The sequence below is a fragment of the Variovorax paradoxus genome (genome assembly GCF_030815975.1).
Classification (GTDB): domain Bacteria; phylum Pseudomonadota; class Gammaproteobacteria; order Burkholderiales; family Burkholderiaceae_C; genus Variovorax; species Variovorax paradoxus_N.
This window is the reverse complement of the sequence record NZ_JAUSXL010000002.1, coordinates 221388-276863: the sequence shown is the minus strand read 5'-3', so window position 1 is coordinate 276863 and position 55476 is coordinate 221388. Positions and strand designations below refer to the sequence as shown.

57 protein-coding genes and 1 other RNA gene (2 of these 58 running past the window's edge) are annotated in these 55476 nt (G+C 66.0%); 31 read left to right on the top strand and 27 right to left on the bottom strand.

Annotated elements, in window-relative coordinates; all coding sequences use genetic code 11:
• From QFZ47_RS05075 to gyrA, 14 genes are all read right to left on the bottom strand, one after another.
• Positions 1-846, bottom strand: the 5' portion of a protein-coding gene (locus tag QFZ47_RS05075; protein ID WP_307654610.1) for a TRAP transporter large permease. 456 nt of this gene lie to the left of the window's left edge; only the first 846 of its 1302 coding nucleotides appear in the window; it begins with the start codon at positions 844-846; its stop codon lies off the left edge, out of view.
• A complete protein-coding gene (locus QFZ47_RS05070) occupies positions 839-1348 on the bottom strand; it encodes a TRAP transporter small permease (protein ID WP_307654609.1) in 510 nt (169 codons plus the stop codon). Before QFZ47_RS05070 ends, QFZ47_RS05075 begins: the two co-directional genes overlap by 8 nt.
• 21 nt (positions 1349-1369) lie before the next feature.
• Positions 1370-2338, bottom strand: a complete 969-nt coding sequence (locus QFZ47_RS05065; protein ID WP_307654608.1) for a TRAP transporter substrate-binding protein — start codon at positions 2336-2338, stop codon at positions 1370-1372.
• Between the two features lie 187 nt (positions 2339-2525).
• Entirely contained in the window at positions 2526-2876 is a 351-nt protein-coding gene (locus tag QFZ47_RS05060) for a ComEA family DNA-binding protein (protein ID WP_307654607.1), read from the bottom strand.
• A gap of 150 nt (positions 2877-3026) precedes the next feature.
• On the bottom strand, positions 3027-4205 hold the full coding sequence (gene lapB / locus QFZ47_RS05055; RefSeq protein ID WP_307654606.1) for a lipopolysaccharide assembly protein LapB: 1179 nt from the start codon (positions 4203-4205) through the stop codon (positions 3027-3029).
• Entirely contained in the window at positions 4195-4533 is a 339-nt protein-coding gene (locus QFZ47_RS05050; RefSeq protein ID WP_307658886.1) for a LapA family protein, read from the bottom strand. The genes lapB and QFZ47_RS05050 overlap by 11 nt, the downstream gene beginning before the upstream one ends.
• Positions 4534-4578: 45 nt before the next feature.
• A complete protein-coding gene (locus QFZ47_RS05045) occupies positions 4579-4902 on the bottom strand; it encodes an integration host factor subunit beta (protein WP_307654605.1) in 324 nt (107 codons plus the stop codon).
• A gap of 71 nt (positions 4903-4973) precedes the next feature.
• Complete coding sequence (rpsA, locus tag QFZ47_RS05040) at positions 4974-6662, bottom strand: 30S ribosomal protein S1 (protein ID WP_281149803.1); 1689 nt, start codon at positions 6660-6662, stop codon at positions 4974-4976.
• Between the two features lie 230 nt (positions 6663-6892).
• Positions 6893-8905: a bifunctional 3-phosphoshikimate 1-carboxyvinyltransferase/cytidylate kinase gene (locus tag QFZ47_RS05035; protein ID WP_307654604.1), complete on the bottom strand. Its 2013-nt coding sequence runs from the start codon at positions 8903-8905 to the stop codon at positions 6893-6895.
• Position 8906: 1 nt separating this feature from the next.
• Positions 8907-9788, bottom strand: a complete 882-nt coding sequence (locus QFZ47_RS05030) for a prephenate dehydrogenase (RefSeq protein ID WP_307654603.1) — start codon at positions 9786-9788, stop codon at positions 8907-8909.
• Between the two features lie 14 nt (positions 9789-9802).
• Positions 9803-10924, bottom strand: a complete 1122-nt coding sequence (gene pheA / locus QFZ47_RS05025; protein WP_307654602.1) for a prephenate dehydratase — start codon at positions 10922-10924, stop codon at positions 9803-9805.
• A gap of 24 nt (positions 10925-10948) precedes the next feature.
• On the bottom strand, positions 10949-12082 hold the full coding sequence (gene serC / locus QFZ47_RS05020; RefSeq protein WP_307654601.1) for a 3-phosphoserine/phosphohydroxythreonine transaminase: 1134 nt from the start codon (positions 12080-12082) through the stop codon (positions 10949-10951).
• Position 12083: 1 nt separating this feature from the next.
• Entirely contained in the window at positions 12084-12671 is a 588-nt protein-coding gene (locus QFZ47_RS05015; RefSeq protein ID WP_307654600.1) for a DUF2059 domain-containing protein, read from the bottom strand.
• On the bottom strand, positions 12668-15313 hold the full coding sequence (gene gyrA, locus QFZ47_RS05010) for a DNA gyrase subunit A (RefSeq protein WP_307654599.1): 2646 nt from the start codon (positions 15311-15313) through the stop codon (positions 12668-12670). The genes QFZ47_RS05015 and gyrA overlap by 4 nt, the downstream gene beginning before the upstream one ends.
• A 225-nt stretch (positions 15314-15538) precedes the next feature.
• Between gyrA and ompA the strand changes: the two genes are divergently transcribed.
• The 16 genes from ompA to ntrC all read left to right on the top strand — a co-directional run bounded on the left by ompA (position 15539) and on the right by ntrC (position 31942).
• Positions 15539-16192, top strand: coding sequence for an outer membrane protein OmpA (ompA, locus tag QFZ47_RS05005; protein ID WP_307654598.1), 654 nt, complete (start codon positions 15539-15541; stop codon positions 16190-16192).
• Between the two features lie 126 nt (positions 16193-16318).
• Positions 16319-17047, top strand: a complete 729-nt coding sequence (gene ubiG / locus QFZ47_RS05000) for a bifunctional 2-polyprenyl-6-hydroxyphenol methylase/3-demethylubiquinol 3-O-methyltransferase UbiG (RefSeq protein WP_307654597.1) — start codon at positions 16319-16321, stop codon at positions 17045-17047.
• Positions 17044-17712: an HAD-IA family hydrolase gene (locus tag QFZ47_RS04995; RefSeq protein ID WP_307654596.1), complete on the top strand. Its 669-nt coding sequence runs from the start codon at positions 17044-17046 to the stop codon at positions 17710-17712. Before ubiG ends, QFZ47_RS04995 begins: the two co-directional genes overlap by 4 nt.
• Positions 17713-17724: 12 nt before the next feature.
• Positions 17725-18109, top strand: a transfer-messenger RNA (tmRNA) gene (gene ssrA, locus QFZ47_RS04990).
• A 145-nt stretch (positions 18110-18254) separates the two neighbouring features.
• Entirely contained in the window at positions 18255-19850 is a 1596-nt protein-coding gene (locus QFZ47_RS04985; RefSeq protein WP_307654595.1) for a methyltransferase regulatory domain-containing protein, read from the top strand.
• A gap of 41 nt (positions 19851-19891) precedes the next feature.
• On the top strand, positions 19892-21628 hold the full coding sequence (ggt, locus tag QFZ47_RS04980) for a gamma-glutamyltransferase (protein WP_307654594.1): 1737 nt from the start codon (positions 19892-19894) through the stop codon (positions 21626-21628).
• A 139-nt stretch (positions 21629-21767) separates the two neighbouring features.
• The gene (locus tag QFZ47_RS04975; protein WP_307654593.1) at positions 21768-22517 is read left to right on the top strand and encodes a pseudouridine synthase; all 750 of its coding nucleotides are present in this window, start codon (positions 21768-21770) and stop codon (positions 22515-22517) included.
• An 80-nt stretch (positions 22518-22597) separates the two neighbouring features.
• Positions 22598-23602, top strand: a complete 1005-nt coding sequence (locus tag QFZ47_RS04970) for a YncE family protein (protein ID WP_307654592.1) — start codon at positions 22598-22600, stop codon at positions 23600-23602.
• The gene (locus tag QFZ47_RS04965; RefSeq protein ID WP_307654591.1) at positions 23586-24395 is read left to right on the top strand and encodes a polysaccharide deacetylase family protein; all 810 of its coding nucleotides are present in this window, start codon (positions 23586-23588) and stop codon (positions 24393-24395) included. The genes QFZ47_RS04970 and QFZ47_RS04965 overlap by 17 nt, the downstream gene beginning before the upstream one ends.
• 10 nt (positions 24396-24405) lie before the next feature.
• A complete protein-coding gene (locus tag QFZ47_RS04960; RefSeq protein ID WP_307654590.1) occupies positions 24406-25380 on the top strand; it encodes a sterol desaturase family protein in 975 nt (324 codons plus the stop codon).
• A gap of 44 nt (positions 25381-25424) precedes the next feature.
• Positions 25425-26309 (top strand): EI24 domain-containing protein, encoded by an 885-nt coding sequence (locus tag QFZ47_RS04955; RefSeq protein ID WP_307654589.1) that lies wholly within the window; start codon positions 25425-25427, stop codon positions 26307-26309.
• Positions 26306-27106, top strand: a complete 801-nt coding sequence (locus QFZ47_RS04950; protein WP_307654588.1) for a competence/damage-inducible protein A — start codon at positions 26306-26308, stop codon at positions 27104-27106. Before QFZ47_RS04955 ends, QFZ47_RS04950 begins: the two co-directional genes overlap by 4 nt.
• Positions 27107-27252: 146 nt before the next feature.
• The gene (glnA, locus tag QFZ47_RS04945; RefSeq protein WP_307654587.1) at positions 27253-28668 is read left to right on the top strand and encodes a type I glutamate--ammonia ligase; all 1416 of its coding nucleotides are present in this window, start codon (positions 27253-27255) and stop codon (positions 28666-28668) included.
• Positions 28669-28801: 133 nt separating this feature from the next.
• Complete coding sequence (locus tag QFZ47_RS04940) at positions 28802-29308, top strand: hypothetical protein (RefSeq protein WP_307654586.1); 507 nt, start codon at positions 28802-28804, stop codon at positions 29306-29308.
• Positions 29309-29312: 4 nt separating this feature from the next.
• A complete protein-coding gene (glnL, locus tag QFZ47_RS04935) occupies positions 29313-30392 on the top strand; it encodes a nitrogen regulation protein NR(II) (protein ID WP_124956831.1) in 1080 nt (359 codons plus the stop codon).
• A 23-nt stretch (positions 30393-30415) separates the two neighbouring features.
• The gene (gene ntrC / locus QFZ47_RS04930) at positions 30416-31942 is read left to right on the top strand and encodes a nitrogen regulation protein NR(I) (RefSeq protein ID WP_307654585.1); all 1527 of its coding nucleotides are present in this window, start codon (positions 30416-30418) and stop codon (positions 31940-31942) included.
• A gap of 234 nt (positions 31943-32176) precedes the next feature.
• On the opposite strand, the gene QFZ47_RS04925 is transcribed toward ntrC, so the two are convergent.
• Positions 32177-32683 carry a hypothetical protein gene (locus tag QFZ47_RS04925; RefSeq protein ID WP_307654584.1) on the bottom strand — a complete coding sequence of 169 codons (507 nt, stop codon included), beginning with the start codon at positions 32681-32683 and terminating at the stop codon, positions 32177-32179.
• Positions 32684-32688: 5 nt separating this feature from the next.
• On the bottom strand, positions 32689-33474 hold the full coding sequence (xth, locus tag QFZ47_RS04920; RefSeq protein WP_307654583.1) for an exodeoxyribonuclease III: 786 nt from the start codon (positions 33472-33474) through the stop codon (positions 32689-32691).
• A gap of 186 nt (positions 33475-33660) precedes the next feature.
• Here xth and QFZ47_RS04915 point away from each other — a divergent pair, with 186 nt between their 5' ends.
• Positions 33661-33942 carry a CoA transferase gene (locus tag QFZ47_RS04915; RefSeq protein WP_307654582.1) on the top strand — a complete coding sequence of 94 codons (282 nt, stop codon included), beginning with the start codon at positions 33661-33663 and terminating at the stop codon, positions 33940-33942.
• On the opposite strand, the gene QFZ47_RS04910 is transcribed toward QFZ47_RS04915, so the two are convergent.
• The 3 genes from QFZ47_RS04910 to QFZ47_RS04900 all read right to left on the bottom strand — a co-directional run bounded on the left by QFZ47_RS04910 (position 33926) and on the right by QFZ47_RS04900 (position 36270).
• Complete coding sequence (locus QFZ47_RS04910) at positions 33926-34315, bottom strand: hypothetical protein (RefSeq protein WP_307654581.1); 390 nt, start codon at positions 34313-34315, stop codon at positions 33926-33928. The two genes, QFZ47_RS04915 and QFZ47_RS04910, sit on opposite strands and share 17 nt — an antisense overlap.
• A gap of 262 nt (positions 34316-34577) precedes the next feature.
• The gene (locus QFZ47_RS04905; protein WP_307654580.1) at positions 34578-35828 is read right to left on the bottom strand and encodes an ATP-binding protein; all 1251 of its coding nucleotides are present in this window, start codon (positions 35826-35828) and stop codon (positions 34578-34580) included.
• Between the two features lies 1 nt (position 35829).
• Positions 35830-36270: a PAS domain-containing protein gene (locus tag QFZ47_RS04900; protein WP_307654579.1), complete on the bottom strand. Its 441-nt coding sequence runs from the start codon at positions 36268-36270 to the stop codon at positions 35830-35832.
• Between the two features lie 212 nt (positions 36271-36482).
• On the opposite strand from QFZ47_RS04900, the gene QFZ47_RS04895 reads away from it, so the two are divergent.
• From QFZ47_RS04895 to ligD, 7 genes are all read left to right on the top strand, one after another.
• Complete coding sequence (locus QFZ47_RS04895) at positions 36483-36662, top strand: DUF3606 domain-containing protein (protein WP_307654578.1); 180 nt, start codon at positions 36483-36485, stop codon at positions 36660-36662.
• Between the two features lie 52 nt (positions 36663-36714).
• A complete protein-coding gene (locus tag QFZ47_RS04890) occupies positions 36715-37668 on the top strand; it encodes a cation diffusion facilitator family transporter (protein WP_307654577.1) in 954 nt (317 codons plus the stop codon).
• A 79-nt stretch (positions 37669-37747) separates the two neighbouring features.
• Positions 37748-37927 (top strand): hypothetical protein, encoded by a 180-nt coding sequence (locus QFZ47_RS04885; protein WP_307654576.1) that lies wholly within the window; start codon positions 37748-37750, stop codon positions 37925-37927.
• A 171-nt stretch (positions 37928-38098) separates the two neighbouring features.
• Entirely contained in the window at positions 38099-39604 is a 1506-nt protein-coding gene (locus QFZ47_RS04880) for an ATPase domain-containing protein (RefSeq protein ID WP_307654575.1), read from the top strand.
• 65 nt (positions 39605-39669) lie between these two features.
• Positions 39670-41148, top strand: coding sequence for a hybrid sensor histidine kinase/response regulator (locus tag QFZ47_RS04875; protein ID WP_307654574.1), 1479 nt, complete (start codon positions 39670-39672; stop codon positions 41146-41148).
• Positions 41145-42158 (top strand): lysylphosphatidylglycerol synthase domain-containing protein, encoded by a 1014-nt coding sequence (locus QFZ47_RS04870; protein ID WP_307654573.1) that lies wholly within the window; start codon positions 41145-41147, stop codon positions 42156-42158. Before QFZ47_RS04875 ends, QFZ47_RS04870 begins: the two co-directional genes overlap by 4 nt.
• Positions 42137-44689 (top strand): DNA ligase D, encoded by a 2553-nt coding sequence (gene ligD, locus QFZ47_RS04865; protein WP_307654572.1) that lies wholly within the window; start codon positions 42137-42139, stop codon positions 44687-44689. Before QFZ47_RS04870 ends, ligD begins: the two co-directional genes overlap by 22 nt.
• A 52-nt stretch (positions 44690-44741) precedes the next feature.
• Here the strand turns inward: ligD and QFZ47_RS04860 are convergent, their stop codons facing one another.
• The 4 genes from QFZ47_RS04860 to QFZ47_RS04845 form a co-directional block, all read right to left on the bottom strand.
• Positions 44742-44981 carry a hypothetical protein gene (locus QFZ47_RS04860; RefSeq protein ID WP_012746803.1) on the bottom strand — a complete coding sequence of 80 codons (240 nt, stop codon included), beginning with the start codon at positions 44979-44981 and terminating at the stop codon, positions 44742-44744.
• Between the two features lie 161 nt (positions 44982-45142).
• A complete protein-coding gene (locus QFZ47_RS04855) occupies positions 45143-46264 on the bottom strand; it encodes a phosphatidate phosphatase App1 family protein (RefSeq protein ID WP_307654571.1) in 1122 nt (373 codons plus the stop codon).
• On the bottom strand, positions 46261-46794 hold the full coding sequence (locus QFZ47_RS04850; protein WP_307654570.1) for a dihydrofolate reductase: 534 nt from the start codon (positions 46792-46794) through the stop codon (positions 46261-46263). Before QFZ47_RS04850 ends, QFZ47_RS04855 begins: the two co-directional genes overlap by 4 nt.
• A 4-nt stretch (positions 46795-46798) precedes the next feature.
• A complete protein-coding gene (locus tag QFZ47_RS04845) occupies positions 46799-47641 on the bottom strand; it encodes a thymidylate synthase (RefSeq protein WP_307654569.1) in 843 nt (280 codons plus the stop codon).
• A 58-nt stretch (positions 47642-47699) separates the two neighbouring features.
• Between QFZ47_RS04845 and nthA the strand changes: the two genes are divergently transcribed.
• Genes nthA through QFZ47_RS04830 form a run of 3 tightly spaced genes read left to right on the top strand, consistent with a single transcriptional unit; the run spans position 47700 to position 49377 of the window.
• Positions 47700-48344 carry a nitrile hydratase subunit alpha gene (gene nthA, locus QFZ47_RS04840; protein ID WP_307654568.1) on the top strand — a complete coding sequence of 215 codons (645 nt, stop codon included), beginning with the start codon at positions 47700-47702 and terminating at the stop codon, positions 48342-48344.
• Entirely contained in the window at positions 48341-49006 is a 666-nt protein-coding gene (gene nthB / locus QFZ47_RS04835) for a nitrile hydratase subunit beta (protein WP_307654567.1), read from the top strand. Before nthA ends, nthB begins: the two co-directional genes overlap by 4 nt.
• Positions 49003-49377, top strand: coding sequence for a nitrile hydratase accessory protein (locus tag QFZ47_RS04830; RefSeq protein ID WP_307654566.1), 375 nt, complete (start codon positions 49003-49005; stop codon positions 49375-49377). The genes nthB and QFZ47_RS04830 overlap by 4 nt, the downstream gene beginning before the upstream one ends.
• Here QFZ47_RS04830 and QFZ47_RS04825 read toward each other — a convergent pair.
• Together QFZ47_RS04825 and QFZ47_RS04820 are read right to left on the bottom strand one after the other, a co-directional pair.
• Positions 49374-50810 carry an FAD-binding oxidoreductase gene (locus QFZ47_RS04825; protein WP_307654565.1) on the bottom strand — a complete coding sequence of 479 codons (1437 nt, stop codon included), beginning with the start codon at positions 50808-50810 and terminating at the stop codon, positions 49374-49376. The two genes, QFZ47_RS04830 and QFZ47_RS04825, sit on opposite strands and share 4 nt — an antisense overlap.
• Complete coding sequence (locus QFZ47_RS04820) at positions 50807-51214, bottom strand: DUF2069 domain-containing protein (protein ID WP_307654564.1); 408 nt, start codon at positions 51212-51214, stop codon at positions 50807-50809. Before QFZ47_RS04820 ends, QFZ47_RS04825 begins: the two co-directional genes overlap by 4 nt.
• A gap of 65 nt (positions 51215-51279) precedes the next feature.
• Between QFZ47_RS04820 and QFZ47_RS04815 the strand changes: the two genes are divergently transcribed.
• Positions 51280-52491 (top strand): YihY family inner membrane protein, encoded by a 1212-nt coding sequence (locus QFZ47_RS04815; RefSeq protein ID WP_307654563.1) that lies wholly within the window; start codon positions 51280-51282, stop codon positions 52489-52491.
• 6 nt (positions 52492-52497) lie between these two features.
• Here the strand turns inward: QFZ47_RS04815 and QFZ47_RS04810 are convergent, their stop codons facing one another.
• A complete protein-coding gene (locus QFZ47_RS04810; protein ID WP_307654562.1) occupies positions 52498-52836 on the bottom strand; it encodes an Mpo1-like protein in 339 nt (112 codons plus the stop codon).
• Positions 52837-52937: 101 nt separating this feature from the next.
• Here QFZ47_RS04810 and QFZ47_RS04805 point away from each other — a divergent pair, with 101 nt between their 5' ends.
• Entirely contained in the window at positions 52938-53321 is a 384-nt protein-coding gene (locus QFZ47_RS04805; protein WP_307654561.1) for a thioredoxin family protein, read from the top strand.
• 13 nt (positions 53322-53334) lie between these two features.
• A complete protein-coding gene (locus QFZ47_RS04800; RefSeq protein ID WP_307654560.1) occupies positions 53335-54000 on the top strand; it encodes a Rossmann-fold NAD(P)-binding domain-containing protein in 666 nt (221 codons plus the stop codon).
• A 3-nt stretch (positions 54001-54003) separates the two neighbouring features.
• Here the strand turns inward: QFZ47_RS04800 and QFZ47_RS04795 are convergent, their stop codons facing one another.
• Positions 54004-54954 (bottom strand): LysR family transcriptional regulator, encoded by a 951-nt coding sequence (locus tag QFZ47_RS04795; RefSeq protein ID WP_307654559.1) that lies wholly within the window; start codon positions 54952-54954, stop codon positions 54004-54006.
• A gap of 110 nt (positions 54955-55064) precedes the next feature.
• Between QFZ47_RS04795 and QFZ47_RS04790 the strand changes: the two genes are divergently transcribed.
• Positions 55065-55476, top strand: the beginning of a protein-coding gene (locus tag QFZ47_RS04790; RefSeq protein ID WP_307654558.1) for a M20 family metallopeptidase. Its footprint extends 1007 nt past the window's final position; 412 of the gene's 1419 nt are visible here — the first part of the coding sequence; its start codon is at positions 55065-55067; its stop codon lies beyond the right edge, outside the window.

The following is a 55476-nucleotide window of genomic DNA, read 5'->3' as shown; positions in this document are numbered from 1 at the left end:
GTAGAGCCGCGTGGCGCCGAGCAGTGCTTCCTTGAAGCTGTGCCAGTTCAGCGAGCCCTGCGCCCCCGAGATGACCATGGCGCCGACCACGCCCACGGCGGCCGCTTCGGTGGCGGTGGCAATGCCCGCGTAGATGGACCCGAGCACCGACAGGATCAGCAGCGCGACCGGGATCAGCGACAGCGAGGCCTTGAGCTTCTGAACAAAGGGCAGCTTCGCATCGGCCGGCGGAATGCGCTCGGGGTGGCGCAGCGCCCAGAACACGATGTAGCCCGAGAACAGCAGCGCAAGCAGGATGCCCGGGATCACGCCCGCAATGAACAGCCGGGCGATCGACACGTCGGCGCTCACGCCGTAGACGATCATGATGATCGATGGCGGGATCAGGAGGCCGAGCGTGCCGGCCCCGGCCAGCGTGCCGATGACCATGTCGTCGGGGTAGCCACGGCGCTTCAGTTCGGGCAGGCTCATCTTGCCGATGGTGGCGCAGGTGGCGGCGCTCGAGCCCGACACCGCCGCGAACACCGCGCAGCCCACCACGTTGGTGTGCAGCAGCCGGCCCGGCAGGCTTTGCATCCAGGGCGCGAGACCCTTGAACATGTCCTGCGAGAGCCGCGTGCGGAACAGGATCTCGCCCATCCAGATGAACAGCGGCAGCGCGGTGAGCGTCCAGCTCGACGCCGAGCCCCAGATGGTCACGGCCATGGCATCGCCCGCGGGGCGCGACGAGAAAATCTGCATGGCGATCCACGCCACGCCGGAAAGCGTGAGGCCGATCCACACGCCGCTGCCCAGGATCAGGAAGAGCGCGGCAATCAGCAGGCCCGCAACGGCAATGTCACTCATGGCGCAAGGCCTCCGTTTCGACCGGCCTGGCCGGCCTTCCGCGCCACTCGATCACGAACTCGTCGAAGGCCGCAATGGCGAACACCAGCGCACCCACGGCCATCGAGAGCTGCGGCAGCCACAGCGGCGTGGCGTCGTTGCCGGTGGAAATGTCGTGGAAGTCGTGCGACTGGAACACCAGTCGCGCGCTGTACCAGGCGAACAGCACCGCGAGCAGGGCGCCCGCGCCCATCGCCCAGCGTTCGAGCCAGCGCTGCGCCGCGGGCGGCAGATTCTGCAGCACCAGGGTCACGCGGATGTGCTCGCCGCGCTTGAGCGTGTGGGCGAGCGCAAGAAAACCGGCACCGGCCATCAGGTAGCCGGCATAGGCATCGATGCCCGGAACATTGAAATGGAGCTGCCGGCCCACGATGGAGAGCAGCACCATCACCAGCAGGCCGACCATGAAAAGCGCCGCCAGGGCGGCGGCGCTGTTGTAGAGGAAATCAAGCGTCTTTCGCATCGGGGGCTGTTCGGTGTTGCGTCACATCTTCTTGTATGCGTCGACCACCGCCTGGCCGTCGGGGCCGGCCTTCTCGAGCCACTCCTTGATCATGGTGTCGCCGACCTTCTTCATGTCGGCCTTGAGCGCAGCGGAGGGCACATGCACGGTCATGCCGTTCTTCTTGAGCAGATCCAGATATTCGACGTTCTTCTTCTTCGAGAGTTCCCAGCCGCGCTTCTCGGCATCGGCGGCGGCCTTCAGCACCGCGTCCTGCGTGGGCTTGTCGAGCGCGTCGAAGGCCTTCTTGTTCATGAGCACCGCATTCTTGGGCAGCCAGGCCTGCATGTCGTAGAAGTTCTTGATGTACTCGTAGGTCTTGGTGTCGTAGCCGGTCGAGCCAGATGACATGTACGACTCGATCACGCCCGTGGCCATGGCCTGCGACAGCTCGGCCTGCTGCACGGTGACCGGCTGCGCACCGACCAGTTCGCCGATGCGCGCGGTGGCGGGGCTGTAGGCGCGCCACTTCACGCCCTTGAGGTCGGCGGCCGAAGCGATTTCCTTCTTCACGAAGATGCCCTGCGGCGGCCAGGCCACCGTGTAGAGCAGCACGATGCCCTGTTCGGCCAGCTTCTTTTCGAGCGCAGGCTTCTGTGCCTGATAGAGCTTCCAGGCCGCGTCGTAGCTGTCGGCGAGGAAGGGAATGCCATCGGCGCCGAACATCTGCCATTCGTTCTGGTAGTTGACCAGCAGGATCTCGCCGAGCTGCGCCTGGCCGCCTTGCACGGCGCGCTTGATTTCGGGCGCCTTGAACAGCGAGGCGTTGGAATGCACCGTGATCTTGAGCTTGCCGCCGCTGCCCTTGTCGACATCGCTCGCGAACTGGGTGATGTTCTCGGTGTGGAAGTTGGTCGCCGGGTAGGCGGTGGGCAGGTCCCACTTGGTTTGCGCGAAGGCTGCGGCGCCGAGGGTGAGGCCAGCCAGGGCAATGCCGAACTTGTGATTCATGAGCGCTCCGGAACGTATGAAAGTGAAAACGAACGCGAGCATACGTGCAAATTCCGGGCCACTTCTGAGGCATTTCCCTGCCACGCGGCGTTGCGCAACGGTTGGGTTTCCTGCCGCAGCGCACACAAAAAACCGCCTTAGCGGCGGCTTTGACTGCGGGGTCGCAGCGGACCCCGAGGCGGTTCGATCAGGGCTTGGCAGGTTTTGCGTCGGTGGCCTTGGGCGCCTTGGCGACCTTGTCTGCCTTGGGGGCAGCGGGTGCTGTTGCCTGGCCGCCGAAGGCCTTGCCATTGACCGTGAGCCCTTCGGCCGACAGCTTCTCGGCCTTCTTTTCCTTCACGCCCTTGACGCGCTGCATGAAGTCGGGCCAGTCCTTGAACTCGCCTTCCTTGCGTGCGTCGAGGATGCGCTTGGACATGGCAGGGCCAACGCCCTTGATGCCGTCGAGATCGGCAGCCGTGCCCTTGTTGACATCGACAGCGGCGAACGAGACAACCGCGAACAGCATGGCCGCCATGGCCAGGATTTTCTTCAGCATGATTTTCAAACTCCCTGATTTGTTGATACGACAGTTCACCGGCGGAAGACGCCGGCTCGCGTTCAACGGTTCAGGGAAAGGCGCGTTGACGGCCCGGCAGCCCGCGGCGGCTGCGTTCACCATTGTTCCGAAACGTGTTCGGAATGTGGCTCAGAGCTCTTCGACGCGGCGCGGCGGATAGCTGTCCCAGGCCTGGCATCCGGGGCAGTGCCAGAAATGCTGGTGCGCCTCGAAGCCGCAGGCGGCGCAGCGGTAGCGCATCAGCGGCCGCGTGGCCTGGTCGAGCGCGCGCTGCACCTGCGGGTGGAACTGCTCGTGCTCGAAGCGCTCGCCGGCCAGCCAGCGCGAGGCGGCAACCAGCGAGGGCTGCTGGGCGAGATGCGCGATGTAGCCGTCGCGCGGAACGAGTGGCTGGCCGTTGGCCGCCGGAATCGCGCCGGTCGGCGAACCACCGAGTGCGATCAGCGCTTCGAGCACATCGATCGATGGCGACTCGGCATAGTGCCGCTGCAGCAGCGCGAGCGCTTCACCCTCGCGGTGTGCGGCCACCGCGGCCTGCTGCAGCGCAGCGGCATACAGCGGCAGGGCGAGCGGAGCGGTGCCGCTCAGCGCGGCAAGGGTGTCGAAGGCCTTGGCGCCGTCGCCATTGCGCAGCTGCAGCGTGGCGGAGTCGATGGCGGGGCGGGGTGCCTGAGGGGCCAGCGCCACCGCCTCGGAGAGCAGCCGGCCGGCCGCGGCCAGGTCGCCGGCCGCCACTTGTTCGGAGGCCTGCTCGCAAAGGTGGTGGGCCCGGCGCGTGCTGTAGCTGGCCTGGTCGGACTCGTCGAGCTTCTGCGCCACGGCGGCGGCCTGCGCCCATTCGCGCGAGCGCTCGTAGATGGCCAGGAGCGAAAGCCGCGCCTCGTTCTCGTAGCGCGTGCCCTCGAGTTTTTGCAGCGCGGCTTCGGCGCGATCGAGCAGCCCGGCGCGCAGGAAATCCTGCGCCAGCGCGTGCTGCGCGCGTTCGCGGTCGCTGCGGCTCAAGTCGCCGCGGCCCAGCAGATGCTCGTGCACGCGGACCGCACGCTGGTATTCGCCGCGCCGGCGAAACAGGTTGCCCAGGGCGAAGTGCAGTTCCTGCGTGTCGGGATCGTTCTGCACGGCCTCGATGAAGGCATCGATGGCCTGGTCCTGCTGTTCGTTGAGAAGAAAGTTGAGGCCGCGGAAATACGCCTTGGGGGCTTGCCGGTTCTCGAGCTTGAGTTGCCGGATGTCGAAGCGCGAGGCAAGCCAGCCCAGGACAAAGGCGACGGGCAGGCTGATCAGCAGCCAGCTGGGATCAAAGTCCATGTTGGCGTACGGTGGGGAGGTCGGTGGCGGAAATGGACGGCGGCGCCGCTGCCGGAGCAGGCGTGGAGGGCGCAGGAGCCGCGGCTTCGTCGCCGCGCGCGGCAGGAGCCTGCGCCGCTGCCGCACGGTGCTTCCACCATCCAGGCAGCATGCCCAGCGCACCGACCACCAGGCCACCGGCGAAAGCTGCGAGCACCACGAGCACCAGGGGTGCGCGCCAATGCGTGCCGAAGAAGAAATAGACGGTCGCGTCGTGCTGGTTGTTCAGCGCGAAAGCAAAAAGCGTAAAAAAAATGGCTGCCTTGAGCAGCCACAGGAGGTATTTCATAGCCGTTCCCGTTGCCGGGAGCATTCTACGTTTGCATCCATGCGATCAGGCCTTGCGGCCCTTGGCTTCCCTGGCGTCGAGCTCGGCGGTCTTGGCATCGACGGCCTCGCGCAGTGCCTTGCCGGGCTTGAAGTGCGGCACCCGCTTCTCGGGAATCTGAACGCTCTCGCCCGAACGCGGGTTGCGGCCGATGCGCGGCGGACGCCGGTTGACCGAGAAGCTGCCGAAACCGCGGATCTCGATGCGGTGCCCGCGCACCAGCGCGTCGCTCATCGCGTCGAGGATGGTCTTGACGGCGTATTCGGCATCGCGGTGCGTCAGCTGCGCAAAGCGCGCTGCGAGTTCTTCGACGAGGTCAGAGCGGGTCATAGGCCAAACGAAAACGTGGACGAAAAAAAAGACAGAGCGGCCCCAGGGCCGGCTCTGTCTTCGGACGGAGCTTACTTGCTGTCGTTGTTGTCGAGCTTGGCGCGCAGCAGGGCGCCCAGGCTCGTCGTGCCCGCGTTTTCGCGTGCCGACTGCTGGCTCAGGTTGGCCATGGCGCCTTGTTCGTCGACCATGTCCTTCTGCTTGATCGACAGCTGGATGTTGCGGGTCTTGCGATCCACGTTCAGCACGATGGCAGTGACTTCGTCGCCTTCCTTCAGCACGTTGCGGGCATCTTCCACGCGGTCGCGGGAGATTTCGCTGGCGCGCAGGTAGCCGAGGATGTCTTCGCCGAGGTCGATTTCAGCGCCGCGGGCATCAACCGTCTTGACCTTGCCGGTCACGATCTGGCCCTTGTCGTTCACGGTGGTGAAGGTGGTGAACGGGTCGCTGTCGAGCTGCTTGATGCCCAGGCTGATGCGCTCGCGGTCCACGTCCACGGCCAGCACGATCGCTTCGACTTCCTGGCCCTTCTTGTAGTTGCGAACGGCGGTTTCGCCGGCTTCGTTCCACGAGAGGTCCGAGAGGTGCACCAGGCCGTCGATGCCGGCAGCCAGGCCCACGAACACGCCGAAGTCGGTGATCGACTTGATCGGGCCCTTGACGCGGTCGCCGCGCTTGGTGTTCTGCGCGAACTCTTGCCACGGGTTGGCCTTGCACTGCTTCATGCCCAGGCTGATGCGGCGCTTGTCTTCGTCGATTTCGAGGACCATGACTTCGACTTCGTCGCCCAGCGAGACGATCTTGTTCGGAGCGATGTTCTTGTTGGTCCAGTCCATTTCGGAGACGTGCACCAGGCCTTCGATGCCGGGTTCGAGTTCGACGAACGCGCCGTAGTCGGCAATGTTCGTGACCTTGCCGAACAGGCGGGTCGATTGCGGGTAGCGGCGCGAAACACCCATCCACGGGTCGTCGCCCATTTGCTTCAGACCCAGCGAGACACGGTTCTTCTCGGTGTCGAACTTGAGGATCTTGGCGGTGATTTCCTGGCCGGCCTGAACGACTTCGCTCGGGTGGCGGACACGGCGCCATGCCATGTCGGTGATGTGCAGCAGGCCGTCGATGCCGCCGAGGTCGACGAACGCACCGTATTCGGTGATGTTCTTGACCACACCGCGCACGACTGCGCCTTCCTTCAGGGTTTCCATCAGCTTGGCGCGTTCTTCGCCCATGCTGGCTTCGACCACGGCACGGCGCGACAGCACGACGTTGTTGCGCTTGCGGTCGAGCTTGATGACCTTGAATTCGAGGGTCTTGTTCTCGTACGGGGTCAGGTCCTTGATCGGACGCGTGTCGATCAGCGAGCCCGGCAGGAATGCGCGGATGCCGTTGACGAGCACCGTGAGGCCGCCCTTGACCTTGCCGCTGGTGGTGCCGGTGACGAAGTCGCCGGATTCGAGCGCCTTCTCCAGGGCGAGCCACGAAGCGAGGCGCTTGGCGGTGTCGCGCGAGAGGATGGTGTCGCCGTAGCCGTTTTCAACGCTGCCGATGGCAACGGAAACGAAATCGCCGGCCTGGACTTCGAGTTCGCCCTTGTCGTTCTTGAACTCCTCGATCGGCACATACGCTTCGGACTTGAGGCCGGCGTTGACCACCACGTGGTTGTGTTCGACGCGCACGACTTCGGCCGTGATGACCTCGCCGGTGCGCATTTCGGAACGCTTCAGGGACTCTTCGAATAGGTCGGCAAAAGATTCAGACATTGATGGTTCCTTCCGTCAGGCAGGGTTGGCAGGCGCTATTGCGAAATTGCGTGCGGCTGCTGTAGGTCTGGAGACGGCGGTTTTGTGGGCGTGAGCCCGGGTTGGTTGAACAACCAGAAGGCCGGTGCGCTGTCGCGCGAAAAGAGCCTGCTGGAGCGGTATGCGCCACCCGGAACATCCGGTTGGCGCGAGCCTTTCAAGCGGGCTTGAAAGGCTGTACTTCAAACCGCTCAAGCGGGCTTGAACGGTTGCTTTTCCTGCCACCAGTTCAACACCGTATCGATCGATTGCTCGATGGACAGCTGGGAGTTGTCGAGATGGCGGGCATCCTGCGCCGGCTTGAGGGGAGCGACACTGCGGGACGAGTCCCTGGCGTCGCGTGCTTCCAAGTCGGAGCGAAGACTGTCGAGTGTAGTTGAAATACCCTTTGAAATCAACTGCTTATGCCGGCGTTCTGCCCTCTGGGCGGCGCTGGCCGTCAGGAAGACCTTGAGCGCCGCGTCGGGGAAGATCACGGTGCCCATGTCGCGGCCGTCGGCCACCAGGCCCGGGAGCCGCCGAAAACGCTGCTGCAGGGCCAGAAGCGCTGCGCGCACCGCGGGAAGCGTGGAGACGCGGGAGGCATCCATGCCGGCGGCTTCGGTGCGGATCTCGTCGCTCACGTCCTCGCCGGCCAGGAGCACCTTGCCTTCGGTGAAATGCAGGGGCAGGGCCGCCGCCAGGACGGCGATCTGGGCCTCGTGCTGCGCCTCGGCACTGAGCCCGGCTCGCCGCATGGCCAGGCCGGTCACGCGGTAGAGCGAGCCCGAATCCAGGTAGTGGTAGCCGAGCAGGCGCGCCACCTCGGCAGCGAGCGTGCCCTTGCCGGAAGCCGTCGGGCCGTCGATGCAGATCACCGGCACCTTGTGGGTGTCGGACACCGAGAACAGTGTCTCGAAGTAGTCCGGAAAGGTCTTGGCGACGCAGTGCGGCTCCAGAATGCGCACCGGCAAACCCGCCGGATTGAACGCGGCAAGCGAAAAGCACATGGCCACGCGATGGTCGTCGTAGGTGCGGATGCTTGCCGCCCGCCAGCCTGAGACCTCGAGTGGATAGACGCGGATGAAATCGGGGCCGGAGTCCACCGTGGCGCCGAGCTTCCTGAGTTCGTTGGCCATGGCGTCGATGCGGTCGGTTTCCTTGACCCGCCAGCTGGCGATGTTGCGCAGCGTACTGGGGCCGTCGGCATAGAGCGCCATCACGGCGAGCGTCATCGCGGCATCGGGGATGTGGTTGGCGTCGAGGTCGATGGCCTTGAGCGGCCAGGCGCCGCGGCGCACCTCGAGCCAGTTCGGCCCGCTGTCGACCTGCGCGCCCATTTGTTGCGCCGCGTCGATGAAGCGGATGTCGCCCTGGATCGAGTCGGCGCCCACGCCTTCGATCCGGATGCTGTCCTGGCCGGAAGCGCCTGTGGCAATCGCGCCCAGTGCGATGAAATAGCTGGCAGACGAGGCGTCGGCCTCGACGTGGATGTCGCCCGGCGAGCTGTAGCGGCTGCCCGCGGGAATGGTGAAGCGCTCCCAGCCCTCGCGCCGCACGGCAATGCCGAAGCGCGCCAGCAGGTTCAGCGTGATCTCGATGTAGGGCTTGGAGATCAGCTCGCCGACCACCTCGATCACGATGTCCTTGCGGGCGGCAAGCGGCAAGGCGAGGAGCAACGCGGTCAGGAATTGGCTCGAGACGTCACCGCGCACGCGGATCGGCGCATCGAGCACCAGCGCGCCGTGATCGACCGGGCGGATCCGCAGTGGCGGATAGCCGGGGTTGCCCAGATAGTCGATGCGGCAGCCGAGCTGGGTCAGCGCATCGACGAGGTCGCCGATCGGCCGCTCGTGCATGCGTGGCACGCCGCTCAGTTCGAAATCGCCGCCGAGCAGCGACAGTGCGGCCGTCAGCGGACGCATCGCGGTGCCCGCGTTGCCCAGAAAAAGCGGCAGCAAAGGCCCGTTGGACTTCAGCTGGCCGCCGATGCCGGTGATGCGCAGCGTGCTGCCCGCCGCATCGATGCCGCAGCCGAGCGCGCGCAATGCATCGAGCATCACGCGGGTGTCGTCGGAGTCGAGCAGGTCGTGGACCGTGGTGGTTCCGCTCGCCAGCGCGGCCAGCAGCAGCACGCGGTTCGAAATGCTCTTGGAGCCCGGCAGCCGCACGGTGCCCGAAGCCCCGGCCAGCGCAGGAATGTCGAGGAATGCCGTCGAGAACATGTCAGGAGTCCTGCGAGGCGTCGGTGTTGGGCTGCCAGGCGGCGCGGACCTTGCTGGCGGCGGCAATCGAATGCTCGAGCGCCTGGGCGTCGACAGTCGTGATCAGCGCCTCGAGGTCGAGCAGGGCCTTGCGGAATGCCTGCGATTGCAGCAGTACCTGCTCGCGGTTGGCGAGCAGCACGTCGCGCCACATGACCGGGTCGCTGGCCGCAATGCGCGAAAAATCGCGGAACCCAGGCCCTGCGAGGCTCAGGAAATGGTCGCCCTGCGGCTGCGTGATCAGCGCGTTGATGTAGGCAAAGGCCAGCAGATGCGGCAGATGGCTCACGGCCGCGAAGGCGCGGTCGTGCTCCTCGTGCGTCATGGTGACCACGTTGGCGCCAATGCCGCTCCAGATCTGCGAGGCGCGCTGCACGTTCGAGCGCAGCGTGGCCTTGACGGGGGTCAGCACGACCTTGCGGCCCGTGTAGAGCGAAGCCTCGGCATGCTCGATGCCGGACACTTCCTTGCCGGCGATCGGATGGGCCGGAACGAAGTTCGCAAAATGGTTCTGCAGTCCGTTGCGTGCGGCTTCGATCACGTCGCCCTTGGTCGAGCCCACGTCCATCACCAGCGTGTCGCTCGAAATGCCGTGGCGAATGGCCTTGAAGGTGGCCTCCGAGGCCGCCACCGGCACCGCCAGCAGCACGAGGTCGGAGCCCGAGACCGCCAGCAGCGCGGAAGGCGCCGCCACGTCGATCACGCCGAGCTGGCGCGCCCGCTCGGTGGTGGAGGGCGACTTGCTGTAGCCGACCACGCGTTTCACGAGCTTCGCGCGCTTGAGCGCGAGCGCGAAGGAGCCGCCCATGAGGCCGCAGCCGATCAATCCCAATTGCTCGAACATGGTGCTTGTCCGGCTCAGGCTTTGACGGGGTAGGCGCCCAGCACCTTGTAGAACGCGCAGAGGCCGCGAAGCTCTGCCAATGCCGCAGCCACGTTGGGCTGCGAGGGATGGCCGTCCAGGTCGATGTAGAAGTAGTACTCCCACTGGCCGGTGCGCGCAGGGCGCGACTCGAAGCGGGTCATGGAGACGTTGTTGACCTTCAGCGGCACCAGCAGGTCGTGCACGGCGCCGGGACGGTTGGGCACGGAGACGATCAGGCTCGTGCAGTCGCGTCCCGAGGCCGGCGGCATGGCCAGCGTCTGCGGCAGGCAGATCACGGAGAAGCGGGTGCGGTTGTACGAGTCGTCCTGGATCGCGTGCGCCACGATGTGCAGGCCGAAGCGGGTGGCGGCGCGTTCGCCGGCCAGCGCGGCCCAGGCCGGGTTGGTGGCCGCGAGCCGCGCGCCTTCGGCATTGCTCGAAACCGCACGCCGCTCGGCGTTGGGCAGGTGCTTCGACAGCCAGGTCTGGCACTGCGCCAGCGCTTGCGGGTGGGCCAGCACGGCCTCGACGCCATCGAGCGTGTTGCTGCTGCGCAGCAGATGGTGGCGCACCAGCAGGCTGACCTCGCCGACCACATGGGTTGGCGAATGCAGGAACAGGTCGAGCGAACGAGTGACCACGCCTTCGGTCGAGTTTTCGACGCCCACCACGCCGTACTGGGCGCTGCCGGCTGCCGTGGCGTGAAACACCTCGTCGAAGCTGGCGCAATAGATCAGGTCGGCGGCGCCGCCGAAGTATTCGATGGCAGCCTGTTCGCAGAAGGTGCCCTCGGGGCCCAGCACGGCCACGCGCTGCGGCGATTCGAGCGCCAGGCAGGCCGACATGATTTCGCGCCAGATGGCGGCCACGTGCAGGTCCTTGAGCGGGCCCGCATTGCTCTTTTGCATCTTCTCGATGACCTGGGCCACGCGATCGGGGCGGAAGTAGGGGGTGCCTTCACGCTTCTTGACCTCGCCCACCAGCTCTGCCACATGGGCCCGCTCATTGAGCAGGCCGAGCAGTTGCTGGTCGAGCGAGTCGATCTGCACGCGCAGATCGGCAAGGCTTTCGGAGTTGTCGGGAGAGAAGGGCGGTGTTGGAGCGGAGGCGGTCATCGGTGCGAGCAGCTGGGCATGCGCCTAGGCATGCGATCGCTCGAATTCTCGCATGTAGCTCACGAGTGCCTGTACGCCTTCCAGCGGCATGGCGTTGTAGATGCTCGCGCGCATGCCGCCGACCGACTTGTGGCCCTTGAGCTGCAGCAGGCCGGCCTCGCGCGCACCGGCCAGGAAGGCGTCGTTGCGGCTCTCGTCCACCAGGAAGAACGGCACGTTCATGCGCGAACGGCAGCCCGGGTCGATCTTGTTGAGGTAGAACGAAGAGGTGTCGATGAAGTCGTACAGCAGCTTCGCCTTCGCGATGTTGCGCTGTTCCATGGCGGCCACGCCTGTGAGCGCGCCTTCTTTCTGCTGCAGCAGCCACTGGAACGTGAGCCCCGCCATGTAGATGCCCCAGGTTGGCGGGGTGTTGTACATGGACTTGTTGTCGGCCACGATCTTGTAGTTGAACGCGCTCGGGCAGATCTCGAGCGCATGTCCGAGCAGGTCGTCCCGCACGATCACGAGCGTGAGGCCGGCCGGCCCGAGGTTCTTCTGCGCGCCGCCGAAGGCAAGGCCGACACGGCGCCAGTCGACGCTGCGCGAGGCCACGTGCGACGAAAAGTCGATCACCAGCGGCGCATTGCTGCCAAGGGCCGCGAGGTCGGGCAGTTGCTGGAACTCGATGCCGTTGATGGTCTCGTTGGTGCACAGGTGCACGTACGAGGCATCCTTGGCCAGTTGCCACGTAGAAGGATCGGGCAGCCGCGTGTGATGGTCGCCGGCGTTGCTGGCGGCGATGTTCGCCGTGCAGTAGCGCTGCGCTTCCTTCTGCGACTTGATGCTCCAGCTGCCGGTGATGACGAAGTCGGCGGCTTTGCCGCGCGACAGGTTCATCGGCACGATGGCGTTCTCGCCGAGGCCGCCACCCTGCATGAAGAGAATGTGGAAATTCTCGGGCACGGCCAGCAGCGTGCGGATGTCGGCTTCGGCCTGGGTGCAGATCGCGCCGAATTCCTTGCCGCGATGGCTCATTTCCATCACGCTCATTCCGCTGCCCTGCCAGTCGAGCATTTCAGAGGCGGCGCGTTGCAGCACCGCCTCCGGCATGGCAGCCGGACCGGCGGAAAAATTGTACGGGCGCGTGCCGGCGGGCTGGGGCTGCTGCTGAGTCACGTCACTTCTTGGCAGGAGCCTTGGCCGGTGCCTTGGCGGGAGCGGCGCCTTGCGAGCCGCCGGTCGGGGCGCCCAGGGCCTTGGCGACGTTCTCGTCGAGCGCGCGCATCTTCGGCTCGATGGTGGCGCGCGTGTCGGTCACGAGCTTTTCGGTCAGCGCGGTCTGCATCTTCGGATTGAGGTCCTGGTACTTCTTGCTGAGCGGCGAGTTGATCCAGGCCAGCAGTTGCTTGAGTTCTTCTTCGCTGAAGTTCTGCTCGAGCAGCGGGGTCAGGGCGCCGGGTGCCAGCTGCACGGCCTTGTCGCGCACGATCGGGTAGGCGTCGTCGAAGTACTTCTTGAGCTCGGCGTCGGCAGCCTTGGCGGCCGATTCGCGCTTGGCCTCAGGCACTTGCGTCTGCAGGTATTGCGAGCCTGCCTGCGCAATCGGAGCGCTCGATTGCTCGACCAGGCCGCGGGCCAGCGACTCGATGCCGGGGCGCTGCACATCGATGAACTGCTTGATGAGCGCGGCCTTGTCCTGGGCCATGGCGGCCATCGAGCTGGCGGCCAGGGCGGCGGTCAGAAGTGCGAGCTTGAATTTTTTCACTGAGGGTTCTCCGTTGAAGATGAGGAAGTATCGTCCGCGCCAAGCTCGCTCTCGCCGTTGGCGTCGTTTTCGACAATGCGTTGTAGACCGCTGAGTTTGGCGCCTTCGTCGAGCCCGATCAGCGTAACGCCTTGCGTTGCGCGACCCAGTTCACGAATCTCGGCTACCCGGGTGCGCACGAGCACGCCCTTGTCGGTGATGAGCATGATCTCATCGTCCGCATGCACGAGGGTGGCGGCAACGACCTTGCCGTTGCGCTCACTCTGTTGAATCGCAATCATGCCTTTGGTTCCGCGGCCGTGACGCGTGTACTCGGTAATGCTTGTGCGCTTTCCGTAACCATTTTCCGTGGCGGTGAGCACGCTTTGCTGTTCGTCCTCGGCCACCAGCATCGCAATGACGCCTTGTCCCGGGTCGAGCGACATGCCGCGCACACCGCGCGCATTGCGGCCGAGCGGACGCACGTCTTCCTCGTCGAAGCGCACGGCCTTGCCGCCGTCGCTGAACAGCATCACGTCGTGCTTGCCGTCGGTGAGGGCGGCGCCGATGAGGTAGTCGCCCTCGTCGAGGTTCACGGCAATGATGCCGCCCTTGCGCGGGTTGTTGAATTCATCGAGCGTGGTCTTCTTGACCGTGCCCATGGAGGTGGCCATGAACACGTACTGGTCGGCCGGGAAGTTGCGCTTCTCGCCGGTCAGGGCGAGCGCCACGTTGATCTTTTCGCCTTCCTGCAGCGGGAACATGTTGACGATGGGGCGGCCGCGCGAGCCGCGCGAACCCGCCGGCACTTCCCACACCTTGAGCCAGTACAGCCGGCCGCGATTGGAGAAGCACAGGATGTAGTCGTGCGTATTGGCAATGAAGAGCTGGTCGATCCAGTCGTCTTCCTTGGTGACGGTGGCCTGCTTGCCGCGTCCGCCGCGCTTTTGCGCGCGGTATTCGCCCAGCGGCTGGCTCTTGATGTAGCCGCTGTGCGAGAGCGTCACCACCATGTCGGTGGGCGTGATCAGGTCTTCGGTCGAGAGGTCGAAGGCGCTGTGCTCCACCAGGCTGCGGCGCGCGCCGAGCTTCGACTGGCCGAACTCGTGCTTGATGGTGCCGAGCTCATCGCCAATGATGACCGAGACGCGCTCGGGCTTGGACAGGATGTCGAGCAGGTCGTCGATCTCGGCCATGACTTCCTTGTACTCGGCCACGATCTTGTCCTGCTCGAGGCCGGTCAGGCGCTGCAGGCGCATCTGCAGGATTTCTTGCGCCTGCGTCTCCGACAGGCGGTAGAGGCCGTCCGAACCCATGCCGAACTCGCGCTCCAGGCCCTCGGGACGGTAGTCGTCGGCATTGACCACGCCGCCGTCGGCGCGGGAGCGCGTCAGCATCTCGCGCACCAGCTTGCTGTCCCAGCTGCGGGTCATGAGCTCGGCCTTGGCGACCGGCGGAGTGGGCGACTCGCGGATGATGCGGATGAACTCGTCGATGTTGGCCAGCGCCACCGCCAGGCCTTCGAGCACATGGCCGCGTTCGCGCGCCTTGCGCAGCGTGAAAACGGTGCGGCGCGTGACCACTTCGCGGCGGTGCTGCAGGAAGACCTCGATCAGCTCCTTCAGGTTGCACAGCTTGGGCTGGCCGTCGACCAGCGCCACCATGTTGATGCCGAAGGTGTCCTGCAGCTGGGTCTGCTTGTAGAGGTTGTTGAGCACCACCTCCGGCACTTCGCCGCGCTTGAGCTCGATCACCAGGCGCATGCCCGACTTGTCGGACTCGTCCTGGATGTGGCTGATGCCTTCGATCTTCTTCTCGTGCACCAGTTCGGCCATGCGCTCCTGCAGCGTCTTCTTGTTGACCTGGTAGGGGAGCTCGTCGACGATGATCGCCTGGCGCTGGCCGCGGTCGATGTCCTCGAAGTGGCACTTGGCGCGCATCACGACCTTGCCGCGGCCGGTGCGGTAGCCGTCCCGCACGCCATTGATGCCGTAAATGATGCCGGCGGTCGGGAAGTCGGGCGCCGGCACGATTTCCATCAACTCGTCGATGGTGGCCTGCGGATTGCGCAGCATGTGCAGGCAGGCGTCCACCACCTCATTGAGATTGTGCGGCGGAATATTGGTGGCCATGCCCACCGCAATACCGCCGGAGCCATTCACCAGCAAATTGGGCAGTTTGCTTGGAAGGACCTTCGGTTCTTTTTCGGAGCCGTCGTAATTGTCTTGAAAATCGACCGTTTCCTTGTCGATATCGGCCAGCATTTCGTGCGCAATTTTGGCCAGCCGGATTTCCGTATACCGCATTGCGGCCGCATTGTCTCCGTCGACCGAACCGAAGTTGCCTTGGCCGTCGACCAGCATATGGCGCATGGAAAAGTCCTGCGCCAGCCGCACGATGGTGTCGTAGACGGATTGATCGCCGTGCGGGTGGTACTTGCCGATCACGTCGCCCACGATGCGGGCGGATTTCTTGTAGGCCCGGTTCCAGTCGTTGTTGAGCTCGTGCATGGCAAACAGCACGCGCCGGTGCACCGGCTTGAGGCCGTCGCGCGCATCGGGAAGCGCCCGGCCCACGATCACGCTCATGGCGTAATCGAGATAGCTGCTGCGCATTTCCTCTTCGAGACTGATGGGCAGGGTTTCTTTGGCGAAGGAGGTCATTGAGCAAGAGGCTGGCGGCAGGAAGGCGAAATTTTACGCTGTGAGGGGTGTCGCACCGCCGCAACACAAGGCGGCTATTCCGCCTCCGTCCTACGCTTCCGGGGTGTCCAGCGGCCTGTTTGCCAAAGACCCTATGGCACAATCGCCTCAACGTTTTGGGTGGTGGTCACTTAAAGCGTCCTTGATTCGCAGCGCGGCTGCGGCTTTTTCCCCAAGAGGAGAACCATGAAGAAACTGAATAAAGTGGCGATGATGTTTGCAGTCGCTGCGCTCGCCACTGCCGCCGGCGCGCAGACCCGTGTCACCGCTGCAGACGGCGGTCCTACGATCGACAACTGGCAAAATGGCACCGGCGAACTGGTTTGGAAGAACGGCACGAACGAACTGTGCTGGCGCGATGCCAACTGGACGCCGGCTACTGCCGCCGCCGGTTGCGACGGTGCTCTGGTTCCGGCTCCTGCCGTTACGCCTCCTGCCGCGGTAACCCCGCCTGCTGCTGTCGCACCGCCGGCCGTGGCTGCTTCGAAGGTCACCTTCGCTGCTGATGCATTCTTCGACTTCGACAAGTCGGTTCTCAAGCCCGAAGGTCGCGCAAAGCTGACCGACCTGGTTTCGAAGATCCGCGACGTCAACCTCGAAGTGATCATCGCCGTGGGCCACACCGACTCGATCGGTTCGGACGCCTACAACCAGCGTCTGTCGGTGCGCCGCGCCGAAGCCGTCAAGGCCTTCCTGGTCTCGAAGGGCATCGAACGCAACCGCGTCTACACCGAAGGCAAGGGCGAGAAGCAGCCTGTTGCGGACAACCGCACCAAGGAAGGCCGCGCCAAGAACCGTCGCGTGGAAATCGAAGTGGTCGGCACCCGCGCCACCCGCTGATTCGATTGAATCGCTAAAAGAAAACCCCGCTTCGGCGGGGTTTTTTTATGCCTGCCGAATTCGTTCCGGCGCGGCTCGAGTGCCCGCCGGCGTTCGCGGGCGCATTCTCCGTTTCATAATCGTGGCATGACAGATCACGTGAATGCCGATCCGGCGGAACTCGCCAAGTTTTCGGAGCTTGCCCATCGCTGGTGGGATTTGGACAGCGAATTCCGCCCGCTCCATGAAATCAATCCATTGCGTCTGGAATGGATCGACGGTATTGCACCGATTTCGCAGCGCCGCGTCCTTGATATAGGTTGCGGCGGCGGCATTCTGGCCGATTCGATGGCCCGAAAAGGCGCGGACGTGCTCGGAATCGATCTGGCGAGCAAGGCGCTCAAGGTGGCGCGCCTGCATGCGCTCGAAGCCGAAACCCAGGGCGTCAAGTACCGGGAGATCAGCGCGGAGGCGCTGGCCGCGGAGCAGCCGGGCAGTTTCGACGTCGTCACCTGCATGGAAATGCTCGAGCATGTGCCCGAGCCCGCTTCGATCGTCCAGGCCTGTGCCACGCTCGTCAAGCCGGGCGGCTGGGTGTTCTTTTCCACGATCAACCGCAACCTGAAGTCGTTCATGCTCGCGATCGTCGGTGCCGAATACGTGCTGGGCATGCTGCCGCGGGGCACGCACGAATACGCAAAACTGCTGCGCCCCAGCGAACTGGCAGCCTATTGCCGTGCCGCCGGCCTCGACCTGCGGCACACGCGCGGCATGGAGCACAACCCGCTGACGCGGCGGTACTGGCTCAGCGCCGACACCAGCGTCAACTATATGTTCGCCACGCAGAAGCCTGGCTCGACGGGTTCGCCAACATGACGGCGGCTGCAATTCAGGCCGTGCTGTTCGATCTGGACGGCACGTTGATCGACAGCGCACCCGATCTCGGCGCCGCAGCCGACAAGATGCGCACCGATCGCGGCCTCGAGCCGTACCCCCTGGAGCGCTATCGGTTCATGGCAGGGGCCGGCGCACGGGGCATGCTCGGCGTGGCCTTCGGCATCACGCCCGAGGCGCCGGAGTTTCCTGAACTGAGGGAAGAGTTCTTCGTTGCCTACGAAAACCGCATGCTGCTCAACACACAGGTGTTCGACGGGGTGCAATCGCTCATCGATGCCATCCGTGCGCGCGGGCTGGCCTGGGGCGTGGTCACCAACAAGTCGGCACGCTTTACCGATCCGCTGACGCGCGCCATTCCGCTTTTCAGCAGTGCCGGCGCGATCGTGAGCGGCGACACCACGCCGTATGCCAAGCCACACCCCGAGCCGTTGCATGAAGCGGCACGCCGGCTTGGAATTCCATCGAGCGCCTGCATCTACGTGGGAGACGACGAACGCGACATCATCGCGGGCCGGGCCGCCGGCATGCGGACCATTGCGGCTACCTATGGTTACATGGGGCCCCAGGCCGACGCCACGCTCTGGGAGGCCGACGCCGCAATTACTTCGCCCCTGGGGCTCTTGCAGTTTCTCAACTCGGCCTAAAATGATGTGCTTGGGGCTGCACTGGTTTCGACGTGGGTTCGGAGTCGCAGCGGGGCATGTCGAGCTGAATGCGCTCGTAAAACAGATTCAAACAAACTAACTGCAAACGACGAACGTTTCGCACTCGCTGCTTAATTGCCAGTGAGCCTTGCAACAGTTGGCCGATGGGCTGGGCAAGGGGGTCTGGAGCAATCCTGACCTCCCGGCTGCAAGGATAATTACATGGGCTGGCTCCGATCCGGGTACCTTGGGTCGGGGCGAGAAAATAGGGTGCTGGCGTCCGGTTTAGCGTGTGACTGCGCGACTCCGGAAGCGAGACTCAAATCAGATCACTAAACATGTAGAACTGCGCGATGAAGGCTTGCGGACGGGGGTTCAAATCCCCCCAGCTCCACCATCCATCACAAAAAGCCAACCTTCAACAGGTTGGCTTTTTTTTGCCCGGGCGCAAGGCTATAGTCGGCGGGGACTGTCACACCATGGCTCTGCCCGCCTCTTCGCAGAGGGTGTCGCTGCCTGCATCGATTCCAAAAAAGGACGCCGTGCCCGATTCACTGACTTCGACGCTCACGAGCTACTACGACGCGGTGCCCTATGAGTCACACCCGTTCCCGCAAACCGCCGTCGAGCACCTGGAGGCCATTGCCTTTCTGTTCGGCCTCGAGGCGCCGCCCCCGTCCACGGCGCGCATACTGGAACTCGGCTGCGCGGCCGGCGGCAACCTGATTCCGTTTGCGGCGCGCCACCCAGAAGCGAGCGCCTTGGGCCTCGATCTGTCGCCGGTGCAGGTCGAGCAGGGCCGCGAGGCCATCGCGCGCGCCGGGCTGCCGAATGTAGAACTGCGGGCGTTCGACCTGGCGCAGGTCGATGCATCGTTCGGCCAGTTCGACTACATCATCTGCCACGGGGTCTACAGCTGGGTGCCTGGGCCTGTGCAAGAGGCAATCTTGCGCGTGTGCTCGGAGAATCTTGCACCCGATGGCGTCGCCTATGTCAGCTACAACGTGTATCCGGGCTGGAAGGCGAGGGAGATCGTGCGCGATGCGATGGTCCTGCGCGGCGGCCCGCGCGACACGCCGGAGGAAAAGCTGTCCTATGCGCGCGGCATGCTCGAATTCCTCGAGCAGTCGGCCCGCCCCGGCAGCGTGCTCGAGAAAACGCTCGAAGAAACGATGCCCATCGTGCGCGGTGCCAACGGCTCCTACCTGCTGCACGAGTTCCTCGAGCCCTGCAACGCACCCTGCTACTTCAAGGAGTTCGTGGCGCGCGCCGAGGCGAATGGGCTCAGCTACCTGGCAGAGGCGGAGCCATCGACGATGTTCGTCCAGAACTACGGCGAGAAGGTTCGCGAGCCGCTGCTGCGCGAGTGCGGCGGCAGCCAGCTCCTGATGGAGCAGTATCTGGACTTCCTGGTCAATCGCACCTTCCGCCAGACGCTGCTCGTGAAACAGGGCCGGGCCGGGGACATCCGCTACCGGCTCGACCCGGCCCGCATTCGCGGTTTCGAGTTTGCCGGCGTGTTTGCGGCGGCAGACGGCAGTGCGTTGACGCTCGACGCGCGCGAGCAGCCGTGCAATGCGCTGCGCAACCTGACGGTGACGCTGCGGCAACCGGTGCACAAGGCCCTGGCGCAGGTGCTCGATGCGCACTACCCGGCCAGCGTCTCGTTCGAGGGGCTCGTTGCCGCCGTACTCGCGCTGCTGGGCGGGCCGCGTTGGTCGGTCGAGCCGGTGGCGCTGTCGATGCTCGAAGAACTGGTGATCCTCGGCGCCGTGCGCGTCCGGCGCGCGCCGGTGCACGCCGCCGCGGAGGTGTCCGCCATGCCGCGGGCGCTGCCGTCGGTGCGCAGTGCGCCCGGCCTGGCGTTGTCGGCCGGAAGCTCTGCGAACGTCTGCAACCAGTGGCACGAACCCGTGGGGCTTTCCGCGCTCGAGCGCTGCCTGTTGCCGCTGCTCGACGGCGCGCATTCGCAGGGCATGCTGGCCGACCACCTTGCGGACGAAGTGGGCGCTGGCCGCCTGCGCTTTATCCAGAACGACAAACCGCTGACCGATCCATCGGTCTTGAAGGAATTCGCACTCCAGCAGGTGGTGCTTGGCGTGGCGGGCTTGCGGCGCAAGGCGCTGCTCGTCGCGTGACCGTTACCGTTCCCATCGAACTCAAAAGAGGAAATTCACCCATGCAGAACCTCCACTGGACTCCGAACTTGCGCACCGCGGTAGCGGCGGCACTTTTGCTCGCAGGCGCAAGCGCCTCGAATGCCGCCTCGCAGGCGCCGGTTGCGGCCGAGCACGGCATGGTCGTGAGCGCGCAGCACCTGGCCACCAAGGTCGGTGTCGATGTGCTCAAGCGCGGCGGCAATGCCGTCGATGCGGCGGTGGCCGTGGGCTATGCGCTGGCGGTGGTCTACCCGGCGGCGGGCAACCTGGGCGGCGGCGGCTTCATGACCGTGCAGCTGGCCGATGGCCGCAAGACTTTCCTCGACTTCCGCGAGAAGGCCCCGCTGGCCGCCACGGCCAACATGTATCTCGACAAGGACGGCAATGTCGTCAAGGGATTGAGCACGAACGGGCATCTGGCCGTCGGCGTGCCGGGCACGGTCTCGGGCATGGAATACGCGCGGGAAAAATACGGCACCATGAAGCGCGACCAACTGATCGCGCCCTCGATCCAGCTGGCCGAAAAAGGCTTCGCGCTGGAGCAGGGCGACATCGACATGCTGCGCACCTCCACCAACGACTTCAAGAAAGATGCCGTTTCAGGCGCCATCTTCCTGAACAAGAGCGAGCCCTTCGCGGTCGGCCAGAAGCTGGTGCAGAAAGACCTCGCCAAGACGCTGCGCGCCGTCAGCGCCAAGGGTGTCGACGGCTTCTACAAGGGCTGGGTCGGGCAGGCGATCGTGGCATCGAGCCAGGCCGGCAAGGGCATCATCACCCAGGCCGACCTCGACCAGTACAAGACGCGCGAACTGGCGCCGGTGGAATGCGACTACCGCGGCTACCGGGTGGTGTCGGCGCCGCCGCCGAGTTCGGGCGGCGTGATCATCTGCGAGATGCTCAACATCCTCGAGGGCTATCCGCTCAAGGACCTGGGCTTTCGTTCGGCCGAAGCGGTGCACTACCAGATCGAGGCCATGCGCCATGCGTATGTGGACCGCAACAGCTACCTGGGCGACCCTGATTTCGTGAAGAACCCGCTCGACCGCCTGCTCGACAAGGGCTACGCCGAGAAGATCCGCGCCGCCATCGACCCGAAGAAGGCCGGCGTTTCCAAGGACATCAAGCCCGGCGTCGCGCCGCACGAAGGCAGCAACACCACCCACTATTCGATCACCGACCAGCAGGGCAATGCGGTGTCGGTCACCTACACGCTCAACGACTGGTTCGGCGCCAAGGTTACGGCCGACAAGACCGGCGTGCTGCTGAACAACGAGATGGACGACTTCACCGCGAAGATCGGCGTGCCCAACATGTACGGTCTGGTGCAGGGCGAGGCCAATGCCATCGCCCCGGGCAAGCGCCCGCTGAGTTCAATGAGCCCGACCATCGTCTCGAAGGACGGCAAGCCGGTGTTCGTGGTCGGCACGCCCGGCGGCAGCCGCATCATCACGGCGGTGCTGCACACCATCCTGAACGTGGTCGACTACGGCATGAACGTGCAGGAAGCCGTCGATTCGCCGCGCTTCCACCAGCAATGGCTGCCCGACGTCACCAACGTCGAGACCTTCGCCATCAGCCCCGACACCCGCAAGATCCTGACCGATATGGGCCACAACCTGGGCGTGCCGCAGCCGGCCAACCACCTGGCGGCAATCATCGTCGGCGCACCGTCGTTGGGCGGCAAGCCGGTCGGCGCCAACCGTTTCTATGGCGCCAACGACCCGCGCCGCAACACCGGCCTGGCACTCGGCTACTGAATTCCAATCCCAAAACCCTGGCTCAGCCTTTTTTCGCATGCGCGGAACACCGTGGAACCGGCTTTGCCGGGCCACCGGTGTTGCCCCCGGTAGGGGGTGGGCGTAGCGACACGAAGTGCGCGAAGCCTGGGGGCGAGCCATGCACTTTCAAGACATCCTCTATACCCAGGGCTTCGGCACCCGCCGCGTGTGCGCGGGGCTGATCCAGCAAGGCCACGTGAGCATTGCCGGCGCGGCCGTGACCGACCCCTTTGCCGACCTCGACCCCAAGGGCCTGCTTTTCACGGTCCAGGGCACCGAGTGGGCCTACCACGAGAAGGCCTACCTGATGCTGCACAAGCCCGCGGGCACCGAGTGTTCGCAGAAGCCCTCGACCTACCCCAGCATCTACACGCTGCTGCCGTCGCCGCTTCGGCTTCGGCCCAACAAGGGCGCGGTGCAGGGTGTGCAGGCCATTGGCCGGCTCGACCAGGACACCACGGGGCTGCTGCTGCTGACGGACGACGGCCAGTTCATCCACAAGATGGGCTCGCCCAAGCACCATGTGCCCAAGGTCTACGAGGTCACGGCCAAGCACCCGGTGGACGCGGCCCAGATCGACAAGCTGATGGCCGGCGTGGTGCTCGACGACGATCCGAAGCCGGTGCGTGCGGCCGCCTGCGAGTCGGACAGCCCGCTGCACCTGCGGCTGACGCTGACCGAGGGCAAGTACCACCAGGTCAAGCGCATGCTGGCGGCGGTCGGCAACCGGGTCGAGGGCCTGCACCGCTCCCGCATCGGCGAACTGGCGCTGCCGGGCGATCTTGCGGCCGGCCAATGGCGCTGGCTCACGGCCGAGCAGGTCGCGGCGCTGCGGGCACCGGCCAAGCCTCAGAAACCGCCGAAATAAGGGGAGACAGCGCGTCTTCCCGGTCAGCCAGACCTAAGGTGCGGCCGTTAAGATTCCCAGCTCTCTCTCGGAACCTTCCCTTGCGCTTTCTTGCCCGACTGAATGGCCGCTTTCCGGCCTTCCTGATTTCATCCCTGGCGGTTTGGGTGGCACAAGCCGCCGCTGCGGCTCCCGAAGCCCCGCCGATCTTCGTGCTCAACTCGCTGGACGCCAGCGTCAGCGTGGTCAGCCCGGTCGACTGGACCGAAAAGCAGCGCATCGCCACCGGCAAGGAACCGCACCACATCTACATGACGCCCGACGAAAGGTCGGTCATCGTGGCCAATTCGGCGGGCGATTCGCTGACTTTCCTCAACCCGCAAACGGCCGAAGTGCAGCGCGTGGTCTACGGCATCATCGATCCGTACCAGCTGCAGTTCTCGCGCGACATGAAGTGGTTCGTCACCGCGGGCAATCGCCTCAACCACGTCGACATCTACCGCTGGGACGGCAAGGACCTGAAGCTCGCCAAGCGCATCGCGTCGGGCAAAACGCCCAGCCACATCTGGATCGACAACACCAGCACCATCGCCTACGTGACGATGCAGGACAGCGATGAGCTGATCGCCATCGACCTGCCCACGCAGACCATCCGTTGGCGCATCGCCACCGGCGCCATGCCGGCCGACATCTTCGGCATCCACAACGACAAGACCCTGCTCGTGGGCCTGACCGGCAGCGACGGCGTGCAGGTGTTCGACGTGGCCGGCGCCGAGCCGAAGCTGGTCGGCAAGATTCCGACCGGCAAGGGCGCCCATGCCTTCCGCTCGGCTGGCGACGGCAAGAGCGTGTTCGTGAGCAACCGGGTGGCCAACACCATCAGCCGGATCGACCTGGCGACGCTGAAAGTCGGCGCCGTCTACCCGGTGCCGGGCGGGCCCGACTGCATGGACGTATCGGCCGACGGCAAGACGCTGTATGTCACCTCCCGCTGGGCCAAGAAGCTCAGCGTGGTCGATCTGGTGAACAACAAGCTCGTGCGCCAGGTCAACGTCGGCCGCTCGCCGCACGGCGTCTGGACGCTGGACCATGCCAAGCGCCTCTAGCCGCATCGGCCGGGCCACCGCGCTGGCAATGGCCATCGCGGCGATGCCGGCTGCCTGGGCGCAGCAGGGCGCCTCCTGCGACAAGCCGGTCTACCTGACCTTCGACACTGGCCACATGGGCGTTGCCCCGCTGGTGGCCGAGGTGCTCAAGCGCCAGAACGTCCGCGTCACCTTCTTTGCCGCCGCCGAGCGCACCCAGACCGACGGCGACAGCCTCGACAGCCACTGGGCGCCGTGGTGGAAGGCGAGGGCGGCCGAAGGCAACGAGTTCGCCTCGCACACCTACGACCATGCCTACTGGCGCGGCGACCTCAAGGGGGTGGCGCCGAACTTCCGCATCAAGCCCACGGCAGGTGCATTGGCGGGACGAGAGTTCACCTGGAGCGCGGCCGAATACTGCGCCAACATCAGCAAGGCCTCCGAACGGCTGGCCCTCATCACCGGCAAGAAGCCGCTGCCGCTGTACCGCGCGCCAGGCGGCAAGACCTCGCCCCGGCTGCTGGCGGCGGCCAAGGCATGCGGCTTCGAGCACGTGGGCTGGTCGCCGGCCGGCTTCCTGGGAGACGAGCTGCCGAGCGAGAAGTTCAGCAATGACAAGCTGCTGGCGCAGGCGCTGGAAGCCATCCGCTCCGGCGACATCCTGCTCGCGCACCTGGGCATCTGGTCGCGCAAGGATCCGTGGGCGCCGGCCAACCTCGAACCGCTGATCACCGGCCTGAAGGCCAAGGGCTTCTGCTTCGAGACGCTGCGCCAGCATCCGCAATACCGCGCCTGGATCGCATCTCACCCCTGAGGTTGTCGCCGTGATCGACTGGTTGACGGATACCTTTTCCGCATTGCAGGGCTGGTTCTTCGAGACGCTGATCCAGCCGCTGGTGTATGCGGTGGGCCTCGGCGGCTGGACGGAAGACGCCTTCGACGCCACCGGCTGGCTGCTGGTTGGGCTGATCCAGGTCGTGGTGCTGCTCGCGGTCATCGGGCCGCTGCAGCGCTGGCGAGCCGTCGAACCGGTCACCGACCGCCGCGCGATCCGCATCGACGTGCTCTACACGCTGATCCATCGGCTCGGCCTGTTCCGGCTGGCCATGTTCTTCACGCTCGAGCCGTTCTTCGACGAGGCCATCGGGTTTGTGCGCACCGCGGGCTGGGGCACTTTCCATCTCGATGAAGCCTGGCCCGGCGTCACCGACGTGCCGTGGGTGGCGTTTGCGATCTATCTCGTGGTGCTCGACTTCGTCGGCTACTGGATCCATCGCGGCCAGCACCAGTTCAGGTGGTGGTGGGGCCTGCATTCGCTGCACCATTCGCAGCGCCAGATGACGATGTGGAGCGATGATCGCAACCACCTGCTCGACGACATCGTGCATGACACCCTGATCGTCATCGTCGCGCAGCTGATCGGCGTGGCGCCGGGGCAATTCATTGCGTTCGTGGCCTTCACGCAGCTCAGCGAGAGCCTGCAGCACGCCAACCTGAAGCTCGGTTTCGGCGCCCTTGGCGAGCGGCTGTGGATCAGTCCGCGCTTCCACAGGCTGCACCACAGCATCGGGCTGGGCCATGAATCGCGCGGCGCCTACACGCTGGGCGGGTGCAACTTCGGCGTCCTGCTGCCGTGGTGGGACATGCTCTTTCGTACTTCGAATTTCGAGCTGCGCTATGACCCCACCGGCATTCGCGACCAGGTTGAGCCCGGCGCGGACGGCCGGCTGCGCGACTACGGACATGGCTTCTGGGCGCAGCAGTGGCTCGGGCTGAAGCGGATGGTCGGCCGCGGCTGAGCGCCGGTCCCGAGCCTGTCCGAGCCGGTTATCCTTCGCACCCAATGCGCCTGCTTCTCGACTCTTTCTGGCGCGCGGTCGCCTATTGCATGCTGCCGCGCGTGATCGTGCTGTCGCTGCTGCCGCTGGGCCTGATGGTGCTGCTGGCCGCAGGCTTCGGCTATTTCTACTGGGACGCGACGGTCGCGTGGACCCGCGAGGCGCTCGATGCCTGGCCCCTGCTGTCGAGCTTCTGGGGCTGGATCGGGCGGCTCTTCTCGGGCGATGTCACGGCCGTGCTGGCGCCGCTGGTGGTGGTGTTTGCCGCCACGCCGCTGATCGTGGTGGCTTCGCTGCTGATCGTGGCCGGCCTCATGGCGCCCCCGCTCACGGCGCTGGTGGCGCACCGCCGCTTTCCCGCGCTCGAACGCAAGAAGGGCGCGTCCTTCTTCGGCAGCGTGGCGCGCTCGCTCGGCCTGACCCTGCTTGCGCTGGTCGCGCTCGTGGTCTCGATGCCGCTCTGGCTCATTCCGCCGCTGGTGCTGATCCTGCCGCCGCTGATCTGGGGCTGGCTCACCTACCGGGTGATGAGCTTCGACGCGCTGGCCGAGCACGCGAGCCCCGAAGAGCGGGCCGCGCTCCTGCGCGCGCACCGGCTGCCGCTCTTGTGCATCGGCGTGCTGTGCGGCTACCTGGGCGCGGCGCCCAGCATCGTCTGGGCCTCCGGCCTGCTGTTTGCCGCTGCCTTCTTCGTGCTGGTGCCGCTCGCGATCTGGATCTACACGCTGGTGTTTGCATTTTCGGCGCTCTGGTTCGGCCACTACTGCCTCGACGCCCTGGCGCAGCTGCGTGCGCAGCGCGGCGCCGCGGCCGCTTCTTCCGGCCCATCCGACGGCGCACCCGCGACCGAGGCCGACCGGGCCCTTCTCTCCCAATGGAAATCCCCATGACCCGCGCATTCGGCCTGATCGTCGTCGGCGACGAAATCCTTTCCGGCAAGCGTGCCGACAAGCACATGCCCAAGGTCATCGAACTGCTCGCCGCGCGCGGCCTGCAGCTCGGCTGGGCCGAATACGTGGGCGACGAGCCCGCGCGCATCACCGCCGCGCTCGGCCGCGCCTTCGGCTCGGGCGACATCGTCTTTTCGACCGGCGGCATCGGCGCCACGCCGGACGACCACACGCGGCAATGCGCCGCGCAGGCGCTGGGCGTGCCGCTGGAACTGCATCCGGAGGCCGAGCTGCTGATCCGCGAGCGCATGCAGGACACCGCGATGGAGCAGGGCATTGCCTACGAACCCGACCGGCCCGACAACGTCCACCGCCTCAACATGGGCGTGTTCCCCAGGGGCGCCTCCATCATCCGCAATCCGTACAACAAGATTCCGGGCTTCAGCGTCGAGCATGTCCATTTCGTGCCGGGCTTTCCGGTGATGGCCTGGCCCATGATCGAATCGGTGCTCGACAGCCGCTATGCGGACCTGTTCACCAGCGGCCAGTCGGCCGAGAAGTCGGTCATCGTCTTCGGCGCCATGGAGGCAACGCTCACGCCGCTGATGCTTGCGATCGAGACGGCGCACGCCGGCATCAAGGTGTTCAGCCTGCCGAGCGTCGATCATCCCGAATACGGCCGCCACATCGAACTTGGGGTGAAAGGCGATCCCGTTCGCCTGGATGCCGCCTACGCTCAGCTGATCGAGGGCCTGCACGCCTATGATGCGAGGCTTGGCCCGGAATTGGTGCGATAGTTCTTATTGCACCAATTCGGTGAATATTCGCCTTTTTTTGGTGTTTGCGGCAGCCATCGAAGCCTCCGCGCGAGCGGCGACAATGGCATAGAAACTGCATCCTCTGTCCCTGTATTCCTAACCACCATCCAACTCAGGAGAAACTGATGGCAAAGACCGTCGCCGATGTACTCAAGCTCGTCAAGGAAAACGAGGTCAAGTTCATCGACTTCCGCTTCACCGACACCCGTGGCAAAGAGCAGCACGTGACCGTGCCTGTTTCGGCATTCGATGAAGACAAATTCACTTCGGGACACGCTTTCGACGGCTCGTCCATCGCTGGCTGGAAGGGAATCGAGGCCTCGGACATGCAGCTCATGCCCGACCCGAGCACCGCCAACATCGACCCCTTCTTCGAAGAAACGACGCTGATCCTGACCTGCGACGTGATCGACCCCGCCGACGGCAAGGCCTACGAGCGCGACCCGCGTTCGCTCGCCAAGCGCGCAGAGGCCTACATGAAGGCCTCGGGCCTGGGCGACACCGCCTTCTTCGGTCCGGAACCCGAATTCTTCGTGTTCGACGGCGTCCGCTGGAAGAACGACATGTCGGGCTGCTTCGTCAAGATCGACTCCGAAGAAGCCTCGTGGAACACCGACAAGGAATACGAGCACGGCAACACCGGCCACCGTCCCGCGGTCAAGGGCGGCTATTTCCCGGTTCCCCCGGTCGACAGCTTCCAGGACATGCGCTCGGAAATGTGCCTGGTGCTCGAATCGCTCGGCATCCCGGTCGAAGTGCATCACCATGAAGTGGCCAACGCCGGCCAGATGGAACTGGGCACCAAGTTCAGCACGCTGGTTCAGCGCGCCGACTGGATCCAGCTGCAGAAGTACGTGATCCACAACGTGGCCCACGCCTACGGCAAGACCGCCACCTTCATGCCCAAGCCCATCGTCGGCGACAACGGCTCGGGCATGCACGTGCACCAGTCGGTCTGGAAGGACGGCAAGAACCTGTTCGCCGGCGACGGCTATGCGGGCCTGTCGGAGTTCGCGCTGCACTACATCGGCGGCATCATCAAGCACGCCCGTGCCCTGAACGCCATCACGAACCCCGGCACCAACAGCTACAAGCGCCTGGTGCCCGGCTTCGAAGCCCCGGTGAAGCTGGCCTACTCGGCCAAGAACCGCTCGGCCTCGATCCGCATTCCGTTCGTGGCCAACCCGAAGGGCCGCCGCGTCGAAGCGCGCTTCCCCGATCCGCTGATGAACCCGTACCTCGGCTTCGCTGCGCTGCTGATGGCGGGTCTCGACGGCGTGGAAAACAAGATCCACCCGGGCGAAGCCGCCAGCAAGGACCTGTACCATCTGCCGCCGGAAGAAGACGCGCTGATCCCGACCGTCTGCCACAGCCTCGACCAGGCGCTCGACTACCTCGACAAGGACCGTGCGTTCCTGACCAAGGGCGGCGTGTTCACCGATGCCTACATCGATGCCTACATCGAACTGAAGATGCAGGAAGTCACGCGCTTCCGCATGGCGACCCATCCGGTCGAGTTCGACATGTACTATTCACTCTGATTGCGAGCCCCTGACGGGGATTCAAGACAAAAGGACGGCCTCGGCCGTCCTTTTTTGCTGGCGCGGAACATCTTGTCACCAGTGAAGTCGAATTGCAGGAAAATGCGCCTTTGTCGCGCCATCACCGATTCTCATGAAGACTGCTTCTCTCATTTTCCTGGCCGGTTCATTGTTGGCCGCCTTGCCCGCGCCCGCCCAGGAGCGCGTGTGGCGCTGCGGCAATGAATACACCAACAATTCGACCATCGCCCAGCAAAAGGGCTGCAAGGTCATGGAAGGCGGCAACGTCACCGTCGTGCAGGGCACCAAGCCTTCGGGCGGCGGTTCAGCCGGCGGCGGTTCAGCTTCGACGGCGTCCCGTGCACCCGCGGGCAGCCCGCGCGTCGAAGGCGTCGACCAGCGCGCGCGCGACGGCGAAGCCCGCTCGGTGCTCGAAGCCGAGCTCAGGAAGGCCGAAGCCCGCCAGGCGGAGCTGCAGAAGGATTACAACAACGGCGAGCCCGAGAAGCAGGGCAGCGAAGGCCGTAACTACCAGAAGTACCTCGATCGCGTGGCTGAAATGAAGGCCGAGCTGGCCCGCAACGAGAGCGACATCGCGGGCATTCGCCGCGAACTCGGCCGCCTGCCGGCCAAGCAGTAGAGACATGGCGTTCGGGAAGAAGGCGGCCGGCGCCACTCCGCGCTTTCAGTCCTTCGACCTGCTGTCCACGCTGATTGCCGTGGTCAGCACCAACGGTTCGGTGCTGTTTGCCAATGCGGCCCTCGAAGACGCGCTGGGCACTTCGCGCCGCACGCTCGAAGGCTCTCAGTTCGGTGCCTGTTTTCACGAGCCGCACGTGCTTCGCACCGCCATCGACGGTGCGCGCAGCAACGACTTCGCCACGCTGCGCTATGAGGCCTTCCTGCGCCGCGTCAATCATGAATTGATGCCGGTGCAGGTCACGCTGGCCCAGGGCGACAAGCCGGGCGAACTCATCATCGAGATGTCGCCGCTCGAACAGCAGGTGCGCCAGGACCGCGAGGAACGCCTGCTCGACCAGGCGCAGGCCAACAAGGAACTCATCCGCAATCTCGCGCACGAGATCAAGAACCCGCTGGGCGGCATCCGCGGCGCGGCGCAGCTGCTGCAGATGGAGGTCGAGTCACGCGACCTGATCGAGTACACGCAGGTCATCATCCACGAAGCCGACCGGCTGCAGACGCTGGTGGACCGGCTGCTGGCACCGCATCGGCGCCCGCACGTGGTGGGCGACGTGAACATCCATGAAGTCTGCGAGCGCGTGCGCTCGGTCATTCTTGCGGAGTTTCCGCGCGATCTGCACATCGAGCGCGATTTCGACGTGTCGATTCCCGAATTCCGCGGCGACCGCGAACAGCTCATCCAGGCCACGCTCAACATCGTGCACAACGCGGCGCAGGCGCTGGCCGAGCGCCGCGCGGCAGGCGATGCGCAGATCACTTTCAAGACACGCATCGCCCGGCAGGTGATATTCAACAAGCAGTGGTATCGATTGGCACTGGAATTGCATGTCATCGACAATGGACCGGGTGTGCCGGACACGATCAAGGACCGCATCTTCTATCCGCTCGTATCGGGCAGGGAAGGCGGAACAGGGCTTGGATTGACGCTTGCGCAAACTTTTGTGCAACAGCATCACGGCGTGATCGAGTGCGACAGCGTCCCGGGCCGAACCGATTTCAAGATATTGATACCGCTGCCCTAGCAGCCACGGCAACAAGGAGATGCATGAAGCCGATCTGGATAGTTGATGACGACCAATCGATCCGCTTCGTGCTGGAGAAGGCCCTTTTGCGCGAAGACCTGCCCACGCGCAGCTTCACCAACGCGCGCGAGGTGCTGGCCGCCCTCGAACTCGCCGACGACGACGAACAGCAGGGCCCACAGGTCCTGGTGAGCGACATCCGCATGCCCGGCGGCTCCGGGCTCGACCTGCTCGACAAGATCAAGGCCAAGCACCCGGGCCTGCCCGTCATCATCATGACGGCGTTCTCCGACCTCGACAGCGCCGTCTCGGCGTTCCAGGGCGGTGCCTTCGAATACCTGCCCAAGCCCTTCGACCTGCCGCGCGCCGTCGAGCTGATCCGCCGCGCCGTCGACGAAAGCCAGCGCGAGGAAGTGGCCGAAGAGCGCATGGTCGCCGCGCCTGAAATGCTGGGCCAGGCGCCCGCCATGCAGGACGTGTTCCGCGCCATCGGCCGCCTCTCGCAAAGCAACGTGACGGTGCTCATCACCGGCGAATCGGGCTCGGGCAAGGAACTGGTGGCGCGTGCGCTGCACAAGCATTCGCCGCGCGCCAACGGCCCCTTCGTGGCCATCAACACCGCAGCCATCCCCAAGGACCTGCTCGAGAGCGAACTCTTCGGCCACGAGCGCGGCGCCTTCACCGGCGCGCAGACCATGCGGCGCGGGCGCTTCGAACAGGCCGAGGGCGGCACGCTCTTTCTCGACGAAATCGGCGACATGCCCTTCGACCTGCAGACGCGCCTCTTGCGCGTGCTGAGCGACGGGCATTTCTATCGCGTGGGCGGCCACAACTCGGTCAAGGCCAACGTGCGCGTGATCGCGGCCACGCACCAGGACCTCGAGCAGCGCGTCAAGCTCGGCGGCTTCCGCGAAGACCTGTTCCACCGCCTCAACGTGATTCGCCTGCGCCTGCCGGCGCTGCGCGAGCGCGGCGAAGACGTGCCGGCGCTCACGCGCCATTTCCTGCAGGTGAGCGCGCGCCAGCTCGGCGTCGAACCCAAGCGCATTTCCGATGCGGCCCTGGCCAAGCTGGCTTCGTTCAGCTTTCCCGGCAACGTGCGCCAGCTCGAAAACATCTGCCACTGGCTGACCGTGATGGCGCCGGCCCAACTGATCGAAGCCAAGGACCTGCCGCCCGAAGTCATGGCCGCGGCAGCCGGTGCGCAAGCCGCCGAAGCGGCCGCCGCCACGACGGCGCCTTTGCAACCCGCGCCACAGCTGTCGCCGAGCCTCGAGCGCGAAGCGGCACCGGCGAGCGCTGCCGCACCGGAAGCCGCCGAAGGCCTCGTGGGTGCGAGCAGCTGGGAAAGCGGCCTCGAGATCGAAGCCCAGGCGCTGCTCGCGGCCGGGCGCACCGACGTCTGGGATGCGCTGTCGCGCCGTTTCGAATCGCGGCTGATCCTTACCGCGCTGGCCAACACCCGCGGCCGCCGGATCGAAGCCGCTCAGAAGCTGGGCATCGGCCGCAACACCATCACCCGGAAAATCCAGGAACTAGGAATCGAGTAAGCCGCCTCACAAAGAGAGAGCGGCTGCCTCCCTTCCAGAAACACCGAGGAACCGGCTTTGCCGGGCCTCTGGTGTTGCCCCCGGTAGGGGTTGGCGCAGCGACACGAAGTGCGCGAAGACTGGGGGCGAGCCAAATGCCACCGAGGAACCGGCTTTGCCGGGCCTCTGGTGTTGCCCCCGGTAGGGGGTTGGCGCAGCGACACGAAGTGCGCGAAGACTGGGGGCGAGCCTCAGTTATCGGCTGCGCTGCCCCAGCGTCAGCGAGTCGAGCTGGAAGTTGCCGCTCTTGTCCCAGAGCCATGTGTCGACGTAGGTGTGGCCGCCCAGGCCTCCCGGGCTGGGCAGCGGCGACGCCGCCTTGATGAGTTCCGCAATCTTTCCCGGCACCTCGGGCGCATGGCTCGGCACGCGGCTGAACGTGACGTTCCTGACGTTGCCTTCGGCATCGAGGTCGGTTTCGACCACCACCACCGCATAGACCAGCGGAGGAATCTTTCCCTTGTAGATGCGCTGTGGGTAGGCCTTGTAGATCTGGCGCGCGCCCGTCTTGCGATAGGCCCGCACGGCGGGCGTCTGCGCGGTGATCAGCCGCACGGTCGGCACATCGGTCCTCGCGCTTGGCACCTCGTCGGTGGCGGAACTGGCCGGCTTGCCGTCGCCGGGTTTGTCCGCGGGCTTGAATGCGGAACAGGCGGCGAGCGCGAGCGCCGCTGCGATGGTCGTGAGGGTGCGGATGGTCATGGTCATCAAATTCCCTGGTCGAGGTCGAGCACCACCGGTGCGTGGTCGCTTGGCTTTTCCCACTTGCGTGGTACGCGGTCGATGATGCAGCCCTTGGCGCGCGGCACCAGCGGCTCGCTCACCAGGATGTGGTCGATGCGCAGGCCGCGGTTCTTCTGGTAGCCCAGCATCCGGTAGTCCCACCACGAATAGCTTTTCTCCGGCTGCTCGAAGAGGCGGAAGCTGTCGACCAGGCCCAGCTGGAGCAGCGCCTTGAAATGCTCGCGCTCTTCGGTCGTGTGATGGATGGTTTCCGCCAGGCCCACGGGATCGAAGCTGTCGCGGTCTTCCGGTGTGATGTTGAAATCGCCGAGAAGCACCAGGTTCGGATGAGCGGCCATTTCCGCACGCAGCCATTCGCGCAGGGCGCGCAGCCAGCCCATCTTGTATTCGAACTTGTCGGTGCCCGGCGCCTGGCCGTTGACGAAGTAGCCGTTCACGATGCGCAGCGGACCCGCCGGCGTCTCCACCGTGGCCGCAATCACGCGGGACTGGTCATCGGTGAAGCCGCCGATGTTCCTTGCCACGTCGCGCATCGGCGCAAGGCTCAGTATGGCGACGCCGTTGTAGGTTTTCTGGCCGAACACGGCAGCCTCGTAGCCGGCCGACTTGAGCACATCGAGCGGGAACTTGTCCTCGCTCATCTTGAGTTCCTGCAGGCACAGCACGTCGACGGGATTGGCAATGAGCCAGTCGAGCACATGCTGCAGGCGGGCGGTGAGGGAGTTGACGTTCCAAGTGGCTATTTTCATGAAAACGCTAAGCTGTTGGTTTTAAAGGCATTTTTACTGATAACTGATGGGGTTTTCGTTCTGTGCCCCGCTGGGTATCCCTAGGTGGGCCCTCTGCAGCTTAGCAAAAGCACTTGAGAACACGCGTTACGCTTGACGTGCGCGCGATCGGCACCGCCCTCTAACTTTCATGCATGGTTGCCGACGATGAGCGAGGACGGACGCCGTCCACACCGGCAGGAGATCGAGCGCGCCATCGGGAATCGGCCCTGCGGAGAACTCTGCGGAGCGCTCATGCGCGCCGGTGTCCCTGCAGGGCCGGTCAACTCGGTCTCGGAGGGGTTTGCCCAACCTCACACGAAGCATCGCGAGATGATGGTTCAGCGCGACGGCTATGGCGGTATCGGGCTCTCGGTCCGGCTGCAGGCCACCGCCGGCACGCCGGCAGGATATTTGTCGCAGCCGGCATGCGTCAGAAGTCGCCGCTGATTGCCGCGCTCCTCACGGGCGAGGCCGCGAGCGGAAAGCCAGGCGTGGTCGATTGACAGCTGAAGCGCGCATAGACCTCGTCATTGCCGACCCAGTCTTCGTCGAGGCTGTCGCGGCTGACGATCCGGTTGAAGGTGTAGACCCCGTCGGCCGTGACGGTCTTCGATGAGATGGAAAAGAGCGAATCATCAGCGCCATTGAAGCCGCTGTCCTCGCCCCAGACCCGGCAGCCCAGCTTGAACTTGAGGCCCAGGTTCTTGACGAGGTTTTCTTCGAAGTTGTCCAGGTTGACGCGGACGGTCGCATCGACCTTGGCCTGTGAAGTACCGGAAATCAGCGTGACGCGAAGCGAGGGTTGAGAAAGAGAAGGCATGAGAAGACTCCTGTAGGGATTGGGGGCGAGAGACAAGAGGGCTGCCAAGGTCTCGCCCCGCGGGCCCCGGCGTCGGCTCGAATCTGGCATGCCATCGAACCGACACCTTCATGCTAGGTGTTGGCCGCGCTTTTTTCGTCTCACAAAAGCACAGGTCTGAATGCGTAGGGGTTGGCGTGGTGGCTGGCTTTCCTGGATAGGCACCTGGAGACCTGCGCGGCCGATGGCTGTTCAGCCTGGGCCAGATGGCAGGCCTGCGGCCTCACCGGATCTCGCCGCTCGTTTCGATCGGGAGTTCGAGCGTGAAGGTCGCTCCGGTGCCCGGTCCGTCGCTGTGGGCGGTGAGCGTTCCGCCCATTTCATGCGCGGCAACCACTGCGCTGTGCAGCCCGAAGCCATGCCCGGTTTTCTTTGTGGTGAACCCGTGCGCGAAAATCTGGGTCAGGGCCTGCGTCTCGATGCCCGTCCCGTTGTCCGCGACGCGGATGCGCAGCCGTTGGCCCGGCGCCATATCCACCCGCAGTTCGAGTCTCGGATCGCGATGGGCCACGCCCTCCATGGCCTGCTCGGCATTGGCGATCAGATTCACCAATATCTGCAGTATGCGACCCTTGTCCAGCGGCAACTGCGGAATGGGCGCAATCTCTTTCTCCACCACCATGTGGCGCTGTGCCAGCGCCTCTGCATTGATGCGCAACGCATCTTCCACCAGTGCGCCGACCTGCGCCATTTCCAGCAACCTGGACGCGCCGGCATGGGCCTGCTGCGCGGCGATGATCTCCTTGATGTGCTCCACCTTCTTGCTCAGCGCCACCAACTCCTCGATGGCATCGTGCTGCTCCGCTTCCAGCGCGCGGGCCAATTGGCGCAGGTAGCCGGGCAGCATCTTGCCTTTGGCGTCCGATGCCAGAAACGCACCAAGGTCGTCTGCATGATCCTCGATCAGCTGGACCGCCCGCGCGAGCCCCTGGACCTTTGAAGCGCGAATGCCCGAGAGAATCAGTGCAGCAGACACGTTCACGCTGTTGAGCACATTGCCGACGTTGTGCAGCACATTGGTCGCGATCCTGGCCATGCCAGCCAGGTGCGAGGCTTCGATCAACTGCTTGTGCACCTCGGCGATCTGGCGTTCGGCTTCTTTCAGGTCGGAGATGTTCTTGGTGATGCCGAAGGTTCCGATGATCTGGCCTGCACGATTGCGCAGCGGCATCTTCGTGGTCAAGGCCCAGGAATCGGGGCGCCCATCTATCCAGGTTTCCCTCTCCACCTTGCCGATCATCGGCAAGCCCGTGCGGATGATCTCCTGCTCGTCCTCGAACGCCGGGCGGGCGTGTTCTTCGGAAAAAACGTCGAAGTCCGATTTGCCCACGAGTCCTTCGGGAGTGGCCATTCCGAACTCGAGGGCCTGGGCCGTACTGCTCTTGATGAAGCGAGACTGGAGGTCCTTGAAATAGATGTGATCCGGAGAGTTGTCCAGCAGCGCCCGCAGGAGTTCGCGCTCGTTGACGAGCATTTCATTCGCCTGGCGGCTGCGGGTGAGGTCGAAACAGGACCCCCTGGGTGCCGACAATCGTCCCGCCCGGCTCCCGCACCGCGGATTCGATGAACTGCAAGCACTGCGGCTGGTCGCCGCTACCGGAAAAAGCTTCTTCGCGCTCGGCTTGCTGCCCGGTCTGCATGATCAGCGCGTGCTGAAGGCATTCCTGCGCCGCGAGTTCCGGCCGCCACATCGAATGGAGATCCTGTGCCGCGCCAGACGCGATCTCGTCGGCGGTTCGGCCCAGGATGCGGTCTGCAGGCATGCCCTTGATTTGACAGAACCGGGGGTTGACGAAGATGAAGCGCCCGGCCGCGTCCTTGCGAAAAAGGCCGACGGGCAACTGCTCGACGAGCGGCGCCGCTTCCTCCGAGAGGGATGAGCCTGCGATGGAGGTTGGTTGGGTTCGCATGGTCATGGAGTCGCTCTTCGCTCATGGGTTGTCGACATCGGAACACCCGGGTGGAAGCCGCCCGATGGCGCCGTCGGCCGAGGCACAGCCATGAAGGCGCGTGGCGATGGTACGGGATACCTGTAGAAATTGTCCTGCATCAACCATGGCGTCCGGCTGTCAGGGCGGTCCCCTTCAGCGGTGAAACTTTCGGCTCCAACCCACCTGGAGATCCCGCGATGCCGGACGACATGGAGATCCGCGTTCCACAGGACGACGAGCGAATCGACATCACCGACCTGAAAGAGGTCGACTACTGGACGAAGTGGTTCGGCGTCAGCGAGGCCCGGCTGCGGATGGCCGTCGCGTCCGCGGGCACCATCAAGGACGATCTGCGGACCTACCTTGGCCTTCCCTGAAGGCCGGAGCCGAAAGGCGCGCAGCGGCTGGCCTGCGGCCGCACCTTGATCGATGGCTGCCGAATCGAAGCTCGCAATCTACGGCGCGATCGCGGCCAATGTGGCCATTGCGGCGACCAAGTTCGCCGTGGCCGGCATCACCGGCAGTTCGGCCATGCTGTCGGAAGGCATCCATTCGGCGGTCGATACTTTCAACGGCGTGTTGCTTCTGGTGGGCATCCGGCTGAGCCAGCGGCCCGCAACACCCGAGCATCCCTTCGGCCACGGCAAGGAGCTGTACTTCTGGAGCCTGATCGTCGCGGTGCTCATCTTCGGCCTGGGCGGCGGCGTGTCGTTCTACGAAGGCGTCCAGCACATGCGCAAGCCGGAGCCGATGCGCGATCCGGCCTGGAACTATGTGGTGCTGGGGCTGGCCGCATTGTTCGAAGGCACCAGCTTCCTGATTGCGCTGCGGCAGTTCCGCGCTCAATCGCGCGGCGCCGGGTTCTGGCGGGCGCTCGGGCAAAGCAAGGATCCGACCACCTACACCGTGCTTGCCGAAGATTCGGCGGCGCTGGTCGGACTGGCCGTGGCGGCGCTGGGCATCTACTTCAGCCACCGCCTCGGTATGCCGACGCTCGACGGCGCCGCCTCGGTGGTGATCGGGCTGCTGCTGGCCGGCGTGGCGGTGCTGCTGATCAGCCAGGCCCGCGGGCTGCTGATCGGCGAGGGCATCCGCCCGGAGACCGCGCGAGCCATCCGCAGCCTGGCCATGGAGCAGCCGAGCGTGCAGGACGTCGGCCACGTGCTGTCGATGTACATCGGCCCTGACGAGGTCCTGGTGGTGGTCGACCTGAATTTCAAGGAAGGCACGGCCACCGGCGACGCGGCCGACGCCATTGCCGCGATCGAGCAGCAGGTGCGTGGGCGCTATCCGATGATCAGGCGGCTTTTCATCGAGGCGAGCGAGGCGCCCGTGGAAGAAGCTGCCTCCGCGCGGGCCGGCGGGATCGTCGGCCTTGGCTGACGATCGCTGCCGCCATTGCCTGAGCGCTCCCGTGCCGCAGGCACTCCACTGTCGGGGCTCATTCAGGAGGTTGCCAGCCATGAACACGCCATCGCCGAAGCGCCGCGAGCGCTCTCACGACGAACCGGAGATCACCCAGGAAGAATCCGTGCCCACCGACGGCAAGGACACCGAGGGCGAGGAGCTGATGAAGAAGGTCGACAACAAGAAGCTCGAGGACCCTGGCGATGCCGAACGCAAGACGCCCGACAAGTCCTGAGCCGTTCCCGCTGCTGCCCGCGCCCGGCGCTGCGGGGCAGTGGCGTTGTCTTCTCTCGAAGAAGGACGATGCCCTACAACCCGGGACCTGCACCCCTTGATAAAAATCCTCCTGGCAGATCGCGAACAGAACAGGGCCAAAAGGACTGTCTGTCCATCGATGGAGGAAGAAATGAAACTCGACGGCACGGCCGTGTCGTCCACGCAGGACGGCCTGATGAAAGTCGGTGTTCCCGGCCTCGACGATGTTCTTGGCGGCGGGCTCACGTCCAATCGTCTCTACCTGGTCGAAGGCACGCCCGGTGCCGGCAAGACCACCATCGCGCTTCAATTCCTGATCGAAGGCGCCAAGCGCGGCGAGTCGGTGCTGTATGTCACGCTGTCCGAGACAGCGCAGGAGCTCGGGGGCGTGGCGCGTTCCCATGGCTGGGACCTGAGCGGCATCGAGGTGCGCGAGATGCTTCCGTCGGAAGCCGCGCTCGAGCCCGACGAGCAGTACACGATGTTCCATCCGTCCGAGGTCGAGCTCAGCGAGACCACCTTGAGGATCCTGTCGGATGTCGATGTGCTCAAGCCGTCGCGCGTGGTGTTCGATTCGCTGTCCGAGCTGCGCCTTCTGGCCGGCAGCTCGCTGCGCTACAGGCGGCAGATCCTGGCGCTCAAGCAGTTCTTTGCCGGCCGCCAATGCACGGTGCTGCTGCTGGACGACATGACCGCCATGAAGCACGACCTCCAGGTGCAGAGCATTGCCCATGCGGTGCTCCGGCTGGAGCAGATCAGCTCCGACTACGGCGCCGCGCGGCGCCGGCTCGTGGTCAGCAAATACCGGGGCCAGCAATTCCGCGGCGGCTACCACGACTACCGGATCGAGCGCGGCGGCTTGCGCGTCTTCCCGCGGCTGGTCGCGTCCGAGCATCCTTCGGCGCCGGCGCTGACGCAGGTGCGCATTCCCAGTGGCCTGGATTCGCTCGATGCCCTGCTGGGCGGCGGCCTCGAGCGAGGCACGAGCACGCTGTTCGTCGGCGCGCCGGGCACCGGCAAGTCGACGGTGGCCGTGCAGTTCGCGCTGGCCGCGGCGCAGCGCGGCGAGTGCGCGGCCCTCTTCATCTTCGACGAGAGCATTCACACGCTGCGCACCCGCTGCGAGAGCATGGGCATGGACCTCGGGCCGTACATCGAATCCGGCCGCATCAAGGTGCGGCAGGTCGATCCCGCCGAGCTGTCTCCGGGCGAGTTCGTGCATCTGATCCGGCTGGCGGTGGTGGAGTGCGGTGCGGCGGTGGTGGTGATCGACAGCCTCAACGGCTACCTCAACGCCATGCCCGACGAGCGCTTTCTGATCGTGCAGCTGCACGAGCTGCTTTCCTACCTGGGGCAGGCCGGCGTCGCCACGCTGCTGGTGGGCGCGCAGCACGGCCTCATCGGCATGCAGATGAAGACGCCCGTGGATGCGAGCTACCTGGCGGACGCCGTGGTGCTGCTTCGCTACTTCGAACTCGAGGGCGAAGTGCGCCAGGCGATCTCGGTGCTGAAGAAGCGCGGCGGCGCGCACGAGCGGACCATCCGCGATTTCTCGATGACCGCCAAGGGCCTCGTGGTCGGCGAGCCGCTGCGTCATTTCAGGGGCATCCTGACGGGCATTCCCATCCCCACCGACGGCGCGCAGCACGCATCGTGAGCCCGCCCGCCGCATCTGTCGAGCAGCGCATCCTGTTGCGGACCGCAACCTCCAGGGACGCCCTCATGGCAAGCGCCGTACTGGCCCGCGCACAGATTGCGACCCACACCTGCGACAGCCTGTGCGAGCTCGTGCGGGGGCTGCAGGAAGGCGCTGGCGCCATCATGCTGGCGGAAGAAGTGCTGGCCGATCCGGCCGCGGCTGCCCTGGCCGAAGCGCTGGGCTCGCAGGCTCCGTGGTCCGATCTGCCGGTGCTCATGCTTGCCCGCCAGGGCGCGGACTCGCCCGTCATCGTCAAGGCCATGGACCGGCTCGCGAACGTCACCGTGATCGAGCGGCCGATGCGGGTGGCCTCGCTGATCAGCACGGTCCGCACGGCGCTGAGGGCGCGCAACCGCCAGTACCAGCTGCGCGAGCTGCTCGACGGGCTGCGCGAATCGGATCAGCGCAAGACAGAGTTCCTCGCAACGCTGGCGCACGAATTGCGCAACCCGCTCGCCCCGATGAGCACCGCGCTCACGCTCCTGATGCGAAAGCCGCACGAGCCCGCGGAAGCCCGGCGCTACTACGAGCTCATGGGTCGGCAGATCGACCACATGGTGCGGCTCGTGAACGACCTGATGGAGGTCTCGCGCATCACGCGCGGCAAGATCGAGCTGCGCATGGAGGCGGTCGCGCTCGAAGCGGTGATCGAGGGCGCCATCGAACTGAGCCGGCCGCTGCTCGAAGGCGCCAGGCACGCGCTGAGCACCGAACTGTGCGGCAAGCCGCTCGTCGTGCGCGGCGATGGCGTTCGCCTGACGCAGGTGTTTTCCAACCTGCTCAACAACGCCGCAAAGTACACCGCACCCGGCGGAAAAATCCGGATCGTGCTGCGCGAAGAAGGCGGTGACGCCGTGGTCGAGGTCTGGGACAACGGCACCGGCATTGCGCCCGGAATGCTCAAGTCGATCTTCGAGATGTTCGTGCAGGTGAGCGGCACGTCGAAGGCGGCGCAGGGCGGCCTGGGCATCGGGCTGACGCTGGTGAAGAGCCTGGTCGAACTCCATGGCGGCAGCGTCGAGGCGAGCAGTGCGGGCCTCGGCCATGGCGCGATGTTCTGCGTGCGCCTGCCGCTCAGCCGCGCCGAGGCCGGCATGCCGCCGTCGCTGGCGCCGTCCGAACGCGGCTGGCCGGCGTCCTTGCCGGGCACGGTGCTGATCGTCGACGACAACCGGGATGCGGCCGATGCGCTGGGCGAGCTGCTGCGCTCGATGGGCGCCTCGACGCGCGTGGCCTACAGCGGAGATGCCGCGCTGCGCATGGCGGCCGAGGGTCCGGCGCCCGGGCTCGCGATCCTGGACATCGGCATGCCGGGCATGGACGGCTGCGAGCTCGCGACCAGGCTGCGCGCCAATCCCGCGCTTGCCGGATTGATCCTCGTCGCACTGACCGGCTGGGGCCAGCACGGCGACAAGGAGCGCATTGCGATGGCGGGGTTCGACCACCATCTGCTCAAGCCGCTCGACCTGCCGGCGCTGATCTCGATCCTGGGGCCGCCATGAACCACGATGCGACCACGCTTTCGGCGGCGGAGCATCCGGCCGGCAGGCCGTCGCCCTGGCGCCGCTGCCGCCAATGGCTGCTGCCGCTGTTGGGGCTTGCGCTGCTGGGCCTGCTGCTGTCGCACGCGCACAAGGTCGACTGGGCGAGCGCCTGGGATGCGCTCCAGCGCTATCCGGCGATGCTGCTGCTGGGGGTATGGGGAGTTGCAACGGCGAGCCATGCCCTCTATGGATGCTTCGACCTCATCGGCCGGCGGCACATGCGGCATCGGGTGCCGCGCTGGCGCACCTGGGCCATTGCCGTGACGAGCTATGCCTTCAACCTCAACCTGGGTTCGCTGGTCGGCGGCATTGCGATGCGTGCCCGGCTCTATGCACGCGCCGGCCTCGATGAAGCCACAGTGGCGCAGATCGTCGGCGTGAGCCTGGCCACCAACTGGCTCGGCTATGGGCTGCTGGCTGGCGGCCTGTTCGCGGCCGGCATCATCACGCCGCCGCGCCAGGCGAGCATCGGGGCGGACGCATTGCGTGCGCTTGGCGTGCTGATGATTCTTCTCGCGGCGGCGTACGTGGTGGCCTGCGCCTTTTCGCGCGGGCGGCAGTGGCAGATAAGGGGGCGGCGGCTGAGGCTCCCCTCGGCGCAGCTTGCGATCGTCCAGCTCACGCTTTCCACCGCCAACTGGGCATTGATGGGCTGCGCCATGTACCTGCTGCTGGGCCGGCAGGTGCCGTATGCCACCACGCTGAGCGTTCTGCTGGCTGCATCCATCGTCGGCGTGATCACGCCGATTCCGGCCGGGCTCGGCGTGCTCGAAGCCGTCTACCTGGCGCTGCTCTCGGGCACCGTGCGCCAGGGCGCGCTGATGGGGGCCGTGCTGGCCTACCGCGCGCTCTACTACCTGCTGCCGCTGTGCGGCGGCCTCGTGCTCTACCTGCTGCTCGAACGCTACGCGGCAAGCCACCCGCTGGACACGGAGGCCGACACACCATGGCGCGCGCAAATCCCCTGAAGCGCTACAAGGAGAAGCGCAACTTCGGCGTCACACCCGAGCCGCAGGAGGGCGGCGCGTCGGCGCCAGGCGTGCTGCAGTTCGTGGTGCAGAAGCACTGGGCGACCCGGCTGCACTACGACTTCCGCATCGAGCTCGACGGCGCGATGAAGAGCTGGGCGGTGCCCAAGGGCCCCAGCTACGACACGCACGACAAGCGCATGGCCGTGCATGTGGAGGACCACCCGATCTCCTACAACCAGTTCGAGGGCGAGATACCGCCCAGGCAATACGGCGCGGGCAAGGTGATCATCTGGGACAAGGGCAGCTGGACGCCCATCGGCGATCCGCGCAAGGGCTACAAGGCGGGGCGCCTCAAGTTCGAATTGCACGGCTACAAGCTGCGCGGCAAGTGGGCGCTGGTGCGCATGCACGGCAAGGCCAATGACAAGCAGGACGCGTGGCTCTTGATCAAGGAGCACGACGAGTACGCCCGTCCGGCCGCCGAGTTCAGCGTGGTCGACCAGTTCCCGGACAGCGTGGCAGCGATGCCGATGCCCGCTGCGGCTGTCGCGGCGCCCGCTGCGGCGGCGCCCGCGCCGGCAAGAAAGCGCGGCAAGGCATCCGCGAGCGGCATGCCCGCCGACGCGGTGAAGGCGGCCATGCCCGCCAAGCTTTCTCCACTGTTGGCCACGCTGGTCGACGGCCCGCCGCCCGACCCCGGCAACTGGTTCTACGAGATCAAGTTCGACGGCTACCGCCTGCTCGCGCGCGTCGATGCAAAAGGCGGCGTGCAGCTCCTTACGCGCAACGGGCACGACTGGAGCGGCCGCATGCCGCACCTGGTGCGCGCGATCGAGCGCATGAAGCTGAAGCCCGGCTGGCTCGACGGCGAGATCGTGGTGCTCAACGAGTCCGGCGGTACGGACTTCCAGGCCTTGCAGAACGCCTTCGACAGCGACAAGACGCGCAGCATCATCTACTTCCTGTTCGACCTGCCGTACTACGGCGGCTTCGATCTCACCGGCGTGCCGCTGGTGGAGCGCCGCGCGCTGCTGCAGGCGCTGCTTGCCAAGGCGCCGCCCGAAATCCGCTTCAGCGAAATCTTCGATGCGCCGCCCGAGGACATCGTCGCCTCGGCCTGCAAGATCGGGCTCGAAGGCGTGATCGGAAAGCGAAAGAACAGCACCTATGCATCGCGCCGTTCGCCCGACTGGATCAAGCTCAAATGCTCGCAGCGGCAGGAGTTCGTCATCGGCGGCTACACCGATCCCAAGGGCTCGCGGGTGGGCATCGGCGCCCTGCTGATCGGCGTGCACGACGACAAGGGCGACCTTGTCTACGCGGGTGCGGTGGGCGCGGGCTTCAACGGCCGAACGCTCGCCGACATGCTCGACAGGCTGACGCCGCTCGGCATCGACAAGCGGCCGTTCAAGAACCCGACCGAGAACGACCGCCGCGCGCACTGGGTCAAGCCGGTGCTGCTGGCTGAAGTCACTTTTTCCGAATGGACGAAGGACGGCCATGTGCGGCACCCGGTGTTCCACGCCGTGCGCTCCGACAAGCCGGCCAAGGCCATCGTCCGCGAGAAGCCGGTGCACCAGACGGGCGCCGACCGCGAACCCGAGCCCGAACCCGCCGCCACCATGCCCGCCAACTTCAAGGTCTCGCATGCCGACCGCGTGGTCGATCCGTCGACGGGCATCACCAAGGTGGAGGTGGTGCGCTTCTACGGCCTGGTCGCGCCGCTGATGATGGCGCACCTCAAGGGCCGGCCCGTGTCGTTCGTGCGTGCGCCGCAGGGCATCAAGGGTCAGCTCTTCTTCCAGAAGCATCTCGAGCTGGGCCAGATGGCCGGCGTGCGGCAGCTCGATGCGGCGCTGTGGCCGGAGCACCCCGAGCTGATCGAGGTGGCGGGCCCGCTCGGGCTCCTGAGCGCGGCGCAGATGAACGTCATCGAGTTCCATACCTGGAACGCCGTGAAGACGCTCATCGGCAAGCCCGACCGCATGACCTTCGACCTCGACCCGGGGGAGGGCGTCGGCTGGCCCATGGTGCTGCAGGCGGCACAGCTGATGCGCGTGGTGCTCGACGAGCTGGGCCTGCCGTCGTTCTGCAAGACCAGCGGCGGCAAGGGGCTGCACGTGGTGGTGCCGCTCAAGCGGCAGTACGACTGGGACACCATCAAGGATTTCTCGCAGGCCATCGTGCGGCACATGGCGCGGACCCTGCCGCAGATGTTCGTCGCCAAGAGCGGGCCGGGCAACCGCGTGGGCCGTATCTTCATCGACTACCTGCGCAACGGCTTCGGCGCGACCACCATCTGCGCCTGGTCGGCGCGGGCGCGGCCCGGAATGGGTGTGTCGGTGCCGGTGGAATGGCAGGAGGTTCCAGCGCTCACGAGCGGCGCGCAATGGACCCTGCGAAACATCCATGCCCGGCTCGACCGCGGCAACGATCCGTGGGCCGGGTATGCGAAGGCCGCGAAAAGTCCGGGTGCCGCGATGAAGCTGCTGGGGTTCGAAGCCGGGACGCGCACGCGCAAGCGCTAGCTGCACTCCACGCGGATCGCGGGGCTCGCCGGCGCATCTGCTGCTTCGAAGCTCAGAGTTCGATGAAGGCCGAGGTGGCCTTGTTCAGCGCCAGCTTGCCTTTGGCGGTGATCGATTCCACCTGGGCGAGATGGCGTATCGCCCGGTCGTCCGGCGCGTGGCTGGACGGCGGAATGAAAGCGGTCACCAGTTCGGCCGCACGCAGCACGCGCAGCCTGTCGATGTCGGCTGGCGTGTGGACGACGTATGGCAACTTCTGCTCGGCGATGACTCGAAGAAACTCCATGGACATGGGCCCTCTCCTTGTCTGGATGGTGGAGCGAGCATTCTGCGGAAAAAATCACAGTTCTGCCTAATCCCTGCGATGCACGCGACTTTCCGATGTGTACCTAAGTGTTCTTTTGTCGCCAACGCCGGAAACGAAGGTGCCGATAGTGTTTCGGCGGCGGGTGCTCACCTTGCCAACTGGATCGGTGCCGGGGCCCGTTCGGAGGAAAGAATCTGCCAGAGGGCAGGGGCCACGCCTTCGAAGGCAGCCGCATAGCGCTCGGCGCGGCTGTCCTCGCCGGTCACGTCGCATATCGCGACGCTGTCGATGCGGCCGGGATGGGCGCGAACGACCTGCCCGTAGATCTCGGGATCGCTTTCGCCCGAATCGCCCACCAGCATGAACCGGCGCTGCGGAAAGTCGGCCAGCAGGCGCTCGATCACGCCGAGCTTGTGCGTGCGCGAATCCTGCTCGCCGGGAATGAGCGTGCGCCAGGTCGTGCTCTCGCGCAGGTGCATGCTGCCCATGGGAAAGTCCGCATCGCGAAGGAAGTCGGCGAGCGCGGGGTACAGCTGCATCGGGCTGGCCGAGAGATAGTGGAAGCGCGTGTCCGGTGCCTTTGCCAGCGCGCGGTAGTACGCCGCCATGCCGGGTGCCGCTTCGAAGCGCCGTGCAAACGTGTTCAGCAGCATCTCGCGCCGGTCGCGCACCTGCGTGCGCTTGATGGTGTCGTCGATGTCCGAAATGATCGACAGGCCCTGCGCGGGGACGATCAATGCCTCGCCCCTGAAGCGATGCAGCAGTTCGCCGGGTCCGGTCACGGCATGGAACTTCAGCCACTCGCCGGAAGGCGGCGTGCGGGGGGCATCGATGACGATGCGCATGTTCATGCGGCCGTCGTCGCCCGAAGGCGGCGTGGCCACGCGCGCGGCACTGCCTTCGAAGTCGAGCTCGAACACCTTGCCTTCTTCCGACTCGGCATGGAACAGCGCGGTGCGCTGGTTGAAGCGCAGCCGCGCCGCGGGCGAGAGCTTCTTCAGGTTCAGGCCCAGGTAGCGCGCGAACGCGGCATTCAGGCCCCAGCGGCGCTCGGATTCGAAGACCCAGGCATGGATGTCGACCTCGAGCCGGCCATCGCCGGTGGGACGCGCGGTGCCGGGAATGAAGAGCGCTTCCTCGTCGGGATCGAGCCGCTCGGCCGCGCGCAACGCCTGCACGGGTGCAAGCCCGCAAAGCAATGCGGCGCCGACCACCAGGGAGCGGCGCCGCAGCGGCGGGGCGATGGCGTGCGGCTCGCCTGCGTTCATGCCTTCGGCGCAGCGACGCGTTCGTAGGTCACGAAGCTGTAGTGCAGGCCTTCCTTCGCCGAGACATGCGATTCGCGCTTTGTTTCTCGCCATTCGGAAGGGCTGAGTTCCGGCGCATGCGCGTCGCCTTCGTAGTCGCGCGCGATCTCGGTGACGACGGCCTGCTGTGCCAGCGGCTCGGCCTCGGCATAGATCTGCGCGCCACCGATGATCCAGACATCGGGCACTTGCGAATCCTCGCACAGCGAGAGCGCCTCCTGCAGGCTGCCCGCACGCTGCGCGCCTTCGGCCTTCCAATCGTCCTGCCGCGTCACGACGATGTTCCAGCGGCCGGGCAGCGGCCGGAAACGCGGCGGCAGCGAGTCCCAGGTCTTGCGGCCCATGACGACCGGCGCGCCGCCGGTCTGCTGCTTGAAGTGCGCCAGGTCTTCAGGCAGGTGCCAGGGCATGAAGCCATTGGCACCGATCACGCCGTTGGCGGCGCGCGCGAAGATCAGGTGGATGCGCGGTGTCGTGGCGAGGTCGGACATGGGCTTATACCGCCACGGGCGCCTTGATGGGGTCGTGGTGCCTGTAGTCGAGCACCTCGAAGTCTTCGTACTGGTAGTCGAAGATCGAGGCCGGCTTGCGCTTGATGTGGAGCGTGGGGTACGGGTAGGGCGCGCGGCTCAGCTGCAGCGCCACCTGCTCGGCGTGGTTGCTGTAGATGTGGCAGTCGCCGCCGGTCCAGATGAAGTCGCCCACGTCGAGTTCGCACTGCTGCGCCATCATGTGCGTGAGCAGCGCGTAGCTCGCGATGTTGAAGGGCACGCCCAGAAAGATGTCGGCGCTGCGCTGGTAGAGCTGGCAGCTCAGCCTGCCGCGCCCGCCCGGCGCCTGCGGCGGCGCCACGTAGAACTGGAAGAAGGCGTGGCAGGGCATGAGCGCCATCTTCGAGAGCTCGGCCACGTTCCATGCGCTCACGATGATGCGGCGCGAATCGGGGTTGGTCTTCAGCGTCTTGATGACTTCGGAGATCTGGTCGATGTGGCCGCCGTCCGGCGTGGGCCAGCTGCGCCATTGCACGCCGTACACCGGGCCCAGGTCGCCGTCTTCGCGCGCCCACTCGTCCCAGATGGTGACGCCGCGCTCCTTGAGCCAGTTGTTGTTGCTGGAGCCGGTCAAAAACCACAGCAGTTCCTGGATGATGGACCGCAGGTGCACCTTCTTGGTGGTCACCAGCGGAAAGCCTTCGTTCAGGTCGAAGCGCATCTGGTGGCCGAACACGCTCTTGGTGCCGGTGCCGGTGCGGTCGCTCTTGTGGACGCCATGGGTGTCCACGTGGCGCATGAAGTCTTCGTACTGGGAGCGGACGGGGCGGGTGGAGGTGGAGGTCATGGTAGGGCTGGCGGAGCGGGTGTTCGAATTTTAAGTGCCAGCGCGTAGCATCGCAGGCATGAGCGAACAGCACCACGACCATGGGCATGGCGGCCACGAACACAGCGAGCCCGGCGAGATGGACCTGCGCGTGCGGGCGCTCGAAAGCGTGCTCACCCGGAAGGGCTACATCGATCCGGCTGCACTCGACGCGCTGATCGACACCTACCAGACCCGCATCGGCCCGCGCAACGGCGCGCGCGTGGTGGCCAGGGCCTGGGTCGATCAAGAATTCCACGACTGGCTGCTGAGGGATGCCACGGCGGCCATTGCCTCGCTGGGCTACACCGGCCGGCAGGGCGAGCACATGGTGGCGGTGGAGAACACCGCGGAGCAGCACCACATGGTCGTCTGCACGCTCTGCAGCTGCTATCCCTGGCCGGTGCTCGGCCTGCCGCCCACCTGGTACAAGAGCGCGCCGTACCGCTCGCGGGCCGTGAAGGACCCGCGCGGCGTGCTGGCCGATTTCGGCACGGTGCTGCCCGAATCGACGCGCATCCGGGTCTGGGATTCGACCGCCGAGGTGCGCTACCTCGTCATACCGCAGCGCCCGGAAGGCACCGAAGGCATGAGCGAAGAAGAGCTTGCCGCACTGGTCACGCGCGATTCGATGATCGGCACGCGGCGGGTGGAAGCTCCCGCAACGCCAGGGAGTGCCGCATGAGCTATGTCACCCATGCCGACCTCGGCGGCCAGCCCGGTTTCGGACCGGTCACGCCCGAGCCCGAGGGCGAGCTGTTCCACGCCGCGTGGGAGCCGCGCGCGCTGGCGCTCACGCTCGCCATGGGCGCGACCGGCTCCTGGAACATCGATGCGAGCCGCGCCGTGCGCGAGACACTGCCGGACTACGGAAACCTGAGCTACTACCAGATCTGGCTCGGCGCGCTGGAGCAGCTGATGCTGCAGCGCGGCCAGGTTTTTCCGGACGAACTCGCATCCGGCGAAATGCGCCATCCCGCGGCACCGGTCGCTCGTGTGCTGCAGGCCGCCAACGTTCAGTCCGTGCTGGCCAAGGGCTCGCCCACCGAACGCCCCGAGCCGGGGCCGGCGCGCTTTGCCGTCGGCGAGCCGGTGCGCATGCGCCCCGGCAAGGCCGACCACCACACGCGGCTCCCGGGCTACGTGCAGGGCAAGCGCGGCGTGATCGAGCATGTCCACGGCGCGCATGTGTTCGCCGATGCGAACGCGCAGGGCCAGGGCGAGCAGCCGCAGTGGCTCTACACCGTGGTCTTCGACGAGGCCGAGCTCTGGGGCGAAGGCGCGCCGCGCCAGAACCTCGCGGTGTCGGTCGACGCCTGGGAAAGCTACCTGGAGCCCGCCGCATGAAGAGCGGCATGCCACCGCTCGCGCTCGCCCCCGGCATGCCGCGCGATGCCGACGGGCCGGTGTTCAACGCGCCGTGGGAAGCCCAGGCCTTCGCGATGACGCTGGCGCTGCACGAGCGCAGCCTGTTCACTTGGGTTGAATGGGCCGAAGCGCTCGCGGCGCAGATCGCGGCCGCGCAGGCCGCGGGCGACCCCGACACCGGCAGCACCTACTATCGCCACTGGCTCGCCGCGCTCGAAAGTCTGGTCGCGCGCAAGGGTGCCAGTTCCGACGATGAACTCGCGCGCTACCGCCGCGCCTGGGACCATGCGGCCGACCGCACGCCGCACGGCCAGCCGATCGAGTTGCGCGGCGAGGACTTTCCCGGCTAGACGCGGATCACACGTCCGGGGTTGAGCGTGTTCTTCGGATCGAGTCCGCGCTTGATCGCCCGCATCATCTCCAGCGCCACCGGCGACTTGTGCTTCTCGAGCTTGTCGACCTTGAGCGAGCCCACGCCATGCTCGGCCGAGAACGAGCCGCCGAACTTCTCGACCGCGTCGTACACCAGCGTGTTGATGCGCTCTTCCTCGTTCTTCAGGAAGGCCTTGGTGTCGATGTTCTCCGGCGCCTGCACGTTGTAGTGCAGGTTGCCGTCGCCCAGGTGGCCGAAGTTCACCAGCCGCACGCCGGCAATCTCGCGCGCCAGCAGCGCATCGGTTTCTTCCACGAAGGCCGGAATGCGCGACACGGGAATCGAGATGTCGTGCTTGATGTTCAGGCCTTCTTCGGCCTGCGCGAGCGGAATGCTCTCGCGGATGTGCCAGAGCTGGTGCGCCTGCGCGAGGTTCTCTGCCACCACCGCATCGGTCACGCAGCCGTCTTCGAAAGCGGTTTCGAGCAGCGCCTCGAAGCGCGCGCGCGCATGGTCTTCGGATTCGCTGTCGGAGTTCTCGAGCAAAACGCAGTACGGAACTGCGGCATCCCCGATGAACGGCACGCGCAGTTGGGGCATGTGCTTGTCGACCAGGCTCAGCGCAAACCGGCCCATCACCTCGAAGCCCGTGAGGCCCGAGCCCAGCTGCTTGTGCGCCAGGCCCAGCAGCGTCACCGCGTGGTCGAGCGAGGGCACCGCGGCCCAGGCCGTGAGCTGCGCGGCGGGCAGCGGGTAGAGCTTCATCGTGGCCGCGGTGATGATGCCCAGCGTGCCTTCGCTGCCGATCATCAGGTCGCGCAGGTCGTAGCCGGTGTTGTCCTTGCGCAGGCCGCTGGTGCCTTCCCAGATCTCGCCCTGCGGCGTGACCACTTCGAGGCCCAGGCACAGGTCGCGCGTGTTGCCGTAGCGAACCACCTGCGTGCCGCCGGCATTGGTCGCAAGATTGCCGCCGATGGTGCAGCTGCCCTCGGCCGCGAGGCTCAGCGGGAACAGGAAGCCCTGCTTCTCGGCCGCCTCCTGCAGGGTCTGCAGGATGCAGCCGGCTTCCACCGTCATCGTGAGGTTGGCCGCGTCGATGGTGCGGATGGCGTTCAGCCGCTGCAGGCTCAGCACCACCTGCGTGCCGCTCTCGTCGGGAATGGAGCCCACGGCCAGGCCGGTGTTGCCGCCCTGCGGCACGATGGCCGTGCCGGCCGCGGCGCAGGCCTTGACCACGTCGGCCACCTGCTGCGCATTGGCGGGCCGCACCACTGCCAGCGACTTGCCGCGCGCGCGCTTGCGCCAGTCCTGCTCGTAGGCGGTGAGGTCGCCCTCGTTCAGCACGTGCGGGGCGCCGACAATGGCGCGCAGTTGATCGATCAGCGAAGCGGAAGAAGCAGAAGTCGTCATGGGGTGGAAACCTCCAGTTGGCGGGCGGCCTTGGCGTTGCGCAGGCGCAGCCTCACATGCCAGGCGCAGGCCGCGAAGAGCATGAGGCACAGCAGCACCTCGACGAGCGCGAGCACCTGCCCCACGCCGTTGATGTCGCTCCAGGCGCGCACCACGCCCTCGGTGAAATAGAGCCAGATCATCAGGCTGACCCAGCGGTAGGTGTACATGCGGTTCTTCCAGAGCCCCGCGAGCGGAATGACCAGCGGCAGCACCTTGAGCGCCAGCAGCGAGCCGCCGGGCCGCAGCGGCGCGAGCCACAGCTCCCAGGCCAGGCCCAGCACGATCAGCCCGACGAGGCTGCCCACGGCAAGCCAGCGGGTGGCGCGAACGGAAGAAGAGGCTGGCGGTGTGATGGTTTTCATGGGCGGAGCACCGCGGAACCTGCGACACGAAGTGCGCGAAGACTTGGGGGAGGGTTCAGGTTCTTATGATACCGGCCATGAATCGTCGGCAGCTCTGGAGGGATCTTTCGCGCTTTCCGTGGGGCAACACCGCGGCGGTGCTGGGCGAGCGTTTCCGCGAAGACCGGCTCGGCCTCACGGCCAGCAGCCTCACCTTCACCACCACCATTGCGATGGTGCCGTTCTTCACGGTGGCGCTGGCGCTTTTTACCGTGTTTCCGATGTTCGCCAAGCTGCAGGGGCGGCTGCAGCGCTGGCTCATCGAGAGCCTGATTCCCGACAACATCGCGCGCCAGGTGCTGGGCTACCTGAACCAGTTCTCGAGCAAGGCGGGCGGCCTGGGCATCGCGGGCCTGGTGGTGCTGCTGATCACCGCCATTGCGCTGATCCTCACCATCGACAAGACGCTCAACAACATCTGGCGCGTGCGCTCGCCCCGGCCCTTTGCGCAGCGCGTGCTGATCTACTGGGCCGCCATCACGCTCGGCCCTCTGATCCTGGCGGTGAGCCTCTCGACCACCTCGTATGTTTTCGCCGCATCGCGCGACGTGGTGGGCGGAAGCATTCTCAAGCTGTTTTTCGACACCTTCGAATTCGTGCTGCTCGCGGCCGGCATGGCCTCGCTCTACCACTACGTGCCCAACACCAACGTGCGCTGGTCGCATGCCTGGGCCGGCGGCGTCTTCGTGGCGGCTGCCATCGAGATCGCCAAGCGTGTGCTGGGCTACTACCTGAGCCTGGTGCCGACCTATTCGGTGCTCTACGGTGCCTTCGCCACGGTGCCGATCCTGCTGGTGTGGATCTACGTGGCCTGGGTGATCGTGCTGCTGGGCGCGGTCATCGCCGCCTATCTGCCGAGCCTGCTGACCGGCGTTGCGCGCCGCGGCGGGCGGTCCGGTTGGCCGCTGCAGCTGGCCATGGAGGTGCTGCAGCACCTGGCGCGGGCGCGCGCCACGCCGGCCAAGGGCATGGGTGCCACCGAACTCGTCACGCGCATGCGGGTCGATGCGCTGCAGGTGGTGCCGGTGCTCGAAACGCTGGTGGCGCTGGACTGGATCGCCCCGCTCGCCGAGGAAACCGCGAACGAAGATCCGCGCTACGTGCTGCTGGCCGATCCGTCCACGCCCATCGAACCGCTGCTGAGGGAGCTGCTGATGCCGCGCGCCGAGCCGCTCGAAGACCTGTGGCGCAAAGGCCCGCTGTACACGCTGCGCCTGGGCGACGTGCTCCTGATTTGATAGCCGTCAGATCTTGACCTTGCCCAGCCAGATGTCGCGGTACATCGCCCAGTCGCCCATGAAGCTGTAGAGCGGGCGCTTGAAGGAGGCCGGCTTGTTCTTCTCGAAGCCGAAGTGCCCGACCCAGGCAAAGCCATAGCCCGCGAGCAGCCCGGCCAGCAGCCAGAGCGGATTGAGCGTGACGACCAGCGCCACCAGGCACAGCAGCGAAATCGTCGAGCCCGCGAAGTGCAGGCGCCGGCAGGTGCGGTTGGCGTGCTCGCTCAGGTAGAAGGGGTAGAACTCCGCGAAACTCTTGAAACGTCGCGGATCGACAGCAGATTCCGGGGCAGTCGTGGTGTTCATCGTGCGGGTCTCCTGAACGCCGGGGGCGCTTTGTCCATAATAGCCACGACCTCCCGGCCGCACGACACCGGCTTCGTATTCACACCTTCACCGCATCAGCCTTGAGCGCCCTTCCTGCCGCCCCCGTTTCCGCCGAGCCGGCCAGCGATGCGCCGTGGGTCGTGTGCCTGTGCGCCGAATGGTGCGGCACCTGCCGCGACTACCGGCCATTGTTCGAGCAGGTGGCGCGGGCGCATCCGCAGCTCCGCTTCGCCTGGGTCGACATCGAGGACCACGCCGAGATCGCCGACGCCTTCGACGTGGAGACCTTTCCGACACTGCTGATCGCCGGCGCCGACGGCACCCGTTTCCTGGGCCCGCTGCTGCCGCACGCCGAGACGCTCTCGCGCATGCTCGGCGCGCTGCAGGCACCGCAGCCTTCCAGTCTCGACGTCGACCTGCTGCTGGCGGTGCTCGAGAAGCGTCCCGCCGACTTCGCGGTCTGACCGCGCCCCACCCATGAACATCCTGATCTTCGGCGCCACCGGCATGGTGGGGCAGGGCGTGCTGCGCGAATGCCTGCTCGCGCCCGACGTGGCGCGCGTGGTCGCGGTCGGCCGCAGAGCCAGCGGGCAGCAGCACCCGAAGCCGCAGGATGTGGTGATCGAGGACATGTATGACTACAGCGGCTTCGAGCCGCAGTTGCAGGGCTTCGATGCCTGCTTCTTCTGCCTCGGCGTGTCGTCGGTCGGCATGCAAGAGGCCGACTACAAGCGCATCACCTACGACCTCACGATGGCCGCCGCCACCGTGCTCGCGCGGCTCAACCCCGGCATGACCTTCACCTACGTGACGGGTGCGGGCACCGACAGCAGCGAGCGCGGCAGCCGCATGTGGGCGCGCGTGAAGGGCGCGACCGAAAACGCCTTGCTCAGGCTGCCGTTCAAGGCCGCCTACATGTTCCGCCCCGGCATGATCCAGCCGCTGCATGGCGTGCGTTCGAAGACGCCGCTCTACCAGGCCGCGATCATGGTGCTCAAGCCGGTGCTCGGGCTGGCCTATCGGCTCTGGCCCGACAAGGTGACGACCACCGAAAAGGTGGGCCGCGCCATGCTGGCCGTGGCGCGGCACGGCGCGCCGAAGGTGCTGCTCGACCCGGCGGACATCAACGCGTTGGGACGCTGAAGCTCACGTAGTTGCGGGCGCACTGGAACGTGCGCGCCCCAGCTTGCGCCGCCCCGCGCTGGCAATGGCATGCACCAGGTGCCGCACGAACTCCTGCGCCAGCGGCGTGAGCGTGCGGCCTTCGAGCGCCAGCACCTGCAATTGCCGCTGCTGCAGCGGCGCCTCGGCGAACGGGCGCGCCACCACGGTGCCCGCGTCGATGAGGTGCGTCACCGTGAGGTGCCCCGACAGCATCACGTCCGGCGTGCGCAAGAGCGGCAGCAGCACCGATGAAAAGTTGCTGACGAAGATCGCGCGGTACTGCAGGCCCTGCAGGCTGCACGCCTGGTCGAACAGCTGCCGCGCGGTCACGCCCTTGTCGCCCACGGCCAGCGGATAGCGCACGGCATCCGCCACCGACACCACGCGCTGCCGCGCCAGCGGATGGTCGGGGCGCAGCACCGCGAACACCGGCGCATTGGTCGAGTGCTCGATCTTCAGGCCGAGCTCCGGCGCCACCACGTATTTGAGTGCGATGTCCGCCTCGCCGCGCGCGAGCAGCGCGCTCACGCCGTCGGGCGAGCCCACGTGGAGTTCGAGCTGCGTGCCCGGATGGGCCGATTCGAAGCTGCGCATGACCTGCGGCATGAAGTGCGCGGCAAAGCCTTCGGTGCAGGCCATGCGGATGCGGTGCGCGCTGCGGCCACCGAGGTCGCGGACCTGCTCGATGACCTGCTCGATGTCGAGCTGCGCATTGCGCAGGTGCGCCGCGAGCCGCTCGCCCGCCGCGGTGAGCGCCATGCCCCTGGCGTGGCGCTCGAACAGGGGCGTGCCCAGGCTGTCCTCGAGCTTGGCGATCTGGCGGCTGACCGCCGAGGGGGCCACGAACAGCCGCGCCGCGGCCTGGCTGACCGAGCCGCTGCGCGCCACTTCGAGGAAATGGCGCATCGGAATGCTGAGGAGCGGTGGTGTCATGGCGATGGAAGCGTTGCCTTGAAGGCAATAGTAGCTTGCGAAATCGGTGCTGGAAGCATTGCCCTTCAGGCCTTGTACTTGCTGCATCCCACGCAAACAGGAATTCCTTCATGCAACGTACCGAGAGCCTTGCCGCTGCCGCCGCCTACTTCGACGGCGGCGGCTTCTTTACCGACCTGCAGCGGCGCGTCGCCTTTCGCACCGAGAGCGACACTGGTGCCGCCACGCCCGCACTCGGCGCCTACCTGCGCGACGAGCTGGTGCCGCCACTGGCTGCGCTGGGTTTCGAATGCGAGATCGTCGAGAACCCCGTGGCCGGCGGCGGGCCCTTCCTGATCGCGCGCCGCATCGAAGACCTTGCATTGCCCACCGTGCTGAGCTATGGCCACGGCGATGTGGTGAGCGGGCAGGACGCGCACTGGGACGAAGGCCTCGGGCCGTGGACGCTCACCGTGCGCGGCGACCGCTGGTACGGGCGCGGCACGGCCGACAACAAGGGCCAGCACACCATTGCGCTCGGCG

Bases quoted from the DNA above. Each gene is read 5' to 3' on its own strand.
- QFZ47_RS04830 (WP_307654566.1), top strand. From the start codon at position 49,003: ATGAAGAGCGGCATGCCACCGCTCGCGCTCGCCCCCGGCATGCCGCGC.
- ligD (WP_307654572.1), top strand. From the start codon at position 42,137: ATGGCGCGCGCAAATCCCCTGAAGCGCTACAAGGAGAAGCGCAACTTC.
- QFZ47_RS04905 (WP_307654580.1), bottom strand. From the start codon at position 35,828: ATGCTCGTCAACGAGCGCGAACTCCTGCGGGCGCTGCTGGACAACTCT.
- QFZ47_RS04975 (WP_307654593.1), top strand. From the start codon at position 21,768: ATGCACTTTCAAGACATCCTCTATACCCAGGGCTTCGGCACCCGCCGC.
- QFZ47_RS04895 (WP_307654578.1), top strand. From the start codon at position 36,483: ATGCCGGACGACATGGAGATCCGCGTTCCACAGGACGACGAGCGAATC.
- QFZ47_RS05030 (WP_307654603.1), bottom strand. From the start codon at position 9,788: ATGTTCGAGCAATTGGGATTGATCGGCTGCGGCCTCATGGGCGGCTCC.
- ompA (WP_307654598.1), top strand. From the start codon at position 15,539: ATGAAGAAACTGAATAAAGTGGCGATGATGTTTGCAGTCGCTGCGCTC.
- QFZ47_RS04900 (WP_307654579.1), bottom strand. From the start codon at position 36,270: ATGACCATGCGAACCCAACCAACCTCCATCGCAGGCTCATCCCTCTCG.
- QFZ47_RS04885 (WP_307654576.1), top strand. From the start codon at position 37,748: ATGAACACGCCATCGCCGAAGCGCCGCGAGCGCTCTCACGACGAACCG.
- QFZ47_RS04925 (WP_307654584.1), bottom strand. From the start codon at position 32,683: ATGACCATCCGCACCCTCACGACCATCGCAGCGGCGCTCGCGCTCGCC.
- QFZ47_RS05070 (WP_307654609.1), bottom strand. From the start codon at position 1,348: ATGCGAAAGACGCTTGATTTCCTCTACAACAGCGCCGCCGCCCTGGCG.
- QFZ47_RS04950 (WP_307654588.1), top strand. From the start codon at position 26,306: ATGACCCGCGCATTCGGCCTGATCGTCGTCGGCGACGAAATCCTTTCC.
- QFZ47_RS04855 (WP_307654571.1), bottom strand. From the start codon at position 46,264: ATGAACGCAGGCGAGCCGCACGCCATCGCCCCGCCGCTGCGGCGCCGC.
- nthB (WP_307654567.1), top strand. From the start codon at position 48,341: ATGAGCTATGTCACCCATGCCGACCTCGGCGGCCAGCCCGGTTTCGGA.
- QFZ47_RS04815 (WP_307654563.1), top strand. From the start codon at position 51,280: ATGATACCGGCCATGAATCGTCGGCAGCTCTGGAGGGATCTTTCGCGC.
- rpsA (WP_281149803.1), bottom strand. From the start codon at position 6,662: ATGTCTGAATCTTTTGCCGACCTATTCGAAGAGTCCCTGAAGCGTTCC.
- QFZ47_RS05050 (WP_307658886.1), bottom strand. From the start codon at position 4,533: ATGAAATACCTCCTGTGGCTGCTCAAGGCAGCCATTTTTTTTACGCTT.
- QFZ47_RS04940 (WP_307654586.1), top strand. From the start codon at position 28,802: ATGAAGACTGCTTCTCTCATTTTCCTGGCCGGTTCATTGTTGGCCGCC.
- QFZ47_RS04800 (WP_307654560.1), top strand. From the start codon at position 53,335: ATGAACATCCTGATCTTCGGCGCCACCGGCATGGTGGGGCAGGGCGTG.
- QFZ47_RS04870 (WP_307654573.1), top strand. From the start codon at position 41,145: ATGAACCACGATGCGACCACGCTTTCGGCGGCGGAGCATCCGGCCGGC.
- xth (WP_307654583.1), bottom strand. From the start codon at position 33,474: ATGAAAATAGCCACTTGGAACGTCAACTCCCTCACCGCCCGCCTGCAG.
- ggt (WP_307654594.1), top strand. From the start codon at position 19,892: ATGCAGAACCTCCACTGGACTCCGAACTTGCGCACCGCGGTAGCGGCG.
- lapB (WP_307654606.1), bottom strand. From the start codon at position 4,205: ATGGACTTTGATCCCAGCTGGCTGCTGATCAGCCTGCCCGTCGCCTTT.
- ubiG (WP_307654597.1), top strand. From the start codon at position 16,319: ATGACAGATCACGTGAATGCCGATCCGGCGGAACTCGCCAAGTTTTCG.
- QFZ47_RS04825 (WP_307654565.1), bottom strand. From the start codon at position 50,810: ATGACGACTTCTGCTTCTTCCGCTTCGCTGATCGATCAACTGCGCGCC.
- QFZ47_RS04880 (WP_307654575.1), top strand. From the start codon at position 38,099: ATGAAACTCGACGGCACGGCCGTGTCGTCCACGCAGGACGGCCTGATG.
- QFZ47_RS04810 (WP_307654562.1), bottom strand. From the start codon at position 52,836: ATGAACACCACGACTGCCCCGGAATCTGCTGTCGATCCGCGACGTTTC.
- QFZ47_RS04875 (WP_307654574.1), top strand. From the start codon at position 39,670: ATGGCAAGCGCCGTACTGGCCCGCGCACAGATTGCGACCCACACCTGC.
- QFZ47_RS05045 (WP_307654605.1), bottom strand. From the start codon at position 4,902: ATGACCCGCTCTGACCTCGTCGAAGAACTCGCAGCGCGCTTTGCGCAG.
- nthA (WP_307654568.1), top strand. From the start codon at position 47,700: ATGAGCGAACAGCACCACGACCATGGGCATGGCGGCCACGAACACAGC.
- glnA (WP_307654587.1), top strand. From the start codon at position 27,253: ATGGCAAAGACCGTCGCCGATGTACTCAAGCTCGTCAAGGAAAACGAG.
- glnL (WP_124956831.1), top strand. From the start codon at position 29,313: ATGGCGTTCGGGAAGAAGGCGGCCGGCGCCACTCCGCGCTTTCAGTCC.
- QFZ47_RS04820 (WP_307654564.1), bottom strand. From the start codon at position 51,214: ATGAAAACCATCACACCGCCAGCCTCTTCTTCCGTTCGCGCCACCCGC.
- QFZ47_RS04915 (WP_307654582.1), top strand. From the start codon at position 33,661: ATGAGCGAGGACGGACGCCGTCCACACCGGCAGGAGATCGAGCGCGCC.
- gyrA (WP_307654599.1), bottom strand. From the start codon at position 15,313: ATGACCTCCTTCGCCAAAGAAACCCTGCCCATCAGTCTCGAAGAGGAA.
- QFZ47_RS04845 (WP_307654569.1), bottom strand. From the start codon at position 47,641: ATGACCTCCACCTCCACCCGCCCCGTCCGCTCCCAGTACGAAGACTTC.
- QFZ47_RS05065 (WP_307654608.1), bottom strand. From the start codon at position 2,338: ATGAATCACAAGTTCGGCATTGCCCTGGCTGGCCTCACCCTCGGCGCC.
- QFZ47_RS04890 (WP_307654577.1), top strand. From the start codon at position 36,715: ATGGCTGCCGAATCGAAGCTCGCAATCTACGGCGCGATCGCGGCCAAT.
- QFZ47_RS05035 (WP_307654604.1), bottom strand. From the start codon at position 8,905: ATGTTCTCGACGGCATTCCTCGACATTCCTGCGCTGGCCGGGGCTTCG.
- QFZ47_RS04795 (WP_307654559.1), bottom strand. From the start codon at position 54,954: ATGACACCACCGCTCCTCAGCATTCCGATGCGCCATTTCCTCGAAGTG.
- ntrC (WP_307654585.1), top strand. From the start codon at position 30,416: ATGAAGCCGATCTGGATAGTTGATGACGACCAATCGATCCGCTTCGTG.
- QFZ47_RS04955 (WP_307654589.1), top strand. From the start codon at position 25,425: ATGCGCCTGCTTCTCGACTCTTTCTGGCGCGCGGTCGCCTATTGCATG.
- QFZ47_RS04850 (WP_307654570.1), bottom strand. From the start codon at position 46,794: ATGTCCGACCTCGCCACGACACCGCGCATCCACCTGATCTTCGCGCGC.
- QFZ47_RS04910 (WP_307654581.1), bottom strand. From the start codon at position 34,315: ATGCCTTCTCTTTCTCAACCCTCGCTTCGCGTCACGCTGATTTCCGGT.
- QFZ47_RS04965 (WP_307654591.1), top strand. From the start codon at position 23,586: ATGCCAAGCGCCTCTAGCCGCATCGGCCGGGCCACCGCGCTGGCAATG.
- pheA (WP_307654602.1), bottom strand. From the start codon at position 10,924: ATGACCGCCTCCGCTCCAACACCGCCCTTCTCTCCCGACAACTCCGAA.
- QFZ47_RS04860 (WP_012746803.1), bottom strand. From the start codon at position 44,981: ATGTCCATGGAGTTTCTTCGAGTCATCGCCGAGCAGAAGTTGCCATAC.
- QFZ47_RS04995 (WP_307654596.1), top strand. From the start codon at position 17,044: ATGACGGCGGCTGCAATTCAGGCCGTGCTGTTCGATCTGGACGGCACG.
- QFZ47_RS05060 (WP_307654607.1), bottom strand. From the start codon at position 2,876: ATGCTGAAGAAAATCCTGGCCATGGCGGCCATGCTGTTCGCGGTTGTC.